The organism is Endozoicomonas sp. 2B-B (genome assembly GCF_053470045.1).
Map to the genome: position 1 here is coordinate 6737335 of NZ_JBLZMU010000001.1, position 45255 is coordinate 6782589.

Below are 45255 nucleotides of genomic sequence, written 5' to 3' on the forward strand. Positions count from 1 at the left end.
AACACCGGTGAATCTCACCCGGATACATTTTTCCCCGATCAGGCGTTTTATGATGCCTGTTATGATGGGGATTTGGATCAGGTGGAAAAGTCACTGGCAGAAGGAATCAATGTCAATGCCGCTACACATGAAGGTTACACTGCCCTGATGATCGCATCCTACCGGGGGCACAAGGCTATCGTCGAACGCCTGATCAACGCCGGAGCGGACGTCGACACCGCTCGGAATGAGGAGGATGCCACCCCACTGCACTTCGCTGCCCTGAAAAATAACACCGACTGCGTGAAACTCCTGATCAAGGCTGGAGCTGATCTCAACGCCCGGACTAAGGATGGCACCAGCCCGCTGTTCATCGCTGCACAAGAAAATAACACCGACTGTCTGAAACTCCTGATCAACGCCGGGGCTGATATCAACGCCGTCCGGATCAAAGATGGCACCAGCCCGCTGTTCATCGCTACACAAGAAAATCACATTGACTGCGTGAAACTCCTGATCAACGCCGGGGCCGATCTCAATGCCGTCTGGATCGAGAATGATGCCTCCCCACTATTCATCGCAGCCCAGAAGGGCAATACCGACTGCGTGGAACTCCTGATCAACGCCGGGGCGGATATCAACGCCCGGGCTGAGGATGGCGCCAGCCCACTGTTCATCGCTACACAAGAAAATCACATCGACTGCGTGAAACTCCTGATCAACGCCGGGGCCGATCTCAATGCCGTCTGGATCGAGGATGGTGCCTCCCCGTTGCTCATGGCTGTACAAGAAGATAACACCGACTGCGTGGAACTCCTTATCAACGCCGGGGCTGACCTCCACGCCGTCTTGTCGGATGGCACCACTCTTCTCGCCATCGCAACCGGGATGGGCAATGCTGACTGCGCGAGACTCCTGATCAACGCCGGGGCAAGGTAGGAAAAAAGTAGTTCACAAAAGATCAGACAGTTAAAGGAGAGAGATCAAGACTGGCTACCGCGTCACCCGGCTGATCTTCAAAACACCAGGGAACAACGCCAAGGCAGGGCGCATGAATTGACTGCTTGAGAGCTTCAACATTTTCCTGAAAGCGGCTCATGTCAGGATCCACCTGATTGGCCACCCAACCCACCAGCTGACAACCACTTTGCAAAATGGATTCGACCGTCAGCAGGGAATGACTGATACATCCGAGCTTCATTCCTACTACCAGAATCACCGGGAGGTTCATCGCCTTGGCAAGATCGGCCAGCATTTCCCGGTCGTTCAGAGGGACTCGCCAGCCGCCCGCGCCTTCAATGAAGGAAAGATCATGGCGGGTCATCAAGGCTCCACGGCAAAAGCCGGTCAGACGATCGACAGTGATTCGCCGACCTTCTTCCTGTGCCGCAATATGAGGGGCAATGGGTGCTTCAAAAAGAACCGGATTAACCTGTGGATAACTCAACTTGACATTCATGGCACTCATCAGGTTCAGAGCATCAGCATTTCTTGGACCGTCTGAAGTCTCATCGGAGCCCGCAGCCACCGGTTTCAGGGCCAGTGTTTTAAATCCTTGCTCATGGGCAGCCTGCAACATTGCACAGGTGACAAAAGTCTTCCCGGCATCCGTATCGGTGCCGGTGACAAAAAACGTTCTAGGCATGGGCTGGTTTTCTTAAAATTCCGTACAACACCTGATAGGAGAGGGGTAAACCGGCGTCCGCCCGAAAAGACTCGTAGGCTTCCTGCAGTTGGGTCAATCGCCTCCGGGTTACCAAACCGGATGGCCGACCATGCACGGTATTGACCCCCAATGCTTTTAATTCTCTCAACATCTGAAACAGCTCGGGGTAGTAAAGCGTCTCAGTCTGCTGCTTAAAAGATTGCTGCCTGAAGCCTGATTCAAGCAACCACAGCCTTTGCTTTTCAAAACTGTCAAAGCCGTTGATATGGACATGACTGTCGACCTGTCGCCAGGCTTCTTGCAACTCCACCATAGTGCCACTGGCCAGGCTGGAGAAAACAAAGACCCCACCCGGTTGGAGTACCCGATAGATTTCCTTCAGCACCGTCTCAAATGAGCACCATTGAATGGCCAGGTTGGAGAACACCAGGTCAAAGCTTTCTGACTTAAACGGCAGTGACTCAATATCACCTGAACACCAGGAAGCTGAGTCGCACTGCAACCGGGCAAACTTGAGCATGCCCATGGCCAGATCCAAACCGGTTACATGGGAATCGGGGAAATGTCCGGAGAGTAACCCAGTCTGGCTGCCCGTACCTGAACCAAGATCCAATACATACTCAGGACAAATATCCGTTGGCAGCCCCATCATGGCTCTGGCTGCTACACGCTTCTGAAGCACTGCAGCGGAGTCATAAGTGGTGGCAGCACGACTGAAATTGGCAGCAACACGTTGTTTGTTGATGCGGGCTTCTGCCCCACAATCAGCCGCTTTCAGCTTCGGTTGCATAGGCGATTAACCTGATCCGCTACCTGTCTGATGGCACCAGAGCCCTGGTCCAGGAAAAAGCAATGACCGCCTTCCATCATCAGAACTTTGTGACCCGGGTAGTCCTGTTCGATTCTCTTGCCGGTATCAATGGGCACCAGCGCATCATCCTTGCCAAAACAATGCAATACCGGACAACGGATATCAGCCAGCTGTGAACGAACGTCACTGGTACCCAGCAATTTCAGCAATTGCAGAAGAATGGTTGCTTCCAGGTCAGCGTCCCGGCGAATCGCGTTTTGCAAATGTCTGGCGACCTCTTTTCGATTGCCATTACCCATGCAGCAGAGCAGGGAAAACTGGTCAACGGTGGCCGCAGAATCTTCTTGCATTCCGGCATAAAAACTTTCAAAGGTCTGTGGCAGCATTGCTTCTGACCAGTCCTTGTTTCTGACAAAGCAGGGATTACAGCCCAGTGTCACCAGACCGGCTACCTTGTCTGGATTCTGACTGGCGTAGATAGAAGCCAAAGTGCCTCCTAAGGACCAGCCAACCAGGATGACGGGAGGGTCCAGCAAATGCATGTCGAGGTAGTCCAGCAGTTGCTTCCAGTCATATTTTCTGCGCTCCCGGACCAGGCCCGGCAGCTGCACCACAGACACTCGACCATCGCCGTCCAAAGCACTCGCCAGAGGCTCCATGACAGCTGCAGGCATCGCCCATCCACTAACCAGAACAATGGGTAAACTCACGCTACTTCCTCCTGTGATGGGCGTACTGTTCTTTCCAGTGCATGCAGTAGCTGTTCTACATGTTGTTGTTTGTGAGCTGCACTGAAGGTAATGCGTAACCTTGAAGTTCCTTCAGGAACCGTAGGGGGTCGAATGGCCGTCACCAGGATACCCTGTGCTGCCAGAGCGTCACTCATGGCTACAGCGGTATCTGCAGACCCGACAATAACAGGCTGAATCGGAGAGTGCGAGTCCATCAGTTTCAGCCCCATCTGCTGGCACTCTTTTCTGAAGTATTGAACCAGCTTGTCCAGGTGCTCTCGTCTCCAGCTTTCTTCCTTCAGAATTCCAAGACTCACTCTCGTTGCCTCTGCAATGGCTGGAGGCATTGACGTGGTGTAGATGTAGGTTCGGGCAAACTGGATCAGAGTTTCTATCAGGGCTTCGCTCCCTGCAACGAAAGCGCCTGCCGTACCAAACGCTTTACCCAAAGTTCCTACCAGGACCGGCAAGTCTCTCTGACCCAGAGAACAATGTTCAGCAACTCCGCCGCCGTTGTTACCCAGAACACCGAAGCCATGGGCATCATCCACCATCAACCAGGCACCCTGTCGATGGGCAAGTTCTGATAAGGCTTTCAGAGGAGCCAGATCACCGTCCATACTGAAAACGCCGTCAGTAACAATCAGCTTGCGCCGCCCATCGGTGCGGTTCAGCCGGGTCTCCAGGTTTGCCAGATCTTTGTGGAGATATCGCTGAAACCTTGCCCCGGATAACAAACCGGCATCCAGCAGAGAAGCATGATTCAGACGATCCTGAAAAACCGCATCCTCTTTACCCAGCAAGGCAGTGATGACCCCCAGATTCGCCATGTAGCCATTGGAAAACAGCAAAACCCGCTCACGACCGGTGAACTCTGCCAGCTCTTCTTCCAGCTGATGATGGGCACGACTATGGCCAATGACCAAATGGGAAGCGCCGCCGCCGGTACCGTACTCAGAAGTGGCTCGAACCATGGCAGCACGGATGCCCGGATGATTAGCCAGACCCAGATAATCGTTATTGCAGAAAGCCAGATAGGGCTTGCCATCGACTACCACTTCTGCCCCCTGAGGGACCTCAAGCGTTTTCCTTGTCCGGTAAAGGCCCCGGGTCCGCCGGGCCTGAAGGTCCTTCTCAAGGTCAAAAGCCATCAGGAAGCCTGCTGACCCATGGCGTCGTAATACTGTTCATTATTCAACTCATTATTAAATAAAGAGTCCTGCCCGCGCAGAGGGCATATGGCCTCCAGCGTCTGCTCTTCCAGTCCGTTGGCGTCACTTCTGTTGATACCCAGTTTGTCGAAGAGTTGTCGGTCCTGGCTCTCTTTGGGATTAGCCGTCGTGAGCAGTTTGTCACCCAGGAAGATTGAGTTGGCGCCTGCCAGAAAAGCCAGAGCCTGCAGCTCATCACTCATGTTTTCACGACCGGCAGACAGGCGCACACAGGAAGCAGGCATCATGATCTTGGCAACTGCGATGGTACGAACAAAATCAATACCGTCGACGGCTTCGACATCCGCCAGAGGCGTACCTTCGACGCGAACCAACATGTTCACGGGCACACTCTCCGGATGTTTGGGCAGGTTGGCCAGCTGGATCAACATACCGGCACGGTCTCTTTCTGTTTCACCCAGACCGACGATACCACCACTGCAGATATTCATTCCCGCATCACGCACATGGGCAAGGGTATTAAGACGATCTGAGTAAGTGCGAGTGGTGATGATGCTGCCGTAAAACTCTGGTGAGGTGTCCAGATTGTGGTTGTAATAATCCAGACCAGCCCGGGCCAGCTGTGCAGCCTGATCGTCATCTAACATACCCAGGGTCATACAGGTCTCCAGACCCATTTCCTTGACTCCTTTCACCATTTCCAGAATGTAGGGCATGTCCTTCTCAGGTGGGTTTTTCCAGGCAGCCCCCATGCAGAAGCGGGTCGCCCCGGAAGCTTTGGCGCGGCGAGCTTCTTCCAGAACCTTGCGCACTGCCATCAACTTTTCCTTGTTCAGTCCGGTGTTGTAGTGACCACTCTGGGGACAATATTTACAGTCTTCCGGGCAGGCACCTGTCTTGATGGACAGTAGTGTACTAACCTGCACCCGGTTGGGATCAAAATGTTCTCTGTGGGCCAGCTGAGCCTGGAAGATCAGATCATTGAACGGCATTTGAAACAGGGCTTCGACTTCGTCATGTGTCCAGTCGTGGCGAAGTGTGCTGGGACCTGAGTCCTTGAGGCTTGCAAGGTTAGTCATGTTTTTCACTGATTCTTCCGGGAAGAAGCTCTCTGTTGTAAGTCAGACCAAATATCAGAAATCAAGATCAAAAACAGGATCGATGATAATTAATTGAAACTATGCGTCAATTGTTAAAACGTAACAATATTTACAAGTGGTTAAATCTTAAACAGTTCATTTCCATGAGCTGTTTGCTGTGCCGGGCCGATACGCCGATGAATCAGCCCGTTTGCGGCCTTTGCATGAAGTCACTGCCTGTTGCAGAAAAACACTGTCAGTCTTGTGGCATTCCTGTTCCACTTAATGCTTTGGAACTCTGCGCCCGTTGTCTCCAGAAGAAACCGGTATTCGACACCTGTTATTCTGCCTTTAATTACGAGTTTCCCGTTGACCATCTTCTCAAACAGATCAAATACCATCAGCAACTGATCTACCTTCCACCTGTAGCCGATCAATTGACTCGAAATCTGATCCACCACTACGATGGCCGGGAGTGGCCTCAGGCAATACTGCCGGTTCCGCTGCACAATAAACGTCTACGGACAAGAGGCTTCGATCAGGCACTGCTGCTGGCAAGGCAACTGGTTAAAAACCTTCAGCCCTATCAGAAAATAAAATTGGAAGCCCATCTAATCAAACGACAGAAGCACACAATTCCCCAACAGGGTCTGAAGGCTTCAAAACGCAGGAGCAATATCAGGAATGCTTTCACCATGACGGACAAGTCAAACTATCAATACCTCGCTATAGTGGACGATGTTGTCACGACCGGAGAAACAGTCACGGAAATCGCCCGACTTCTGAAAAAGCAGGGCGTGGAACGTGTCGATATCTGGTGTCTGGCGAGAACACCTGACTACCGCCAGGATCTTTAACCTCTCTTTTCAAGATCCCATGAGAAAACCCAGAACTTCGCCTGCATCAGGCCGATCCTCCGGATTCCAGGCCAGCATTGACCTTATTAATTTCCCATAGCGTTCATCAATAGCCTCCACCTTTTTCATTTGATCGTCCAGAGACTCGTTATATCTGTCTTTCTCCATCATCACTCCACAGGTCGGTCTACAGATAGAAAGGACACCAGGAAAGGGTCTGTCATTCGTTAACAACCTGAAAAGAATAACCCCCGCTGAAAAAATATCGGTTTTCCAGGAAAGGGTCTTGGGTCCCCGATGAAACATTTCAGGAGGTTTATGGCCTTCTGCGCAGAGTACCTCCTGCCTGGCCGGACCAGCACGCTGAGACACACCGAAATCAATGATGGAGAGTTTGTCATCGTTATCCTCATCCACTACCACATTGGCGGTTTTCAAATCCAAATGCCAGATCCCTGAATGATGCAAGTGTGCAACACCCTGCATTAGTTGCCGGGCATAGTTCTCAAACCTGGGCAGTGGTAGCCCTCGGCTCGAATCCCGATCCAAAATATTGCGAAGTGTTTCGCCAGCGTAGGGCATCAATATGTTTGTGCCCTTCGTTTCAATGAGCGGCACAATATTCGGACCCTGAGCAGCTCTGAGCATCTTCTTTTCATGTTTGAGATAATTTTTAGCCAATTTGCTCTCATGGCTGCACTTCCTCATGAGGATTTTATCACCCTCAGGGAAGCACCAGACCTCACGCCTCACAAAGAAGTATCCGTTATCATACTCATAAGATGTGCGCAGCATTTGCCCATTCAGATTAGTTATTGTTGAGCCCGGCATTTGCTCGTTCACACTAACCCGCCTGAACCTGCCCAACACGTAGTGATAAGCCGATGAAGCGATGTTACAGGGATTCCTGAGACAACTTTGATCAGTCGGTGAACTATTGTCGTTAGAAACAGAACTTTGAACGACTACTGTTGGCGACCCACCTTCAGTAAGAGTAGGGATATGAGCGTCCATTCTTATATTCATTTTTTTGTCCTTTTACTGATTGATACAAGCTTTAGAGTCACCGAAAGTAGAAAAAGTTTTATGAAGGAGTAACGGAAAGGTCAGTAAAGCTAACCCTTTTGAGGCGAGTTTCGGAGTAAACAACAGTAGCTAACAATGATCAGCCTATTGGGTCAGGATTCTATTTTCAGACATTTTACCGACTGGAAGGCTCATTCTTGATGTCACAGTCAGTATCTCAAGAGATCACCCAGCACCTCATCGGCATCAGGCCGGTCCTTTGGATTCCAGACCAGCATTGACCTTATTAATTGCGCATGGTGATTATCAATATCCTCCAATAGTTGCAGTCGTCTATTCAGGTACTCGTAATATGAGTCTTCTTTCGCCACATATCCCTTGTTAAGGAAATTAATAGAGTGAGGAAAGAGTCTGTAATTCGTCAACAACTCAAAAAGAATAACCCCTGCTGCAAAAATATCGGTTTTCGCAGAAAGGGCCTTGTGTCCCCAACAAATCATTTCAGGAGATTTATAACCCATTGTGCCCGGATCCTTATTTTTAGCACGACCAGCACGCTGAGAAAGACCGAAATCAATAATGGTGAGTTTATCTTCGTCGCTCTCATCCACTAAGACATTGGCGAGTTTCAAATCCAAATGCCAGATCCCTGAATGATGTAAGTGAGCTACACCCTGCATGAGTTGTTGGGCATAGCTCTCAAACTTGGGTCGTGGTAGCCCTCGACCCCGATCCCGAGCCAAAATACAGATAAGTGGTTCACCTGCGAAGGGCATCAATAGACTTTTGTCTTTCGTTTTAATAAACGGCACAATATTCGGACCCTGAGCAGCCCTGAGCATCTTCTTTTCATTTATGAGAAGCTTTTTACCTGCTCTGTTGTTAAGACACTTTCTCGCGTAGATTTTTCTACCCTCAGGGAGCTCCCAGGTCTCCTGCTTCAGAACGAAGCACCCACTATAACAGAGTAATTTTGAGTCCAGCATTCGACCATTCACATGTTCATTCACATGAGTCCGCCTGAACCTGCCCAACACGAAGTGATAAGCCGATGAAGCGATGTTACATGGATTTCTGAGACAACCTTGATCAGTCGGTGAACTATTACCGTTAGAAGCAGAACTTTGAACGACTATTGTTGGCGACCCACTTTCAGTAAGAGTAGGGATATGAGCAACCATTCTTATATTCATTTTTTTGTCTTTTTCCTGATTGATGCAAGCTTTAGAGACACCGAAAGTAAAAAAAGTTTTATGAAGGAGTAACGGAAAGGTCAGTAAAACTAACCCTTTTGAGGCGAGTGTCTGGCGAGGACACCTGACCCCCGCTGGGTCTTTAACCTCTCTCGTCAAGAGTTCATGCAATAAGTCAGCACATATTGAGCACAAGGCCGGTGCTCTGGATTCCAGGCCAGCATTGACCTTATTAATTCCGCATAGCCTTTATCAATGGCCTCAACTCCTTTGAGTCGATCGTCCAGGTACTCGTAATAGGAGTCTTTGTTCATCATAAATCTCACGCTTGGTTCAAAGAAAGAATGAACCTGATCAAAAAGTTGCTTATTCATCAACAACTCGAAAAAAACAGCCCCCGCTGAGAAAATATCGGTCTTCTCAGAAATGGTCTTGGGTCCCCGATAAAACATTTCAGGAGGTTTATAGCCCTCTGTGCACAGGTAATCCCGTCTAGCTCGACCAGCATGCTGAGAATGACCGAAATCAATAATGGTGAGTTTGTCATTGTCATCCATTAACAGATTGAGGGGTTTCAAATCCAAATGCCAGATCCCAAAACGGTGTAGATGAGCAACACCCTGGATTAGTTGCTTGACACAGTGCCTAAACTCGTGAATTGGTAGCCCTCGACCTGGATCCCGTTTCAAAATATCGTGAAGTGTTTTGCCTGCGTAGGGCATTAACAGATTTTTGTCCTTCGTTTCAATAAACGACACAATATACGGACACGGACCCTGAGCAGCCCTGAGCATCTTCTTTTCTCTTCTGAGCTTCTTTTCAGCCTCTCTGTTCTTATGACACTTTCTCGCGTAGATTTTTCTGCCCTCAGGGAACTCCCAGGTCTCTTGCCTCACAATGAAGTAGTCTTTGTTGTAGATTGCTTTTGATTCCAGCATTAGCCCATTCACATGCTCATTCACATGAGTCCGCCTGAGCCTTCCCAGCACGGAGTGATAAGCTGATGAAACCATGTTACAGGGATTCCTGAGACAAGCTTGATCAGTCGGTGAACTATTGCCGCTAGAAGAAGCACCTTGGGCAACTATTGTCTGTGAACCATTGCCAGTAATAGCAGGGAGGCGAGCATTCATTGTTTGTTTTGTCCTTATTGATATTGATTCAGGTTTAAGAGTCACCAACAATTAAAAAAGTTTCCTGAAGGACTAACAGAAAGGTCAGTAAAGCTAACTCTTTTGAGGTGAGTTTCGGAGTAAGCTCCAACGGCTTATTGGATCAGGACTGCGTCTTCAGGCGCTTTACCGACTGGAAGGCTCATTATTGATGTTAAGTACCTAACCAGTTGGTTTCGCATATTCTGGACGGCGGCTTTTTCCATCCTTCTGCGTTCCAACTCTGGTTGCGTAGCTATGGCTACGCGCCCGTCGTTGCGCCTTGATGGATGAAAAAATCCACTCGCCAGAATATGCGAAACCAACTGGCCAGGTACTTAGGGTCTGGATCTCATGAAGTAGCCCAGTATCTTCTTTGCATCAGGCCGATGCTGTGGATACCAGGCCAGCATCAACCTGAGTAATACGCCAAGGCTTACGTCAATGGACTCTACCTCTTTTAATTGCTCATTCAGGTACTCATAATAAACGTCTTGCCTCACCATTACGCTCTTATCGAAGTCCTCTGGAAAAAGCTTTTTATTCATCAACATTTTGAAGAGAGAAACTCCTGCTGAAAAAATATCGGTTTTACTGGAAATAACCTCAGGTCCCTTATAAAACATTTCAGGAGGTTTATAGCCTTCTGTACTTACTTCTGACCTTTCAATCGGACCCGCATACTGAGACAGACCAAAATCAATGATGGAGAGATTGTCCTGATCATCGACTACCAGATTTTCTGGTTTCAAATCCAGATGCCAGATCCCTGCATCATGCAGGTGAGCAACACCCTTCATTAACTGTCGGGCAAAGGTCTCAAAGATAGGCAGAGGCATCCTTCTATTATTAAAATGCAAAATCTCCTCAAGTGACATGCCTGCGAAGGGCATCAGTATAGTGTCGTCCTCTGTTTCAATGAGCCTGACAATATTCGGACCCTGAGCCGCTCTGAGAAGCTCCTTTTCAATCCTGAGACGCCGTTCAGCCCCTCTTAGCACAACACACTTTCTCATGTAGATATTTTGACCCACAGGGGACTCCCAGAGCTCTGAGGTCACCGAGAAGTATTCATTCTTATAGACGACTTTGGAGGCCACCATCTCCTCAGGCACGTTAATCAGCCTGAGCTTACCCAGTACGTAATAAACAGCCGATACAATGATGTCACAGGGATTCCGGGAACGACCCTGATCAGTCGCTAACCTGTTGCCGGGAAAATAAGCGCTTTGAACATCCATTTCCGCTTTCCTCAAATGATCATGAATAACTTTTAGACTCACCAAAAATAGAAATAGTTTTCTGAGAAACTGACAAAAAGGTCAGTAAACCTGACACTGCCGAGACGAGTTTCGTAGTAAACTTCAGCAGCAAACGATGATGGGAGCCTTCTATGAGTTCAGATATCCAACACCCTTATGAGCGACTGACGCCTGATCGGGTGATGGACGCAGTGGAAAGCCAGGGATACCTGTGTGACGCCAGAAATCTGGCTCTGAACAGCTACGAAAACCGTGTTTACCAGGTTGGGATTGAAGATGGCTTGCCGATTATTGCCAAGTTTTATCGCCCGGAGCGCTGGAGCCGGGAGCAGATTCTGGAAGAACACGCCTTCTCGCTGGAGCTGCAGGGCATGGAATTTCCGATTGTGGCCCCTCTTCGGAACGAGAATCAGGAAACCTTACATGAATTTGAGGGCTTCCGGTTTGCCCTGTTCAAACGCATGGGAGGCTATCCACCGGAACTGGATAACCTGGATCATCTGCTGGTGCTGGGTCGTTGCATGGGAAGGTTACATAAACTGGGCTCAGCGGCACCTTTCCAGCATCGTCCGGCCATTAATCTGCAAAGATACGGCATCGACAATGTCACCTGGCTGCTGGATCATGATTTTATTCCCACCACCCTCAGAGAAGCTTATGAAACCCTGACCCGGGACATTCTGGATCGTCTTGCGCGAATCGAAGCCCAATACCACCCGAAAATGATTCGGGTGCATGGCGATGCTCATGTCGGCAATATTCTCTGGCGAGATGATAACCCTCACTTTGTCGATTTCGACGACACCTGCATGGCACCCGCTATTCAGGACTTATGGATGTTTCTGAGCGGTGACCGGGCCAGCCAGACCATTCAACTGGCAGAGCTTTTGGAAGGTTATGAGGAATTTCACGAGTTTGACCCCATAGAACTCAATCTGGTGGAATACTTCCGAACCCTGAGGCTGATCAACTATTCCGGCTGGCTGGCCAAACGCTGGACGGACCCGGCCTTTCCCATGGCATTTACCTGGTTCAATACCGAGCGTTACTGGTCAGAACATATTCTGGAGCTGAGGGAACAGATGGCTAATCTGGATGAACCCGTGCTTTCAGTTTACGGGAATAGGTGAGTTGTTGATTATTGTGTCCGGAAAACAAGGTTTCATTTGCATTTGCTCCTGCTCCACTTGAGCTTTAATGGCGGGTCGCATGTTGATGAATTTTCCGCTGGCATCTTTATAGTCATCATTGCGGAAACGCTCAACAGCAAGGTTGTACGACCTCCGATAGAGCATCAGGGCATCGTGATAGGCTTGCTCATTCTCTGGGTAAAACCTGATCTTTTTTGACGCTACTATCTTTGCGTCTTTTAGCAGATCGCTTCCCGTAGTGGCTATTGCAGAATCAGGTAATGAAACCGATAAGCTCTTGGGTGTCGAATGGCTCACAGGCGTTATCCGGGTCATCCAAAACTTCGATTTGTCCTCCCGATAATTCAACAAGCCACTTGATAAGTTCAAATCCTGATCGGGCAAGGCGATTTTTTGTGGCAACCACAATATGGGTTGGATTTCCGCACACCGGTGATTCCAGAATGGTTTGCAGTCCTTTTCGCTTAAAGTTGAAAGCACTGGCAATGTCGCTGATAAATTCTGCATCAGGGTGCTCTTTGAGTAAGATACGCTTTTGCGTGTCAATGCTGGATTTTTGCTTTCCAGAACTCACTCTTGCATAGCATATCTTCCTTTGCTGGTTAATGAATATGCGGAAGTGACCACCACTGGTTTGCTTCACTTTTTCGTAGTGACCGCTTTCGATCTTGCGCCTTATAGTTTCGCTGGTCAGGCCTTCAATCTTGGCGAGCTTTGTAGCTGAAACCCACAAGATAAATTCACCTTTTAATGATTTATCTTGTGTCTAACGTAATTGATTTTGCGATTGTTGCAATTTTATTTGACTGTCAGGGTCCAGTCTTCAAGTAACAATAAATGGCCAATCCTGTAAAACGCCTTATCATTTGTCACCAATACACTTGCTTCTGCCTTGGAATGGGCGGCAATCAGCATATCCATGTTACCCAAGGACTTGCCCTCATTCTCGCAAGCTGTACGAAGTTCAGAATAAGCTTTGGCAGCCTTGGAATCCCAAGGTAAAATCTCAACCCTGAGCAAAAACTCATTTACCGCAACGGCAAGTTGTGTGGCCTCTGGCTTTTTTGCCAGACCCTGTAGCAGCTCAGCTTCAGTAATAGCAGACAGGCATACATTGACCATGGGAACACTCAGCAAGTGCTCGCGTATTTGTGCAGATTTACCTTTGATGATGTAGCTGACCGTATTGGTATCCAGCATATAACGAGTTGCTTCAGGCATTAAAAGAGATCCCGTTCCTGCGGTGCTTCATTATCGCGCTCCTTCATAAAATCATCAGGAACGTTTATATTGTCCAACATTTTAAAAAAGCTCGCCCAGCTTCCAGGCTTTTTGGAAATGACCAGATCACCCGTTTCAGGATCACGCCGAATATATACCTCATCGCAATCGAACCGGTAGATAGCGGGCAACCGAACGGCCTGGCTTCGACCATTCATAAATAATTTGGCGGTGTGTCTCATACCCAGCTCCATGCGATCATTCCAAGTTTTATAAATTTATATTAATAAGTGTGATATATCAAAATATATCACACTTATTTTTACTAACCCCTGCTTATCAAGTGCAATTTGCTGTCATCCAGCATGACGTATTGATCCAGCATTTTAACCAGACCGTCGGCGCCCTGAAGCAACTGGTTAAACTCGTTGACCTCAATGCGCTGGTCGCCCAAAGCCACTTGCCAGTTAAACTGCAAAAGCTGGTCAAGGTTCATATAACTGACGGCATTATCACTGTCACTTTTTGACAATGACAAACTGAGCTGAGGGTACACCAGCTTTTGCAGTCGTTTGGGCAGTACCAGCTGAATACCCAGCATTTGCAGGGCAGGGAGGGTTTCCCTGAATATGGGTGTGAAGGCCTGAAGTGTGTAATGCAGCGGGCGGTGTTTTTTTTGGGTCTGGTAAAGCTGTTCTATAGCAGGCATATAATCTGCCAGTAATGCCAGGTCGGTCAGCACGCTTACTTTGGTTTCAGATAATGAACCCTCCTTAAACAGTTCGGGCAGCGTCAACATGGCCTGCTTCTGTTCAACCCTGATATCTACCGATAGCTGGTCAGCTATCTGGTCATCTGCTTCCGGGCTATCCACTTCTTCCACCAGCAGGTGCAGACGGTGCGCCCGCTCTCCCAGTGATAGCCGGTTCAGCCAGTTGCGAATGACCTTGGGGTAAGCCAGTGTTTCAAACTGGTTGAACAGGCAGGGTGATCCGGCAAAAAACAGACAACAGACTGCTTCTTCCCAGTATTTATCGGGCGCTGCTTCCATGGCCTGTTCCATAAAGAAGCTGATGACGGCGTTGATGGCCAGATGGATCTGGGTTTGACTGTCTGCATAATGCAGCTGAGGCTTTTTGCGGTTTTTCTGCGTTGTTTCTAATACCACGAAATCCGGTGGACACACGTCGTAGAATATCTGTAGCTGGTTTTTCACCGGTTCACTGAGCAGTGCTGGTTGCCACTGTATCAGCGTCAGGTCATCCTGTTGCATAAAGACGGCCGGAATAGAAGCATGTTGCTGTACCAGCTTGACACTCAGGCGATAGAGCCATTGCCAGAGCAGAGCTTTGTGAAAATATCGGCTACGTTCAGGGCTGTGAATATTGCGTAACGATGCCAGCAGACTGATCCATTCGTTCGGTTCCGATACAGCCTGTCCATTATCTTTGCTTCGGGCTGAGTGGAAACAGCCATTCTTGTCGATCACCAGCTGGGTCAGGCTGAAGTCAGCAATATCCAGCGTATTTTCCGTCGCCTGTTGTTTTTCGTATTGGCTGACATAACGGGCGCTGCGTTTGTAAAAGTCAGTCAATACGGTTTTAAATTCTTTGCCATAAAACAAGGGTTTTGGTGTGAGAATGCCCTGAATCCTCTCACCCAATGGCTCAATGGTGGCCAGATCCAGCAACTCAAAGGTTGGGGCTTTTGGCAACTGCCAGTCTTCAGACACTGGCTCGCGTTGCCAGAAAGACATCACCTGTGGCGGTGTGTCGGCCTTCGCCAGGGACATGCCGGTTTGTTTTTCAATAGCTTTGGATAAATCCATACCGTGAAGCTTGAACACCATAAACGGGTCTTTATCAATCTCATTGGCGATCAGGTAGATGACGGCGGCAATATGTTTGCATGGCATTGCCCAGTCAGGACAGGAACAGCTGGCTTTCATATCATCCCAGTGTTTGGGAAACAGGGGGATGTTCTGTTTTTCCATCAACGTCAGCATCTGAGCGGGGAGTTGCCGGTTCAGTAACTTAGCGAGCAGGGCCGGACTCTGGCTGACGGCCATTAAAATGCTTTGTTGCTGGTTAGTGGTAAAACCCGGTAGATGAACCTTGACCCTGTAGGGCCTTGGTTCTCTTCCCCGAACATCTGCATGAGTTGAGGTGCCTTTAAGCTCAATGTTGGATACCGAGCCATTACCGGCATAGCGGCGCCCACGGGGCAGACGGTTGCTGTAATCAATGCCGTTAAAGGCTAACAGCCATTGTTCGCCCCACCAGGTTTGACCGTAGTTTGTTGTCATTAGTTTGTTGCCATTAGTTTGTCATCTCATTATTTGCGTAACTGGGCTACTGTAGCGTTTTTAACAGGGTATTGCTTACTCAGGTAACGGAAAGAACTCAGTTCGTAGATGGGTTGCTCATTCTGATGATAGTTTTCTTTCAATTTGATTGGATACAGTAATGTCCAAAATCTCGTATTTTACCTAAAAATAGCTATAATAGTATCCATGTTCCATGGATGTGACTCACTATGAGCTTATTGTCATTATTAACACCCACTGATGTTCAGCAGCAGCTGGCCACTGCGGTTATGGACAGAAGAAAGGCAAAAAAATGGTCCCGACAGAGTCTGGCAGAGCGGAGTTCTGTGCCAGCATCAACGATCAAAAAATTTGAGTTAACCGGGCAAATATCGTTGCGGCAGTTCATTTTGCTCTGGCAGGCGGTTGATCAGCTGGAAGCCCTGGTTGCATTGACAGAAAAAGCCGAGTCTATGCCTGTTAGTATCAGCGAGGTATTAAAAACATGAGGGTTCGAAAACTCAGTGTACATCGCAGGTTCAGTGACGGGACAAAGCATAAAGTCGGTGAGTTGGCTCAGAATCAACAGGGTATTTTCTTTCAATATGATGAGAGCTATCTCAGTCGTTTTCATAGTTTGTCTCCTTTCACCTTGCCCTTTGAAGCTACCTTGAGTCGCGGGCCCAGACAGCCACACCAAGGGTTACAGGGAGTTTTTGCCGATTCTCTGCCTGATGGCTGGGGCTTGCTGTTGATGGATAGAGCCTTCCGACAACAGGGCATACTTCCACATCAGGTAACCCCGATGGATCGTTTGGCATTCATCGGTGAGAGAGGGATGGGTAGCCTGAGTTATACACCGGCTATGGATCATGCCACTGAGAATGATCACTCCTTATCAGACATTGCGCTGTTGGGACAGGAGGCTCAACAGGTTTTTGAAGGTGAGACTGAAGATATATTACCTGTCCTGGCTCAGGCTGGTGGTTCGGGGGGGGCCAGACCCAAGGTATCGGTATGGCTTGATTCCGATAATGCCCGCTATGTCAGCATTAAGCCACAAAGTCACCTAACCCCCTGGTTGGTAAAATTTACTGCCAAGAGTCTTCCCCTCGGGCATGAAGAAAGCCTGTGTGAAGCACTCTGGTTAACTCTGGCAAAACGAGCTGGATTGACGACACCGCAATGGCACCTTATTCATGATACTGGAAACTCTGGTGCAAAAGCCTGGCTGGCATTGAAGCGATTTGATTGTTCAGACCACCCGTCTCAGCAAGGGCATTTTCATATGCAAACACTGTGTGGTCTTATGGATGCCGATTTTCGGCAACCCTCAATGGATTATGAGGATTTGCTGAAAGTGAGCCAGATATTGTGCCAGAATCCGGCAGTGGCACAGGAGCAATTTGCCAGGGCCATATTCAACTTGTTTGCTATGAATCAGGATGACCATACGAAAAACTGGTCTTTTTTAATGGATGACCATGGTCGTTGGTCACTGGCACCTTTTTATGACGTAACTTTCAGCCCAACACCCTACAACAACCACATGACAGCCTATATGGGATACGGTTCCCAGCCGCCACTAGAGGTCATACAGAAACTGGCCAGCCAGGCAAATTTTGCAAACTGGAATCAAGCCAGACGAGTGATCGAGCAAGTGGTTGAGTCTGTGCACAGCTGGAGCGATCAGGCCGGATTGTTCGACATCAAGGCGGATACCCAAAAGCTGATAGGTAAACAGTTACGTGAAACCTGGCGGGCTAATAAAGGTTTATTCAGTTGAAACCAGCATCCAATCTGATCGGTCAGCCCTTGCCAGCTGATCAATTTAACTTTCTTTTTGTACTTCCTGCCAGTGTTTAAACTGGGATGGTCTTAAACCGTAACGGGCTAATACACCTTCGTGTAAACGACGTAGTTCTTCAATAATCAGCGATGACAAATCTGAGCGTGAGGCTTCTTCAATCTCTTCTGGTAACAGGGCTTTAATCAGATCTACAGGATCGGAATCCGGAGTGAGAACTATTTCTTTAACCGTTTTTTTAACCAAGTCCCGATGTTTAAGTCGCAGGGGATCAGGCTCAGCCAGTTGTTGTTTGATCGCCAGATATTCCTGCGTTGAGCGTTCATAAGCCCATAGATAGAGATCACGTAACAATTCAATCCGGGTCATTTCATAGACGCCCAGAGTCGCACAGCTATAGGCTTGTTCCGGTACATCCAGAAAAGTAAGAGGGCAGAGATTGGCCCGGATTAATGGCAGGTTAGCTGCCAGACGTGATGTCCGTTTGTTCACGTCAGCAAAAGGTTGCAGATAGGGCAGGTGGACCATCATGAAAAAAGACTGCTCAAACGGATCTTCAATCTGACTGGCTTTTTGCAACAGAATATCAAGCAGTTCACTGATAATGACTTCGCCAGCCAGTGGCCTGAAAACACTTTTACCTATTTCTACCTGATGCTGTCGAATCCGGCCTTCATCGGCAGGGTTAGGTAACAGGTTTTCGGACAGTAAACTGTGAAGGTTTAATAGGGTAAAGCGGTTGTATGAAGCGGTTTCTGCATTATCAACCAGCAACTCTATGGCTGTTTTATGATTCAGAATCATCTGTGTCTCGATAGCTGCCTTTCCTTGAGCTGCATGACCGTCTTCTATAAGCCGGACAGTATCAAGACGGCTGTAGGTATTACCCTCCAGATGACTGGATGCCCAGGATAAGTCAATCAGGAAACGGTTCAGAATTGCACGACCGTATGTGCCAGCGGGTTGTGATGTTTGCTTAGTGTCGCCCATGCGCCAGAGCTGATGGCGTATGGGAGCTGATAAGTAGTAGGTGTTGTTGGGCTGGTATATGTCCAGAAATTCTCGCTGGTATCCAATGGGTTGTCGGGCTTCGAAAGGTTGCTCTATATAAGACAGAATATCCTTACTGTCTGGCGACAGTGGAATAAATGCAGGAAATTCGTCAGATTGATCATTATCCTGATTTGCCTGAGATAGACTAAATACCTGATATTGCCTGCCCCGTCCCTCACCAAGAGCAGTAATCTTGCTTTCGGCCAGTAAACTGTTTAACCAGCGCTGGGTTGTTCGGCGGGTAAGATTTGGGTGAGCAGCAAGCAGTTCAGAGATAGAGACTGGCTTGTTGGCTTGCATGATAGCCTGGTATAAATCATCGAGAGTATTCATGAATGTGATGCAACTTTGAAGCTCTTTGGCGCGATTATGGCGTATTGTATCTAATTGCGCCATAATTGCGCCATCGCTTTGGCGCGATTGCAGAGTTTTCTGCGCTTACATGGTTGTGTTCTTTAACCTAACCTCGCTTGTATTTAACACAGAAGAGCTGTCTGTTCTTAACGTTTAGGTTTCCACTTCCACATTTTTCCCATGAAGCTCGTGATACAGAGGATGGCCTTTGATAATTTCATCTATATCATCGAGGTCAGCACTCCCGCAAAACCCAATTTGCAGCACCTTTTCCAACTTGTGATAGCAACATCTCGTGGTTGTCTGAAGCTTACGCTCTGGCGGGACGAAAACGCCTGGTTACGCCGCACCGCTGCGGGCAGCAACGGGCGAAAGCATCTGGTTATTGAGAGTCATGAATCAAAAAAGATGCCATCAATCCTGAGACGGAGGGGTTGGCTCATGTGGCAGATACTCGCTTAGCCCTTCATCGAGCCCGCCGTTGTATAGATCAATACATTGACGTGTCTGTTCAATCAGATCTCCGATTTCACGATATTCTTCACCACTATCATTTCGTTTAGGGCTGCTTGGTTCTGGTCCAAAAGCAGACCTGAGAAAACCTGAATAAAGCAGTAAGGCTTTGTAAGTGATAGTGCCTTTTTTCATGTTGATCATCATTTCAGCATCCCAATATTCAGGAGTTTCAGATAAACCCGCTGTGTCAGGATAGTTGTCCCGCTCACTGATTAACCAATAAAAGCTAGACAGTGGGCGATGGACGTTGAATATGCCTCGTTTTTCAGAGGAACGTAAATCAGCTGTTTTGAAAAAACTGTTACCACCACACAATCGCTCTGTGCCGGATGTTGCCAGAGAGGAAGGTATCAGCGAACAAACCCTGTATAATTGGCGTAAAAAACTACGGGACAAAGGATTACCTGTGCCAGGGAACGAACAAAAATCAGAACAATGGTCTGCTGAAAGCAAGTTTGCCGTGGTCGTCGAAACCGCTGCTTTGTCAGAAACAGAGTTAAGTGAATACTGCCGTAAAAAAGGGCTTTATCCTCAACAAGTCAAGGAGTGGAAGCACGCTTGTATTTCAGGTGCTGTTCAGGCTTCTCAGCGTGCAGACCAGGAAAGCAAGCAATTAAAACAAGAGCGTAAGCGCAATCAGAGCCTTGAAAAAGAGCTTCGCCGTAAAGACAAGGCGTTGGCAGAAGCTGCAGCCCTGCTGGTGCTATCAAAAAAGCTCGATGCCTTCTACGGGATAGACAGCGAGGACAACTGACACCTGTCGATAAGCGCCGCCAACTGCTGACATGGTTTGATGAGGCTATAGCAAACGGCGCTTCTCGCTGGAAGGCTGCTGAACAATTGGAAATATCCCTGAAAACACTGAATCGCTGGCGCGATGACAATGGTGCAGTGTTAACGGACAAACGCCCGGATGCCTTGCGCCCGGTACCCTCTAACAAACTGACTGAGGAAGAGGAGCAACGTATTCTGACTATCAGTAATGAAGATGAGTATGCGAGCCTGCCACCATCGCAGATCGTGCCAGCCCTTGCAGACAAGGGAGTATACGTTGCTTCTGAATCTAGCTTTTACCGTGTGTTGAAAAAGTATGGTCAGTTGCACCACCGCGGTCGTTCAAGAAAGCGATCGAAAAGCAACAAGCCGACAACCTATGTTGCTACTGGCCCTAACCAGGTCTGGTGTTGGGACATCAGTTACATACCTTCCAGGGTACGCGGCCAGTTCTGGTACCTCTACCTGATACTGGACGTTTACAGTCGTAAGATTGTTGGTTGGGAGATTCATAGCCGTGAGTCTGGTGAGTTAGCCAGTGAACTGATTAACCGGACAATGGTGGCTGAAAAATGCACTAAAACACCGCTTGTACTGCACTCAGACAATGGGGCTCCAATGACGTCGAGTACCTTTAAGGCCAAGCTTGAGGAATTGGGCATTATTCCCTCTCATAGTCGCCCAAGGGTGAGTAACGATAACGCATTTGCAGAATCGATCTTTAAAACGGTGAAGTACTGTCCTCAGTGGCCATCTCAAGGTTTTCTGACGTTAGAACACAGTCGACAGTGGATGCTGAAGTTTGAGCGCTTTTATAACAATGAACACCGCCATAGCTCAATCCGCTTTGTGACACCTGCGCAACGGCATGAGAAAAGAGATCAGGAAATCCTGAATCACCGGAAACAGGTGTATACCAAAGCGCGAGAAGCTAATCCAACGCGCTGGTCAGGAGTTATCAGAAACTGGGAGCCTGTAGGTGCGGTTGCACTGAATCCTGAGCGGTTGTCTGAAGCAAGAATTAACGAGAAAAAGGCAGCCTAAAATTCAGTTTTCGGGACAACTATCTTGAAAAACTCCGTAAACTACAGACATCAATATGTGAATGGTCATAACATTTATACTTTTTTTTGCTTGCTCCAGCTTCAGTATCTTCTTCAGAAGCTTTTCCTTCATCATCACTGCTGTCACTAAATCCACCCAAAGCATAGTCACTATCATAATTATGATAATCAGGGCCTTCGACTACTGCTGATCCTTGATTACGACCAAGATTGGCTCGGCCCAGATAATAAACTTTATCAGTGTTGAAGTGCGTCCGAAAATATTCAGTCAACAATTGCAAAACAGACGTAAAGTAAGCCTTACTCCTGGCCCCCATTTCAATGAAATTTGATGGTCGGAGTCTCATATCAGGGGGAGTATTCACTGCAGTAATTTGGAACCTGGCGGTCACTCTCAGCTGACCATCAACAGTCTGCTCGTCAATTCCCAGAAATCCGTCAGATGAATGGTGATCCCTGTTAAATGACCATAATGAAAACTCTTCAAGATTGAAAAGGCTTCTGGAGGAGCTCCCCCCTATAAAGGTTTTGAACATTTGCATGAGCGCTAATTCTGTCAAAGGCAGGTAAGCGTCGTATCTGTCATCTCCGGAATAGCCTGTACAAGGAAGCATCATGGTAACCAGGACTAACACTAACCGAATACCTTGCTTCATGTTATCGGGCCTTTCTCAGCAATGCGCTCATTGAACTTGAGTTCGATTTAAAAAAGACAAGAGCCCCGGCGATTTAACCATCTTTCGGTTGCAGACTATAGATAGCTGACAGGGCTCCTGCGCCTATGATGAGTGTATTCTATGATGTTGATGGTTTCTGTCTGGTTTTAAACAAGAATGACATAAACAACCAACATGCAATACCAAAAGACCTCCTGTTATATCGAAAACCCGCCGTATCTGGCGACAGAAACTTTAACCAGCTTCCAACCATGATCTATGGACTTGTTTCTTTGGTTGCTTTGATGATGGTCATTTTTATTTGGAACCTTCTGGGCTGGGTGTTGTCTAATTTTTTTAAGGTTTCACAAAAAGGGTCTAGAGTCCATGAAAAATAAATTTACGCTAATGATATTGATGGCAACACTGGCAATTAGTGCGGAGGCTGTATCTGAAACTTGCGATATAGTTTTTGCTCATAATAGAGTGAATATAAGCACTCTTGATAAAGCTGAACTACTGGCAGCTCTTTATAATAGAGCTAAACCTCAAGGATTGGGAATGCTCCACTATGATCCTGCTCCAATGACTGTAGATCAAGCCAAAGAGCTATTAAGCAAGCGAGCTTCTCATGAATTATATTTTGATTATCTCGCTGGGCGTGTAATGAAAATTGATATTAGTTCTGATGTTATGAAAACACGTTTATACAACAGGGATAATGGAGAAAATGCAGCAGAAAAGGTAGCTTGCGCATTAAAACCATCCAAAAAAGATGAGTTCTGACATTAGAAATCCTATCAAATCGCCTGTTATTACGCAGCCATTTGAATCCAATATGTTTATTGGGTTCAAATGGTTTTTCATGTTTTAGTAGCATTCGTTATTGATTGCAACATGACGCCAGTTTCAGAGTCTGTGCCACAGGGATGAATTAAATCAGGGAGTTAATATGGATATTTCAGGCTTAGCCTCTAAAAGGATGAAAATTGATGTACAAAGTAAAAGTGAAGATAAGTGTTTTCATGGCTTTGCACAGGGATGTATACCAAAAGCTCATATGTTCGAGTTTAAAGATAAAATTGATGGTGGCGCATGCGGTGATGTGTATCGGTCAAAGTGCGTAACTGAACGTAAATGTGATATAGCCATAAAAGTTATTCCTTTGATAGGTTGGAAAGCGGAGAATGCTATTGATGAGAAAAAGACGATACAAACCTTAATAGCCAATCCCCACCCTAATATTGTTGAATACTTTGGCGTTCTGGAAGAAGATGACAAAATGTACATTGTGATGGAATTAGGGAAAAGCAACCTCTATCAATTTTTAGATGAAAACTTCTCAAAATTATCAGTTTCACAATTTCATGAAATTATTTTCCAAGTTCTTGAGATTTTAAATCATCTTGAGTCGATAAGTGTTACGCAAAGGGATTTCAAACCTGAAAATATGATTTGTCTGAAAAATAAAATAAAATTAATCGATTTTGATAGCGTCCATAAAAAAGGAACACGTTTTTATGAGCCTCCATCATCACGCCTTATCAATGCTGCACTATTTTTATCAAAAATACAGTTGAAAATAAAATGTGGCGCTCTAAACGATAAATATTACGAGTTAACTTATAAGTTTAACGATGCTTGCTTCTCAGATGATTTCAACGAGTCTGATGCAAAAGCTTTATCTGAGGATCCTGATATCTGGCATGATCAGCTTCCTTTAGAAACACGACAATTATTAAGCAGAAGTTTCATTAATGAAGAGTCTAAGCAAAAACAAGTTATAAAAATGCGAGACAAAATTTCACCCAGGAGCGAGCTTGTTTTTTAGAACCTGTAACCTTTGCAGTAAGGGTGGCGAACACAACATGCCAACCCTTTGCCTGTATTTGTTATCCTGGCAGCCCCGCCGTCAGCGACAATGTTGATAGAATTTCGAACGAGAATAGAGCAACTAAAATAGTGCTATCTCCGATCACAGCCAAGGCTAGCGTGGATTTTGGCTCGTGAATCATCCACTGGAAAAATAGAAAAAACTTTCACACTTCTTCCGACTAATGCCAAAGGCAGTCGACTGGATTTTTTTTTAGGCTTTGCTATATACTCTGAACACTTTTGATTTAGTAAATAAAAATGCGTTTACTTACCTTTTGCCTATGTTTTTACTCAAGCACTTTGTTTGCTTATTTCGAAGAAATTCACATAGAGAATATTGTGAGAATTAATTCTGTATTGCTCCCAGTTATAACAACCATTAATTACTTACAGCTTAAGGAGCACTATAATCTGGGATTCGATCAGAATATCAGGCCTTTTCACCTTACGACGTTGTCAGTAATTTCAACAATTCTTACGAAAGACTACCTGATTGATAGAATATTTGCTTCAAGACATCTTGATCGTAATTCCAGATCACTGAAACCAAAAATTATTAAAAGTAATTATGCTTATGGCATCATTTTAGAATTTGAATTACTGAATAAAACATTATTGCAAAGTGAAAATAATTCAGACTGTATTCAGATATTGAACAATTCAATTATTTACCCTGTTTCTATTGACGGAAAATTAAAGTTAAGCATAGATTTAAAAAACATATCATCAGAGCATAACCTCATGCATTTAGATTCAACATATGGCCAAAAAGGGGATTGGTGGTTTGAAACTTCATGCATGTCAAATAAAGATAAAAATTTAGAAAAAGAGGAAAAAGCAGAAAAAGCAGTTAGTGTTCTTAACAGGTTTGTTTTAACAAATGTTTGCATTGAGCTAAAGAATCCCGAGAAATTATTGCAAATTGAAATTTTATCAAAATACAGTCTAAACGTAGTGACGGGAGAAGGGCTCAGTAAGTTTATGACTATCAATATGGGTAACAAACGAGCAAAAACCCAGCTGTTAAATATTTGTAATTTACAGCATGGGTACTTTGAACTTTACCATAGCAATGAGCCTGATATTAAATCAGCGTTGCAAGATTACATCTTGAACTTACATTTTCTGGAAGCTGATAACGAGAGAGAAAAGAGCTGGTTGAATACATTGTACATTTTAGGTCATTCTTTTGGCTATGGAATTGTTACTTACGTGTTTTCATATTTTGTTGACTACGCAAGCTTTTATCTTTTGGCTGAAAGTTGTGCAATTTGTTTAAACCAAGTCCAATACCCGGGAGCATCAGCTTGTGTGTACCACTGGTTTTGCACACTGTGTTTAAGTAAAGCGAGAGCAGAACATCCTCGAAGCTGCCCATTATGTGGTATATAAATGCCTCACGCTTGTAGCAAGGGTGGCATACACAGTGAGCCAACCCCTTATATCCTCACCGACATGCCCAAGAATTTGTCGCAGATTTTCCTTCCTCTTACTTTTTCCTACTTTTTCTTGTAGAAGGTTCACGCTATTGACTCAGCCATTGGGTGTAGTCGGTTTTGTATAAATCAGTCATTGTCAGCCTCCGGCAGCCAACCTTCAGTCGTCGATATTGACGCCATTTAGCGGATACCAGTCTTCAGTCATTATTTGCTCGTAAGACCACGGGCACTGATCCGGGAAACTATTTTCATTTAACTTTTGATTTTTATTAACATAAATATTCATTTCTTTAATCGCATCTTTTTTACCGTCAGGATATGTACTGTTTAGTACATCTTCTATTTGTGGTTTTAGACAAGGATTATCCGCAATAAGTTTGTTAATGTTGTTTCTTGATCTGTTGATAGTAATTAACCATACCCTTGGTACTCTTTCAGTTGCTACAGTGCCTATTAATACACTTGTTTGATAATCACATTTCAGAAGATGAGTTATCAAAGTAGCTAAACGATTTTTTAACTCACGAATATGGTCCTTAATGCCCAACTCCAGCTCCCCCATCAAATTCTCTATGTCAAGCTGGTCAAACTGTCGCTGAGCAAGTAGCTCCCGCTGTAGGGTAAGCCATTGGTGATAATCTTTGTCATACAAGTTTTCCATAAATACCTCCATTGCCCTAACACTGTAGGCAATTAACAGAAGGGAATCAAAATGAATTACCAAAGCACAGATGCCTTTTTCAATATCGACAGACCGGGTCCAGTCTCTGCACGCAAGAGCGTTAATAACTTCCTGCTTATTCATCATCAAAATTGACATAAGCATCGGGGGCAAGATTCTCAAACCGGGTGTACTGGCCAATAAAGGCCAATCTTACTGAACCGATAGGGCCGTTACGCTGCTTACCAATGATGATCTCACCAATACCCTTAAACTCGGTATCCGGGTTATAGACCTCGTCACGGTAGATAAACATGATGACGTCGGCATCCTGCTCAATCGCTCCGGATTCACGGAGGTCGGAGTTGACCGGACGCTTGTTGGGGCGTTGCTCCAGAGACCGGTTAAGCTGAGACAGCGCAATCACCGGTACGTTGAACTCCTTGGCGATGGCTTTCAGGGATCGGGAAATTTCCGAAATTTCGTTGGTACGACCTTCGCTGAAACCGGGAATCTGCATCAGCTGCAGATAGTCGATCATAATCATGGCCATGTCACCATGCTCACGAACCACACGACGGATACGGGAACGCATTTCTGAAGGACTGATGCCTGCGGTGTCATCAATAAAACAGCTGTGAGCCAGAGTCTTAATTTCGTGTTCAGAAAGCTTTTCCCTGCCAAAAACGGGCAGCGTCCTCAAATGAGCGCTTACTGCCCAACAATATGTCGCAGATTTTCCTTCCTCTTACTTTTTCCTACTTTTTCTTGTAGAAGGTTGTCTTGAGGTAGTCTTCCGTTAGTTCAAAGTGCGGCTCGTTCCCGTTATATTGTTTCAGGAGAGGTACGATTTTAGTTCGCACACCCATTCCCCTGGCATCGACATAGCCGTAATCCCTGAGAACCTCAACTACAATAGGATTTCTCGGAGAGCGCTGACCCGCCAACATTTTTTCGATGGTCATAGAATTCTGTAAAGTGCCGGGGCTGATTAATTCCAGACGGTCATTATAGATACCTATTTCAATATCGACAGACCGGGTCCAGTCCCTGTGCGCAAGAGCGTTAATAACCAGTTCCCTTACAGCTGCTTTAGGGTAGTACCAGCGCCTTTCCCTGCGAAAGTGACTGTCTATTTCTCCAGACTCTTCGCTGATATAGGGTTCAATCAGATCAACGAGCCTCTCAATAAGCCCAAAGTGCATCTCTGACAAACGACGCTCACCCGCTTCATCTTCTTTCCAGAGTCCAACCAATGGAAAATCCAATATCTTGTCAATCTTCGATTGATAGGTTTTATCTTCTCCATCAAACGCAACTACCCTGATTCCGGACTGCCTCAAATAACGTCTGGGGGAAGTACCAAACAATACCATACCCGCAACAGTACAAACTGGAGAGCTGATACCCTCAGCCATAAACCCTAATCCAATTAACCGATTAACCCATGAAGACTTATTCTGGGGAATATCAGGGTCTGCGAGAACATTTTTCAGATAATCAGACAGTCGTTCATGATCCAGAGAGTTATAGCTGGAGCCTGCTACAGGCAAAGCTTCGGTATGGAGCATTCCGCCGCTGGCAAACAATCTTGCCTGTTGCTCTCTTGTGGCTCTTCTGGATGTTGAACCAACCCGAATAAAGACATCTTCACGGCCTTTATGCCTTAACACATAGGGTTTTGATACCCCTTCCGTAAAGCTGACCACAGCAACACGGTTATCAGAATCAAGCTGAACTTCTTCGTAGTAAGGCAGTAACATGGGATGAACTTTATCTGCAATAGCGTTCATCACCCATTCTTCTAGTCTGTCTCGTGCTATACCGCTAATGGAGCCGTCATCTTCCACACCCAGTAGCAGCATACCTCCTTTGAGGTTAGCCATCGCTACTACTTCTTCAGCAAGCTGCTCAGGACGAATATCATCTCGCTTGAATTCAACGCCTGAGTTTTCGCCATTGGCAATAATTTCCAGTAGCTCTGATTTGCGCATATTCAATTAAATCCGTACTTTTTACGACGTTGATTAAAGGCAACCTTTCCTCCTTCGAGAATATCAGTCGCAAATTTCTGAACAGGTTCGACACCTATAACTTCCTGCTTATTCATCATCAAAGTTGACATAAGCATCGGGGGCAAGATTCTCAAACCGGGTGTACTGACCAATAAAGGCCAATCTTACTGAACCGATAGGGCCGTTACGCTGCTTACCAATGATGATCTCACCAATACCCTTAAACTCGGTATCCGGGTTATAGACCTCGTCACGGTAGATAAACATGATGACGTCGGCATCCTGCTCAATCGCTCCGGATTCACGGAGGTCGGAGTTGACCGGACGCTTGTTGGGGCGTTGCTCCAAAGACCGGTTAAGCTGAGACAGCGCAATCACCGGTACGTTAAACTCCTTGGCGATGGCTTTCAGGGATCGGGAAATTTCCGAAATTTCGTTGGTACGACCTTCGCTGAAACCGGGAATCTGCATCAGCTGCAGATAGTCAATCATAATCATGGCCATGTCACCATGTTCACGAACTACACGACGGATACGGGAACGCATTTCTGAAGGACTGATGCCTGCGGTGTCATCAATAAACAGTTTTTTGTCCTTGATTTTCTCCACCGCTGACACCAGCTTCGGCCAGTCGTCTTCTTCCAGCTTACCGGAACGCACTTTGCCCTGATTGATTCGGCCCAGAGAGGACAACATACGCATCATCAGCTGCTCAGAGGGCATTTCGAGGCTGAAGACCATGACGACTTTTTCGGTATTTAGCAGGGCGTTTTCGACCAGGTTCATCGCGAACGTCGTTTTTCCCATCGACGGCCTGGCAGCAACAATAATCATATCCGACGGCTGCATACCCGAGGTCATATTGTCCAGATCACTAAAGCCTGTGGTGATACCGGTGATGGCATCACCAGCGTTAAAAAGCTCATCAATTTTCTGAACCGTGTTGTCCAGGATTTCCCGAACACCCACCGGGCCACCGGTTTTGGGGCGCTCTTCAGCGATGTTGAAAACCAGTCGTTCAGCTTCATCCAGTACTGTCTGGCTGTCCCGACCTTCCGGATTGTAGGCGCTTTCAGCCATCTTCTGACTGGCATTGATCACCTTTCTGAAAACAGAACGCTCCTGAATGATGCCGGCGTAAGCCTCAATATTGGCAATACCGGCAACATTGGCCACCAGCTCGGTGATGTACACCATACCACCGGCCTGTTCCAGTTCGTCCTGATTCTCCAGGGTGGCGGCCAGTGTCAGGGGGTCAAAGGGAAGCGTCTCATTCGCCGATTTAGCCATCGACGAGAAAATAATTTTGTGACGGGGATGATAAAAGTCGTCAGCCGTGATCTTGTCGGCCACTTTATCCCAGGCTTCATTATCCAGCAGCAGGCCACCGAGCACAGACTGCTCCGCCTCAATGGAATGAGGAGGGGTCTTCAGGCTTACGGTTGCTTCATCAATGGGCAGTTCGCTTTCTTGGGGCAGTGCTTCCAGCATGATTCATGAATACCAAAATCGGAGCTTACAGAATACAGCAACTTGATGGGTGACTAAACTCTTGATTAAAACCGCAACGAGCGCAACGCTCGCTGTTATGGCTAAGGTTCAAGCTACCTTGTCAAACACTTAAGAAAGACATTTCTGGCACCGTTGATATCACGATCAACGGTGAAGCCCTCACCCTTAATAATTTTGGAAGAACCTAATTTTTCGTCAATGGTACCGTTCCATGATCGAGTCTTGGATGTATAGGCTTCGTTGCAATCAACCACATGCTTTCCATACTTTTTTGCGTACCACTTAAGCCGCTTTTTGAATGGGTAGTGATTGAGGTCAAGCATCTGGCGGCAGGTGTTACGGCGAATGGTGCGAACCTTCTTATCTTTGCGTGTGACCATACCTCTTGTCTCAAAGGTTGGCAAAAATACAACGTCGTACTTCGACACCAACTCGAACGCCAGCCGGTTATGCAGATCAAGAACAATGTCATCCTTTTTGCATTTCAGCCGGTCAATTTCCCTGTTGAAATGAATAATCCGATCTCTTGCCCACTGGGGCATATCGGGGAACTCAACGCCCTTCTGCGTGTTCAGGATTTTTTGCTTTTGACTGATCAAGCTGTCCACTTGCTTCATCAGTGGGAACAGCTTTGTTTTTGCAACGTTATTACCCGCTATCAACGCCTCTTTTTCGCTGTAGCAAGTGGCAAAGGTGCGAACTCCGGGGTCAACTCCAACGCATCTAACCTTCCCTTGGATTTCGGGATTTAGTTCAATATGTTGTTGAACCTGAATGAACCAGCGACCTTTGTCGTAGGTTATGACACAAGACTTGCCAATCGCTTCTGCTGGCACATCTTCTGTCAGGTGAATCTTGCCAAGAGCCTGTACGCAGGGATTTAATCCCTTTGGCAAACGGTCAATAGAGAATGAGTGCCTGCTACCTTTGCGGCTTTTGAAACTGATTTCTGCAAAGCCCTCTTTAGCTCCCTTGAGCTTCTTGTTGTGCTTGCAGACCGCTTTGAATGTAGCCGCTGCCGCCAGTGTTCCATTATCAGAAACAAGCGAGTTATAAGCCCTGCCACTTTCTTTTTGCTCTTGCTTCACTTGAGCTTTAATGGCAGGTCGCATGTTGATGAATTTTCCGCTGGCATCTTTATAGTCATCGTTGCGGAAACGCTCAACAGCAAGGTTGTACGACCTGCGATAGAGTATCAGGGCATCGTGATAGGCTTGCTCATTCTCTGGGTAAAACCTGATCTTTTTTGACGCTACTATCTTTGCGTCCTTTGCGTCTTTTAGCAGATCGCTTCCCGTAGTGGCTATTGCAGAATGAGGTAATGAAACCGATAAGCTCTTGGGTGTCGAATGACTCACTGGCGTTATCCGGGTCATCCAAAACCTCGATGTGTCCTCCCGATAATTCAACAAGCCATTTGATGAGTCCAAACCCTGATCGGGCAAGGCGATCTTTTGTGGGGCGATCTTTTGTGGCAACCACAATATGGGTTGGATTTCCGCACACCGGTGATTCCAGAATGGTTTGCAGTCCTTTTCGCTTAAAGTTGAAAGCACTGGCAATGTCGCTGATAAATTCTGCGTCAGGATGTTTTTGGAGTAAGATATGCTTTTGCGTGTCGATGCTGGATTTTTGCTTTCCAGAACTGACTCTTGCATAGCATATCTTCCTTTACTGGCTAATGAATATGCGGAAGTGACCACCACTGGTTTGCTTCACTTTTTCGTAGTGACCGCTTTCGATCTTGCGCCTTATAGTTTGGCTGGTTACGCCTTCAATCTTGGCGAGCTTTGTAGCTGAAACCCACAAGATAAATTCACTTTTTAATGACTTATCTTGTGTCTAGCAGCCTGTCGGACTTAAGACTGTCCTACTGCGGTTGCAATAAATTGGTCTAAAAATCCCTGTTTCTTCGTCAAATAGCTCGCTATTCTCCTCAGAAACAGAGATTTTTATCCTCAATTTCTTGCAATCCTCGCTACGGACGCTTAAGTCCGACAGGCTGCTAGCGTAATTGATTTTGCGATTGTTGCAATTTTATTTGACTGCTGAAGCATTCGATTTGATTGAGGGTGAATCCCAAGTGTCCAGAACAGTCAGGGACTTGTCATAATTTCTCCATAATGAAACGCTATAGTGACCATTTTCAAAGAATCATAAAGGAAGAATCACTATGGGCCTTGGCGGTATCAGTATCTGGCAACTGTTAATCGTACTTTTGATCCTTGTCATGCTGTTTGGCACCAAACGACTTAAGGGTCTTGGCAGTGACCTGGGTGGAGCGATCAAGGGCTTCAAGAAGAGCATCAGCGATGACTCAAGTTCAGCAGAAATCCCTGCGGGCAATAGCCAGGACACCGAAAAGAGCAGGGAACTGAGTCATAACAAAGCCTGAGGACTTCAGCGTGTTTGATATTGGCTTTGCCGAACTGCTGGTTATCTCAGTGCTCGCCCTGGTGATTCTGGGGCCTGAGCGCTTGCCTTACGCGATAAAAACCAGTCTGCAGTGGATCAACTATCTGCGCAGCAGCGCCAGCACTATAAGAGAAACGGTCAATAGAGAGCTAAAGGTCGATGAGATCAAGCAGGATCTTCAGCTGGAGGAGCTGAATCAACAGGTTCGATCTCTAAAACAGGAAGCAACCGTAGCTACTGAAAACCTCTCCAAACCATCCGATTCCAAAATAAAGGCAGCCTGAACACTGCCTCTATTTGATGCCTGCCGAGACATTTATGAAGACTGAAACCCCAACGGTTCAATCGGAACAACCCCTGATTCAGCATCTGCTTGAGTTACGTACTCGTGTGCTGAAAAGTATGGTGATTACCCTGCTGTTCTTTGTCGGGCTGTTTTACTTTTCCAATGACATTTACGAGCTGGTTTCCGAGCCTCTGCGCCTGCTAATGCCCGAAGGCACCAGTATGATAGCCACCGATGTAGCCTCCCCTTTCTTTGCTCCGTTTAAACTCAGTCTTGTGCTCTCCCTGTTTATGGCCATTCCCTTTATTCTCCATCAGGTCTGGGGATTTATTGCTCCCGGCCTGTACAAGAATGAAAAGCATCTGGCCATTCCATTACTCATAACCAGCGTCATACTCTTTTATACCGGTGTCGCTTTTGCCTATTTTGTGGTGTTCCCACTGATCTTTGGTTTCTTTACCACGACCGGGCCTGAAACGGTCACCATGATGACCGACATCAGCAGCTACCTGAACTTTATTCTTAAACTGTTTTTTGCCTTCGGGCTGGCCTTCGAAATCCCTGTCGCAACGCTGTTACTGATCTGGTCTGGCATGAGCACCGTTGAATCCCTCTCCAGGAAACGTCCTTATATCGTGGTGGGCTGTTTTGTGATCGGTATGCTTCTGACACCACCCGACGTTATCTCCCAGAGCCTGCTGGCTGGACCTATGTGGATGTTGTTTGAACTTGGACTTTTGTTTGCCAGGATGACGCCTTTTATGAAAAAGTCTTCTTGAGAACGACCCTGCGCCAAGGTCCGTATTTATCGGGAAAGCCTGGCAAGATTTAAAGCGATAGCAGGCCATTTTCGGCCTGCAAAAAGCCATATACTTAAGCTACCAAAAGACCGATATAACTACTTGTTTTTAATATATAAAAAAGTAGAAAAAGAAATAAACCGACATTTGGCCGGAAGCTAAATAGGCAATTAGACGCTTTATAAACCGTCAAATAGACGCTAGAGTAATAGACAATTAGCCGAAACTTGAAACACCTTCTGATGCCAAATTTCCCACGCTACTTACAACCAAAAATAGAAGAGGCCTTGCAGGATACTCCTGTAGTCTGCCTGCTCGGGGCTCGTCAGGTGGGCAAATCAACTCTTTGTCGGAAGCTTTACTCTGAGCGAGTTTACCTGACCTTTGATGATGCTTCTGTATTGCAAGCCGCCAAAGACGACCCAGCTGGATTTGTACAGAACCTGCCTGAATACGTGACATTGGATGAAGTCCAACGGGTTCCAGAGCTGCTCTTTGCCATCAAGGCTGAAGTTGATCGCAATCGCAAACCTGGCCGCTTTCTGCTGACAGGCTCAGCCAACTTGATGTTATTGCCCAGAGTCAAAGAATCGCTTGCTGGGCGTATTGAAATTTTGCATCTGCATCCACTGACAGAAGCGGAAAAAGAATCAACTCCTCCCGTCTTTTTACAACGACTCTTCACACAAGCCCTGTCTGCCTCTATCAAAGGTGAGCAAAAAGAAATTCATGGTATCGCTGAACGGGTTTGTCGGGGCGGCTTTCCTGAGCCCAACACCCGCACACCCCATCGTGCAGGACAATGGTTTAATCAGTATCTTCAGACCATTATTCAAAATGATATTCGGGATATTGCCAACATCCGTGACGAAGATGAAATGCTGAAGCTGGCTGAGCTGCTATCTCTTCGTACTGGCAATCTGCTCAATACCAGTAGTATCGCCACTGACCTGAAAATACGACGCGAGACCACCGATAAATACATCGGTATTCTGGAACACCTGTTTCTCTTCTACCGTTTGCCAGCATGGCATAATAATGCTGCCAAACGCCTGATAAAAGCACCTAAAATTCATATCGCAGACAGTGGGTTGGCAAGCAGGCTGAATCGACTGAAAGCTGAAGAATGGCAGCACTATTCGACCCCCTTCGGTCCCATTCTGGAGAGTTTTGTAATACAGCAGATAAGAGCTCTGACCGAATGGCTGGATGACCCTGTCCACCTCAGTTATTACCGGGATAAAGATCAGGTGGAGGTAGACCTGGTCATCGAACACAATCGTGATATCTACGGTATAGAAATTAAAAAAGCTATCAGTATTCAGGAAAAAGACGGAGAAGGCTTAAGGCGACTTGCTGACCAGGCCGACAAACACTTTAAAGGTGGCGTATTGATTTATTGTGGTAACAATGCACTGCCACTCAAGACAAAAAACTGCATGGCGGTGCCACTGGATTGGCTCTGGCGCAATGATATATAAGTACCTGATCAGCTGGTTTTGTTCCGCCACCAGCCAATGGAAAACGACATAACAAAATGTTTTTCACAAAAAAAAGCCGATGAGCATTCCAATCATCGGCTTTGTCAAATTGGCAGTCAGGTGACGGCTATTAAACCCCCACTTCACCACCACCGTCTTTCATAACAACCACCGTGGCAGAACGCGCCCTGTTCGCACCACTTTCATCCTTTGCATCGGTTGACCCGGCGGCAGGCCAGTTCGATGGATGCTGAATATTCAGGAAGAAGCTCTGGTGATCCGGTGTAAACGCCAGACCAGTCACCTCACAACCATTTGGCCCGACAAAGAAACGCTTCAGTTGCTGCTGGTTGTCGGCGTTAACGGCTAACAAGTCCTCAGTACTAGTACTGCTTAGCTCAGATGGAATAATGGCCAGCATCTGGTCATTGGTGTTTTCATTGACACCACCGTCTGTCTGAATCCACAACAAACCACGGTCATCAAAGGCCAGACCATCCGGGCTGCCAAATTCATTGGCTTCATTCAATCCAGAGAGATTCACCAGGGCACTTTCAGATGCAAAAGAGCCGAACAGGAAGAACTCCCAGGTAAACTGGCTTGGATCAGCCCCTTCATTCCAGCGAATAATATGGCCATACTCATTTCCTTCACGAGGGTTGGCCACGTTGGTGTCGGTATCAGAATTGCCGTCCTGGTTATCACGATCAGTGTTGTTTGTCAGTGTCACATAAACAGAGCCGGTTTTCGGATCTACCGCAGTCCATTCGGGGCGGTCCATGGGGGTAGCGCCTACCAGATCAGCTGCACCCGGCGTGTTCAGGATAATTTCAGCCTGAGTCGTGAATCCTGAGATATCACCTAACCTTCCACCGTCTTTAGTGGTGGCATCGGGAGTCAGGGGCAACCACACACCCTGACCTTCCTCATCAAAGCGAGCGGCATACAAAGTACCTTCATCCATGTACTTTGCACCGGTGGCGAGACGATCTTCAGAGTCAGCATCTGCCGCGTCCCAGAGCTCTTTGGAAACAAACTTGTAGATGTACTCAAACCGGCTGTCATGGCCAGAATAGAAAACAACGGGCTGACCTTCTTCCAGTTTGCCAAATGAGCAGTCTTCGTGACGGAAGCGACCCAGAGCCGTCCGTTTAATCGCTTTAGCCTGTGGATTATAGGGGTCTATTTCTACAATGTATCCGTGACCATTAGCTTCGTTACGGAAATCCTCAGTCTCATCTCCGGAGCCCGGAGTTACATCAAAACGGGCAAACTCGCCGGTTTCGTTTTCGTCAGAAGATAGAACAGTATCCCAATCATAACGGGTCCCCCTGGAACTGATACCCAGACGTATTTGTTCTTCAGTCCAGTTAGACGGGTCATCGGAACGGGTAAAATAGCCAGGCCAGTTTTCTTCACAGGTCAGATAAGTCCCCCAGGGAGTGTGACCATTACCACAGTTATTGTTGGTGCCCCGGGCAAGGGCTTTATTCCCTTTTTCATCCGTGTATTTGGTAATCAGCAGATCACTGTCTGCCACCGGCCCGGTCAGATCCATTTCAGAGCCTGCAGTGTAACGCTTGTTGTAGTTGCTGTTTTTAACCACATCCCAGACGCCATCAGTCAGTTTGATGTGAACCACTGAAACACCATGAGCGTTAATTTCTTTGCGAACTTCCTCAGCAGGACGTACACCATTATTGTCAGTTGCCCCATTCGGATGCAGTCGCGTCTGATCAATAAACTCATGGTTTATACACAACAGACCTTCAGTACTGCTGCCTTCAAGGGGGAAGAAATGCATCCCATCATGCATCATGCCAGTAGCATTCGCCTGATCGGTGGAACTGTTGGTGCCATCATCTTTCCACTCTGCCGCTAAATCATTCAGTGGCGTTCCCCACGGCGCCAGAACCTGAGCGGAGTAGCCAGCAGGTACAGACACAGCATCGGTCTTGGAGCCGGAAATAGAGTCAAAGCCAAGAGAGAGCTCTGATGAAAAAACATCGTCAGAGTCGTCATCGTTACAGCCCGTTAAACCAAAGCTGGCCAGTGCACTAAATGCTGCCAGCGCACCCCCACGTTTCAGAACACCGCGGCGGGAGAGTTCTTTTTCCAGCACTGCCGAGATCGGCCTGTTATCACTGGAGTTATACACCGTCGGATCAAAAGTATATTTGCTCATGTAATATCTACTCGTTCAAGCCAGCTTTATTTGTTGTGTAATATCCTCTAAAGCAGGCTCATTAAACGACACAAGAATTACAGTGAAATGTATTTAAGATGACAGATTTAATACCAATCGTGCTTTCTAACTCCCGTGATGAGCATGGAGATTTGAGCCTTAAGACAAGGCGGCGTGAGGAGTCATAGCCTTAGCTATGGCGACGATCGCCAACGCAGAATTAAGGCTCAAATCTTCAGCGCAATAGGGAGTTAGAAAGTTCGATTGGTATAAAACAATCTTTTGACTGAAATGACGGCGAATGAAGAGGCAGGACAAAAGGCACATAAAAAAATACCCGTGGACCTAAGCCCACGGGTATTTTTCTATCAGGCGTGGTTACAACCGAACTTATTCAGCTTCAACGAATACCTTGATAGTCGCTGCAACGTCGGTGTGCAGCTGGATGGCGATGTCGTATTCGCCAGTAGCGCGAATGGGACCTTCGCCCATGCGAATTTCGCTCTTGGCTACTTCAACGCCAGCACCAGTGATGGCTTCAGCCAGATCACGTGAGCCGATAGAACCGAACAGCTTGCCTTCGTCGCCCGCTTTGGCGGTCAGGGTCAGTTCGATTTCAGCCATTTCAGCTGCGCGCTTTTGGGCAGCAGCCAGCTTTTCGTTAGCAGCCTTTTCCAGCTCGGCGCGACGAGCTTCAAAAGCTTCAACATTTTCCTTGGTAGCAGGCACAGCCTTGCTGAAAGGAATCAGAAAGTTACGACCGTAACCGGCTTTAACGGTTACCTTGTCGCCCAGGTTGCCAAGGTTGGCAACTCTCTCAAGCAGGATAACGTCCATCGCTAGCCTCTTACCTTATACCTAGTGCCTGTCAGCCCTGAATCTGCTTACTCACGCGGTTGCGAAAATCAAACAGACTGTCAAGACAAGCAGTCAAAACAATAACCGGGTATGCCAGTTGCGTAAGGGTGATCAACAGCATATACAGTCCAATCAACCAGAAGCTGCCCCGTTGACGCAGTTTTACCAGCCCATGGACCAGCGCCAGACCTGCAATAAACAGTGGCAACGATGCGATGGGTACCAGGGCAGTCATCACAGGTGACAGTGCCGACCCCATCAAAGTGATGGTCAGTAGACCTACCCCGACAGCTGCGGGTAACCGCACCTTGCGGAATTCTTCACCGAATCCTCCGGGGTTATAGAGATCGGCCTGCCAGGAGCGCGCCAGCATCAAAGCCAGGACACAAAACAGTATGTGCACCCAGGCCAGAGCACCCGCTACGCCGTACTCCAGGACCTGTCTCAGACGTTCACCCGGTTGCAGAGCCTCTAGACTGCTACTGCCCTGGAGACTCTTTTTCAGAAACTCCATCACAGTGCCAGCCATGACGCTGATCATCTGCGGTGATATCTGGTACATGGCAAAAGCCACGAGGCCTCCCAGCGGCACAACAGCCAACAGGGTTTTCGGCCATGAGACAGTCTGGCGCAGGACGCAAGCCAGCAACGCTGTGGTTGCCAACCCGATCAATACGCTGTACTGACCAAAGGCGGCCCAGGCTATTCCGGGTAACAAAGCCCAAATCAGGACTTTCAGTCCGTGGTCAATGCCGCGACGCAGTATCACCAGAGATACAATAGCCGCACTCAACCAGAAAAGCATGGGAATACAGGCAAATATGACCGCCAGAAACAAGGAATGTTTCGGGCTTTTCATTGCCAGTTCCGCCAGTTTACGCATCAAGCAATACCTTCAGTTCCAGAGTTTGCCGACTGATCAGTGACGATCAGTATATGGCAGCAGTGCGATGTAACGCGCACGCTTGATAGCTGTCGCCAGCTGACGCTGATAACGGGCTTTGGTACCGGTGATACGGCTTGGTACAATCTTGCCAGTTTCAGAAACATAAGCTTTCAGGGTGTTCAGATCTTTGTAATCAATCTCTTTCACGCCCTCAGCGGTGAAACGGCAGAACTTTCTGCGGCGGAAAAAACGTGCCATTGCAACGTCTCCTTGAATTCAACAAATGGTGATGTTCTTAATCCTGCCAGCCTGGGCTGAAACAGCCTTGAGCTAAAGCAGTATCAAGGACGACTTACTCGGCAGCTTCTTCAGCAGCTTCCGGAGCTTCAGCAGCTTCTTCACGACGCTCTTCACGACGATCTTCACGACGATCGTCACGGCGTTCACGTTTCTCTTCAGCCTGCATCATGATGGATGGCTCGGAAACGGCCTCATCACGACGGATCACCATGTTACGGATAACTGCGTCGTTATAACGGAAGTTATCTGTCAGTTCGTCCAGGATCTCATTGCTGCACTCGATATTCATCAGAACGTAGTGAGCCTTGTGGATCTTGTTGATTGGATAAGCCAGCTGACGACGGCCCCAATCTTCAAGACGGTGTACCTGACCGCCGTTTTCGCTGATAGCGCGTGTATAACGCTCTATCATGCCTGGTACTTGCTCGCTCTGGTCAGGATGTACCAGAAAAACAATCTCGTAATGACGCATTATTTGCTCCTTACGGGTTAAACAGCCTCCCACACTGAGTGAAACACAGGTTCCATTCACAGAGCAGTAAGGCAAGGAGATGGATCGGAGATGACAGTCACCTGAAAGATGCCTGCACACCACGCCCAGCTTACAAAGAGCGGAGGATTTTAGAGAAGTGTGACCATGGTTGCAAGAATTATAAACCGATGGCGGCCGACGTTAAAACGCATGAGAATCCGGGAATCTACTGCCTGACGCTGCTTTTTATTGAGATAGATCGACAGACCTTCTACGATATCGGTCAGTCCCGCCACTTTCTCTCAACAACTTTACTCTCAACAAATGGTCGCCAGTGGGTAAACTGAATAAATTTCTATCGATTATCGTACTTTTGCTTTCAGCCCTTCCTTCTGTTTGCCAGGCCCGATCCCATCTGACCTATGAGATTAAGGGTCTGGAAGACGGGCTGAAGCGGAATGCCGAACGCTTTCTGCAAACTTTGCCTGCTATTGAGCCCGGAGAATTGCCTGGCTATCAAAGCAGTATTCTTGAGGCCGTTCAGAAATCTCTGCAAGCCCTGGGCTATTTCAACCCAACCATTTCCATGAAGATGGATGGCAAAGATACTGACCAGCTCAAGATTCATGTTGATCCGGGACAACCCGTACTTATCCGCACCATCAAAATAGAACTGAAAGGAGAGGCCCGAAAAAACCGGTCGTTCAAGAGGATCGTCAAACGCTCCCCCCTTAAAAAAGGTACTGTCTTCAATAGCGGAGAATATGAAGAACTTAAAACGGAGCTTAACACCCAGGCCCAGTCTCTCGGTTTTTTCGACGCTCAGATGCAAACCCACAGAGTCAAAGTTTATCCACAAGAAAATGCGGCGGATGTCGAACTGGTTTTTGACTCTGGCAGGCGTTACCGCTTTGGGAACATTGTTTATAGAGAAATCCCTGAAAATACCCAAGCCCTGATCGAGAAAATGTTGACCTTCAAGCCCGGCTCAAACTATCAATCGGTTCAGCTGGGCAACCTGAACAAAGAGCTGGCCTCAACAGGCTATTTCCAGCAAATCGATATCCTCCCCATGCGGGATAAAACCGAAGACTACCATGTCCCTGTTTATATCGGTGTCATTCCCAAGAGGTATCATGAGATTGAAACCGGTGTCGGTTATTCTACTGACGAAGGCCCCAGGCTTTCTTTGACCTGGGATATCCCCATGATCAATGACAAAGGGCACAGCCTGACCAATGAGGCTCTGCTCTCAGCCCCAAGAGCCGAACTGACTTCCAGCTATAAAATCCCCTACGGCAACCCATTAACTGAATTCTATGACCTTCAGGTGGGTTATCAATATAAGCGACAGGAAGACACCATCAGTAACCTTGGATCGACGTCCATCCATAAATGGAAAAAAAACCCACATGGCTGGGACCGAGACCTGTTTTTAAGAATTCAATACGAAAGCTACAAACAGGGCCTTCAGAGTGGCGAAAGCTTTCTGGTCATCCCGGGCATTTCCATGACCCGACGCCACGCCAGAGGCGGGAAGCTCGACCCCCGGAGCGGCTACCTGATCATGTCCACGGCAGAATTTTCGGATAAGCTCTTTGCCTCTGATCAGAACTTTGTGAAGCTATGGGGCCGTACTAAAGGTTTAACAACACTGGCAGAAAAACACCGTTTCATTGGTAGAATTGAACAAGGTGCTATCTGGATAAACGACGTCAGCAAAATACCCCCTTCTATTCGTTTCTTCACTGGAGGTGACCAGACGGTAAGAGGCTATGACTATGAAAGCATTGCCCCCAAAGACGACAACGATAAATTGACGGGGGCAAAATATATGACTGCGCTCGGTGTGGAATACAATTACCAGTTTCTGGAACACTGGCGAGCCGCTGTTTTTGTTGACTACGGGACTGCCACCAATGACTACAGGGACGACTGGAAAACCGGAGTCGGCTTCGGCATCCGCTGGATAACCCCACTGGGCGCGCTGAGATTGGATCTGGCCTTCGCTGTCAGTGAACCTGGCACCCCTTATAGACTGCACTTTTCTATGGGGCCAGAAATATGAAGACGGCTCTGGGTATCTTAACCTCTCTTGTCACTCTCCTCTGCCTGATGCTGTTTTTGCTGCTGACTCATACCGGCAACCTCTGGCTGTGGAACCTGGCTCGCTCACAATTACCTGAACTTCACGGTGAATTGGTTCAGGGATCAATTTCCAACGGCCTTGTCTTCCAGAATCCAGGCTGGGTGGATCAGGATATGGCGTTCACAGCTAACCGACTCTCTTTGCAGTGGCAACCACAAATGCTGCTCGAAGGAAGACTGGTCATTGATGAACTGGGACTGGAAAATCTTTTAATTAAACTACCAGCGCCTGATAAAGCACAAACACCTGCCAGCGACGGACTGATATTGCCAGAGATAGAGCTACCTCTGCCCATCACTGTCAAAAAGCTGACTCTGGATAAAGGCACTTATGAACAGGGTGAGATTAAGGAAGAAGTCAGTAATATACTTTTGTCGTCTGATGCCCGGCAATCGCAAATCAATATCCAAGAGTTCAAGGTTGAACATGCTTTGGGCAAAGCCAGCCTGCACGGGAAAATAACACTGAGCGGCGATTATCCACTGTCAGCAACCGTTGAAATTCAACCAGCCTCCTTCGATAAAAAGCTCCAACCAGAAAATCTGAAGGCCAGCCTTCAAGGTTCTCTGGCCGACTATCAACTGGATGCCAGCGCCACGGCCAAATCCAATGTCCTGGCCACTTCCGGGACTCATAAAGAAATCCGGGTAAAGGTCTTACTCCAGGCACGGGGAGACCTTGAGCATATTGCGATCCATCGTCTCAATCTCTCAACCCCTGAAGGTGATGCAGATCTTTCAGGCCGACTGAACTGGACAAAGGGGATTGCCTGGAATGGGAAGGTGAATCTCAACAGTCTGAACACAGCCAGCCTCTTACCTCAGTATCCTGCGAGACTGGATGGCGTTATGAAAAGCCGTTTTAATCTGGACGGTAAAATCTGGCACCTGGTGATTTCTGAAATGGATATCACCGGAGAACTCAGGGACAAACCCGTCTCGCTCTCCGGCACACTGGACATCAATCATCTTTTTAACTGGAAGGTAGATCACCTCAATGCCAAAGTCGGTGAAAACCAGTTAAACGCTCATGGTCTTATTGATAAACAATGGGACATAGAAGCAGAACTCAATGCTTCAAAACTGGCAGAACTTTATCCCGGCCTTAAGGGTGAGGTGAAAGGTTTAATCCATGTATCCGGGAGCAAAAAGCAACCCAGATTGAACTTTCAACTGGACAGCTCTTCAGTTCGTTATCTGGACACAGTCGTCAAAGACCTCTCGGCAAAAGGTCAAATTGTAAAGAAAGAACAGATTCTGGGGCAGGCTCGCATCAGCATAGAGGCACTGAAACAGGGCACACACACGCTTAACCAGATCTTGCTTGAAGCCAGAGGCAATGAAAAACAACATCAGGTTCGGCTCTCAACCCAGGGTAAAGAGCTCAAGAGCATCATCACCCTGGCTGGCAGCTACCACAACGAACAATGGCAGGGACAGCTCACCCGCAGTGACCTGAACACAGAATTCGGAGATTGGTCACTGAAAAAGCCTGTTGATATCAAAGCCTCGGCAGCCAGCGCTTCATTCTCTGAATTCTGTCTGGAATCATCCCCTTCCAGTATTTGTGCTCAATCCAGCCACTTGGGCAAAGATTCAGGACTTCTCTCCTTTCACATTGAGCAACTCGCACCTGAAAGATTCAAAGCCTTTTTTCCCACCGATTTTGGCTGGCAGGCGATGCTTAACTCAAAAGGGGAAGCAAGCTGGCAGGATAACCAGCCGAAACTGTCGTTAAAGCTTTCTTCAAGCCCCGGAAAACTTCAGGCTTATGATCTGTCCGGCGATTACAGCCAGCTCAACATGGAAGCCAGAATCGTCAACAATCAGTTGCAAAGCTCCCTAAACTTCCTCTCAGACACGTTGGGACGCAGCCACCTGACCATAGCCGTCAATGATCTGAAAAACCGGAAAACCCTCAGTGGCCAGCTGAATATTGAGCAATTATTGCTGGAAATATTTGCGCCTTTCTTGCCTGAAGTTAGCGATTTGAAAGGTACTTTTTCTGCCCGGGGCCGACTGGAAGGCTCTCTTGCCAAACCTCTTTTTTATGGCCGACTGGCCATTGAAAATGGTTATGCCAATACCACACGAGACATTGTCAGCGTTTCTGAACTTAATACTTACCTCAATGTGAACGGTGACTCAGGCACAGTAGAAGGCAAAATGCAGGTAGGTAAGGGCTCACTGGATCTGGGAGGTCAGCTAAGCTGGAAAGATTTTCGGCAGCCTGCCGGTATCATCACCCTGAAAGGGCAAAACCTGGATGTTAAATACCCTGGCATGGGGGAGATCAAAGTTTCTCCCGACCTTAAGCTGACACTGTCTGAAAAGATAACACTGACGGGTATTATCCGAATTCCCTGGAGTCGCATTACCATCAACAGTCTTCCGGAGAGTGCAGTTTCAGTCTCAGATGATGTAGTAATAGTGCAGGAAGGACAAACTTCTGAGCTCCACGAACAGGCCTTACAGCTGTTTTCGATGAAGGTACGAGTCATACTGGGAGACGATATCCGGCTCAATGCTTTCGGTCTCAAAGCCAGACTGGCAGGGCATCTGGATCTTCTACAGCTTCCTGACAAACCCCTGGAAGGAAGCGGCACCATTAATTTAATTGAAGGTCGTTACCACCAGCTGGGCCAGGATTTACTGATCAAGGAAGGAAAAATCATTTTTCAGGGGCCTATCGATTCCCCCTATCTATTGGTCAATGCCATTCGAAATCCGGAAACCATCGAAGATAATGTTGAGGTCGGCATCAAGGTCAGTGGCTCTGTAAAAAAACCTGAGTGGACCGTTTATTCCAGCCCGGAAATGCCGCAACAGGAGCAGCTCTCCTATCTGCTGCGAGGCCGGGGTCTGGAAGGAGATGACAGTTCCGGTGTCCAGGCGATGCTGGTAGGGCTTGGTGTTTCCCGATTTGGTGGTATCGCCACATCGCTTGGTGAATCCTTTGGTTTCAGCGATGTCTCTCTGGATACTGAAGGCAGTGGCGATGATACCCGAATCACCATTGGTGGCTACATAGCCCCCGGTCTCCGCCTGCAATACGGTGCAGGGGTTTTTGACTCAGTCAGCGAAGTGAAAGTTCGCTATGAACTCATGCCCAGACTCTATCTTCAGGTCGTCAGTGGTCTGGCTCAGGCTGTGGATATTTTCTATCGCTTTACCTATACCCCTGATTCCAAAAAAGGGCCTGAGTGATCACGCAAAAGAAAATTTGAAAGGCTTCAGAGTATTGAGCTTTACTGACTGCTCTGATTGCCAGATGTCGTAGTTGTTCTGCATAACCAGCCAGCTTTCCGTAGTTCTGCCAATAACCATGGAAAGTCTTCTGGCCATCTCAGTGGATATAGCGCTTTTTCCCTGCAAAATCCTGTTCAAAGTTGAGGGTGAGACCTCCAGAGCCTCAGACAGTTGCCTGCAGCTAACTTTGGCTGGTTCCATGTAGGTTTGCTTTATAAACTCTCCCGGGTGGAGTGGATCGTGCATTCTCATCAGTGATAATCCTCGTAGTTCAATATGTATGCATTGCCATCAGTAAATTCGAATGTGATGCGCCAGTTTTTTTTAACTGTTATTGACCATACTCCTTTGCTGTCTCCTACCAGTGGATGAAGGCCGTAGCCCGGAAGGTCAATATCATCAATTACGTTTGCAGTGTCGATGGCTTGTAGCTGAGCCTTGACTCTTCTCGCGTGCATGGTCTGGATACCCGATGGCTTTCCAGTTTCGTAAAGGAAACTGACTCCTACTCCTGAAGAAAACGTATATAGTGCTCTGCCGCAAAATTGACCAGACGTTGTCTCGACTCGAGACTTCCCCAGGCGCAATGGGGAGTGACCATCAAATTTGGCAGAGACGTGCTGAGCAGGATATTTCCGTGTCTGGGGGGCTCCTCTGTCAACACATCAAACCCGGCGCCTCCCAGTCGTCCTGCTTCCAGTGCCGAAACCAGAGCACTCTCGTCTACCAGCCCGCCTCTGGCGGTGTTGATCAGAATAGCCCCGGATTTCATCAGTGACAGTCTTCTCTGATCCATCAGGTTGGCAGTGCTTTCACTCAAAGGACAATGCAAACTGACGACATCT

General features: G+C 47.3%; 48 protein-coding genes (1 of these 48 only partly in view). 16 read left to right on the forward strand and 32 right to left on the reverse strand.

Annotation, left to right across the window (positions count from 1 at the left end):
• Window positions 1-918 carry the 3' portion of an ankyrin repeat domain-containing protein gene (locus ACOMHB_RS24100; RefSeq protein WP_448218552.1) on the forward strand. The gene continues 234 nt to the left of window position 1, outside the view, so 918 of the gene's 1152 nt are visible here — the last part of the coding sequence; its start codon lies beyond the left edge, outside the window; the stop codon is at window positions 916-918.
• Between the two features lie 22 nt (window positions 919-940).
• On the opposite strand, the gene bioD is transcribed toward ACOMHB_RS24100, so the two are convergent.
• From bioD to bioB, 5 genes are read right to left on the reverse strand one after another with little or no spacing between them, the layout of a single operon-like run.
• Window positions 941-1624, reverse strand: coding sequence for a dethiobiotin synthase (bioD, locus tag ACOMHB_RS24105; protein ID WP_448218553.1), 684 nt, complete (start codon window positions 1622-1624; stop codon window positions 941-943).
• Window positions 1617-2435 (reverse strand): malonyl-ACP O-methyltransferase BioC, encoded by an 819-nt coding sequence (bioC, locus tag ACOMHB_RS24110; protein WP_448218554.1) that lies wholly within the window; start codon window positions 2433-2435, stop codon window positions 1617-1619. The genes bioD and bioC overlap by 8 nt, the downstream gene beginning before the upstream one ends.
• A complete protein-coding gene (locus ACOMHB_RS24115; protein ID WP_422135654.1) occupies window positions 2420-3166 on the reverse strand; it encodes an alpha/beta fold hydrolase in 747 nt (248 codons plus the stop codon). Before ACOMHB_RS24115 ends, bioC begins: the two co-directional genes overlap by 16 nt.
• A complete protein-coding gene (bioF, locus tag ACOMHB_RS24120; RefSeq protein ID WP_448218555.1) occupies window positions 3163-4338 on the reverse strand; it encodes an 8-amino-7-oxononanoate synthase in 1176 nt (391 codons plus the stop codon). Before bioF ends, ACOMHB_RS24115 begins: the two co-directional genes overlap by 4 nt.
• Entirely contained in the window at window positions 4338-5438 is a 1101-nt protein-coding gene (gene bioB, locus ACOMHB_RS24125; protein WP_448218673.1) for a biotin synthase BioB, read from the reverse strand. Before bioB ends, bioF begins: the two co-directional genes overlap by 1 nt.
• A gap of 164 nt (window positions 5439-5602) precedes the next feature.
• Between bioB and ACOMHB_RS24130 the strand changes: the two genes are divergently transcribed.
• The gene (locus ACOMHB_RS24130) at window positions 5603-6295 is read left to right on the forward strand and encodes a ComFC family protein (RefSeq protein WP_448218556.1); all 693 of its coding nucleotides are present in this window, start codon (window positions 5603-5605) and stop codon (window positions 6293-6295) included.
• Between the two features lie 9 nt (window positions 6296-6304).
• Here the strand turns inward: ACOMHB_RS24130 and ACOMHB_RS24135 are convergent, their stop codons facing one another.
• From ACOMHB_RS24135 to ACOMHB_RS24150, 4 genes are all read right to left on the reverse strand, one after another.
• Window positions 6305-7321, reverse strand: a complete 1017-nt coding sequence (locus ACOMHB_RS24135; RefSeq protein WP_448218557.1) for a serine/threonine protein kinase — start codon at window positions 7319-7321, stop codon at window positions 6305-6307.
• A gap of 209 nt (window positions 7322-7530) precedes the next feature.
• Entirely contained in the window at window positions 7531-8514 is a 984-nt protein-coding gene (locus ACOMHB_RS24140; protein WP_448218558.1) for a protein kinase domain-containing protein, read from the reverse strand.
• A gap of 155 nt (window positions 8515-8669) precedes the next feature.
• Entirely contained in the window at window positions 8670-9647 is a 978-nt protein-coding gene (locus ACOMHB_RS24145; RefSeq protein WP_448218559.1) for a protein kinase domain-containing protein, read from the reverse strand.
• A 356-nt stretch (window positions 9648-10003) separates the two neighbouring features.
• On the reverse strand, window positions 10004-10906 hold the full coding sequence (locus ACOMHB_RS24150; RefSeq protein WP_448218560.1) for a protein kinase domain-containing protein: 903 nt from the start codon (window positions 10904-10906) through the stop codon (window positions 10004-10006).
• A 152-nt stretch (window positions 10907-11058) separates the two neighbouring features.
• Between ACOMHB_RS24150 and ACOMHB_RS24155 the strand changes: the two genes are divergently transcribed.
• On the forward strand, window positions 11059-12057 hold the full coding sequence (locus ACOMHB_RS24155; protein ID WP_448218561.1) for a serine/threonine protein kinase: 999 nt from the start codon (window positions 11059-11061) through the stop codon (window positions 12055-12057).
• On the opposite strand, the gene ACOMHB_RS24160 is transcribed toward ACOMHB_RS24155, so the two are convergent.
• The 5 genes from ACOMHB_RS24160 to ACOMHB_RS24180 form a co-directional block, all read right to left on the reverse strand.
• Entirely contained in the window at window positions 12037-12375 is a 339-nt protein-coding gene (locus tag ACOMHB_RS24160) for a hypothetical protein (RefSeq protein WP_448218562.1), read from the reverse strand. The genes ACOMHB_RS24155 and ACOMHB_RS24160 overlap by 21 nt on opposite strands.
• On the reverse strand, window positions 12332-12811 hold the full coding sequence (locus ACOMHB_RS24165) for an IS607 family transposase (RefSeq protein WP_448218563.1): 480 nt from the start codon (window positions 12809-12811) through the stop codon (window positions 12332-12334). Before ACOMHB_RS24165 ends, ACOMHB_RS24160 begins: the two co-directional genes overlap by 44 nt.
• Window positions 12812-12876: 65 nt before the next feature.
• A complete protein-coding gene (locus ACOMHB_RS24170) occupies window positions 12877-13299 on the reverse strand; it encodes a type II toxin-antitoxin system VapC family toxin (RefSeq protein WP_448218564.1) in 423 nt (140 codons plus the stop codon).
• Window positions 13299-13553: an antitoxin gene (locus ACOMHB_RS24175; protein WP_448218565.1), complete on the reverse strand. Its 255-nt coding sequence runs from the start codon at window positions 13551-13553 to the stop codon at window positions 13299-13301. Before ACOMHB_RS24175 ends, ACOMHB_RS24170 begins: the two co-directional genes overlap by 1 nt.
• A gap of 71 nt (window positions 13554-13624) precedes the next feature.
• Window positions 13625-15604: an SNF2 helicase-associated domain-containing protein gene (locus tag ACOMHB_RS24180; RefSeq protein WP_448218566.1), complete on the reverse strand. Its 1980-nt coding sequence runs from the start codon at window positions 15602-15604 to the stop codon at window positions 13625-13627.
• 230 nt (window positions 15605-15834) lie between these two features.
• On the opposite strand from ACOMHB_RS24180, the gene ACOMHB_RS24185 reads away from it, so the two are divergent.
• Together ACOMHB_RS24185 and ACOMHB_RS24190 are read left to right on the forward strand one after the other, a co-directional pair.
• The gene (locus ACOMHB_RS24185; protein ID WP_448218567.1) at window positions 15835-16113 is read left to right on the forward strand and encodes a helix-turn-helix domain-containing protein; all 279 of its coding nucleotides are present in this window, start codon (window positions 15835-15837) and stop codon (window positions 16111-16113) included.
• Window positions 16110-17390 carry a type II toxin-antitoxin system HipA family toxin gene (locus tag ACOMHB_RS24190; protein ID WP_448218568.1) on the forward strand — a complete coding sequence of 427 codons (1281 nt, stop codon included), beginning with the start codon at window positions 16110-16112 and terminating at the stop codon, window positions 17388-17390. Before ACOMHB_RS24185 ends, ACOMHB_RS24190 begins: the two co-directional genes overlap by 4 nt.
• A 45-nt stretch (window positions 17391-17435) precedes the next feature.
• On the opposite strand, the gene ACOMHB_RS24195 is transcribed toward ACOMHB_RS24190, so the two are convergent.
• Window positions 17436-18860, reverse strand: coding sequence for a Fic family protein (locus ACOMHB_RS24195; RefSeq protein WP_448218569.1), 1425 nt, complete (start codon window positions 18858-18860; stop codon window positions 17436-17438).
• Between the two features lie 372 nt (window positions 18861-19232).
• Entirely contained in the window at window positions 19233-19478 is a 246-nt protein-coding gene (locus tag ACOMHB_RS24200) for a hypothetical protein (RefSeq protein WP_448218570.1), read from the reverse strand.
• A gap of 109 nt (window positions 19479-19587) precedes the next feature.
• Here ACOMHB_RS24200 and ACOMHB_RS24205 point away from each other — a divergent pair.
• Window positions 19588-21152, forward strand: a protein-coding gene (locus ACOMHB_RS24205; protein WP_448215008.1) for an IS3 family transposase whose coding sequence is annotated in 2 segments (ribosomal slippage) — window positions 19588-20041 and window positions 20041-21152 — 1566 coding nt in all. Because the reading frame shifts where the segments join, the coding sequence is not laid out codon by codon here.
• Window positions 21153-21171: 19 nt separating this feature from the next.
• Here the strand turns inward: ACOMHB_RS24205 and ACOMHB_RS24210 are convergent.
• Window positions 21172-21828, reverse strand: a complete 657-nt coding sequence (locus tag ACOMHB_RS24210) for a hypothetical protein (RefSeq protein ID WP_448218571.1) — start codon at window positions 21826-21828, stop codon at window positions 21172-21174.
• Window positions 21829-22215: 387 nt separating this feature from the next.
• On the opposite strand from ACOMHB_RS24210, the gene ACOMHB_RS24215 reads away from it, so the two are divergent.
• The 3 genes from ACOMHB_RS24215 to ACOMHB_RS24225 all read left to right on the forward strand — a co-directional run bounded on the left by ACOMHB_RS24215 (window position 22216) and on the right by ACOMHB_RS24225 (window position 25095).
• Window positions 22216-22614 carry a hypothetical protein gene (locus tag ACOMHB_RS24215; RefSeq protein ID WP_422139147.1) on the forward strand — a complete coding sequence of 133 codons (399 nt, stop codon included), beginning with the start codon at window positions 22216-22218 and terminating at the stop codon, window positions 22612-22614.
• 166 nt (window positions 22615-22780) lie between these two features.
• Window positions 22781-23659, forward strand: coding sequence for a protein kinase family protein (locus ACOMHB_RS24220; protein ID WP_448218572.1), 879 nt, complete (start codon window positions 22781-22783; stop codon window positions 23657-23659).
• Window positions 23660-24042: 383 nt separating this feature from the next.
• Window positions 24043-25095, forward strand: coding sequence for an RING finger protein (locus tag ACOMHB_RS24225; RefSeq protein WP_448218573.1), 1053 nt, complete (start codon window positions 24043-24045; stop codon window positions 25093-25095).
• A 204-nt stretch (window positions 25096-25299) separates the two neighbouring features.
• Here the strand turns inward: ACOMHB_RS24225 and ACOMHB_RS24230 are convergent, their stop codons facing one another.
• The 6 genes from ACOMHB_RS24230 to ACOMHB_RS24255 form a co-directional block, all read right to left on the reverse strand.
• Window positions 25300-25950, reverse strand: coding sequence for a DUF29 domain-containing protein (locus ACOMHB_RS24230; RefSeq protein WP_448218574.1), 651 nt, complete (start codon window positions 25948-25950; stop codon window positions 25300-25302).
• Window positions 25940-26506 (reverse strand): DnaB-like helicase C-terminal domain-containing protein, encoded by a 567-nt coding sequence (locus tag ACOMHB_RS24235; RefSeq protein WP_448218575.1) that lies wholly within the window; start codon window positions 26504-26506, stop codon window positions 25940-25942. The genes ACOMHB_RS24230 and ACOMHB_RS24235 overlap by 11 nt, the downstream gene beginning before the upstream one ends.
• Before the next feature lie 55 nt (window positions 26507-26561).
• Window positions 26562-27797 (reverse strand): RNA-binding domain-containing protein, encoded by a 1236-nt coding sequence (locus ACOMHB_RS24240; RefSeq protein ID WP_448218576.1) that lies wholly within the window; start codon window positions 27795-27797, stop codon window positions 26562-26564.
• A gap of 108 nt (window positions 27798-27905) precedes the next feature.
• On the reverse strand, window positions 27906-29309 hold the full coding sequence (gene dnaB / locus ACOMHB_RS24245; protein ID WP_317144729.1) for a replicative DNA helicase: 1404 nt from the start codon (window positions 29307-29309) through the stop codon (window positions 27906-27908).
• 113 nt (window positions 29310-29422) lie between these two features.
• Window positions 29423-30637 carry an RNA-guided endonuclease InsQ/TnpB family protein gene (locus tag ACOMHB_RS24250; RefSeq protein WP_448218674.1) on the reverse strand — a complete coding sequence of 405 codons (1215 nt, stop codon included), beginning with the start codon at window positions 30635-30637 and terminating at the stop codon, window positions 29423-29425.
• Complete coding sequence (locus tag ACOMHB_RS24255; protein WP_448218675.1) at window positions 30549-30995, reverse strand: IS607 family transposase; 447 nt, start codon at window positions 30993-30995, stop codon at window positions 30549-30551. Before ACOMHB_RS24255 ends, ACOMHB_RS24250 begins: the two co-directional genes overlap by 89 nt.
• On the opposite strand from ACOMHB_RS24255, the gene ACOMHB_RS24260 reads away from it, so the two are divergent.
• The 5 genes from ACOMHB_RS24260 (at window position 30936) to ACOMHB_RS24280 (ending at window position 34312) form a co-directional block, all read left to right on the forward strand.
• Window positions 30936-31130, forward strand: a complete 195-nt coding sequence (locus ACOMHB_RS24260) for a hypothetical protein (protein ID WP_448218577.1) — start codon at window positions 30936-30938, stop codon at window positions 31128-31130. The genes ACOMHB_RS24255 and ACOMHB_RS24260 overlap by 60 nt on opposite strands.
• Window positions 31131-31503: 373 nt before the next feature.
• Window positions 31504-31725: a twin-arginine translocase TatA/TatE family subunit gene (tatA, locus tag ACOMHB_RS24265; RefSeq protein WP_422135677.1), complete on the forward strand. Its 222-nt coding sequence runs from the start codon at window positions 31504-31506 to the stop codon at window positions 31723-31725.
• A 10-nt stretch (window positions 31726-31735) separates the two neighbouring features.
• Entirely contained in the window at window positions 31736-32029 is a 294-nt protein-coding gene (gene tatB, locus ACOMHB_RS24270; RefSeq protein WP_422139151.1) for a Sec-independent protein translocase protein TatB, read from the forward strand.
• Window positions 32030-32063: 34 nt separating this feature from the next.
• Complete coding sequence (gene tatC, locus ACOMHB_RS24275) at window positions 32064-32810, forward strand: twin-arginine translocase subunit TatC (protein WP_422135679.1); 747 nt, start codon at window positions 32064-32066, stop codon at window positions 32808-32810.
• Window positions 32811-33073: 263 nt separating this feature from the next.
• Window positions 33074-34312: an ATP-binding protein gene (locus tag ACOMHB_RS24280; protein WP_448218578.1), complete on the forward strand. Its 1239-nt coding sequence runs from the start codon at window positions 33074-33076 to the stop codon at window positions 34310-34312.
• Window positions 34313-34442: 130 nt separating this feature from the next.
• Here the strand turns inward: ACOMHB_RS24280 and ACOMHB_RS24285 are convergent, their stop codons facing one another.
• From ACOMHB_RS24285 to ACOMHB_RS24310, 6 genes are all read right to left on the reverse strand, one after another.
• On the reverse strand, window positions 34443-36497 hold the full coding sequence (locus ACOMHB_RS24285) for a PhoX family protein (RefSeq protein ID WP_448218579.1): 2055 nt from the start codon (window positions 36495-36497) through the stop codon (window positions 34443-34445).
• 390 nt (window positions 36498-36887) lie between these two features.
• On the reverse strand, window positions 36888-37334 hold the full coding sequence (rplI, locus tag ACOMHB_RS24290) for a 50S ribosomal protein L9 (protein WP_317144724.1): 447 nt from the start codon (window positions 37332-37334) through the stop codon (window positions 36888-36890).
• A gap of 31 nt (window positions 37335-37365) precedes the next feature.
• Window positions 37366-38238 carry a YybS family protein gene (locus tag ACOMHB_RS24295; protein WP_422139152.1) on the reverse strand — a complete coding sequence of 291 codons (873 nt, stop codon included), beginning with the start codon at window positions 38236-38238 and terminating at the stop codon, window positions 37366-37368.
• Between the two features lie 36 nt (window positions 38239-38274).
• Window positions 38275-38499, reverse strand: a complete 225-nt coding sequence (gene rpsR, locus ACOMHB_RS24300) for a 30S ribosomal protein S18 (protein ID WP_034835335.1) — start codon at window positions 38497-38499, stop codon at window positions 38275-38277.
• 94 nt (window positions 38500-38593) lie between these two features.
• Window positions 38594-39013, reverse strand: a complete 420-nt coding sequence (gene rpsF / locus ACOMHB_RS24305; RefSeq protein WP_422135683.1) for a 30S ribosomal protein S6 — start codon at window positions 39011-39013, stop codon at window positions 38594-38596.
• Window positions 39014-39162: 149 nt separating this feature from the next.
• On the reverse strand, window positions 39163-39309 hold the full coding sequence (locus ACOMHB_RS24310) for a hypothetical protein (RefSeq protein ID WP_422135684.1): 147 nt from the start codon (window positions 39307-39309) through the stop codon (window positions 39163-39165).
• Between the two features lie 38 nt (window positions 39310-39347).
• Here ACOMHB_RS24310 and tamA point away from each other — a divergent pair, with 38 nt between their 5' ends.
• Complete coding sequence (tamA, locus tag ACOMHB_RS24315) at window positions 39348-41081, forward strand: autotransporter assembly complex protein TamA (RefSeq protein WP_448218580.1); 1734 nt, start codon at window positions 39348-39350, stop codon at window positions 41079-41081.
• On the forward strand, window positions 41078-44368 hold the full coding sequence (tamB, locus tag ACOMHB_RS24320) for an autotransporter assembly complex protein TamB (RefSeq protein WP_448218581.1): 3291 nt from the start codon (window positions 41078-41080) through the stop codon (window positions 44366-44368). Before tamA ends, tamB begins: the two co-directional genes overlap by 4 nt.
• Here tamB and ACOMHB_RS24325 read toward each other — a convergent pair whose 3' ends face one another.
• The 3 genes from ACOMHB_RS24325 to ACOMHB_RS24335 all read right to left on the reverse strand — a co-directional run.
• On the reverse strand, window positions 44369-44662 hold the full coding sequence (locus tag ACOMHB_RS24325) for a HigA family addiction module antitoxin (RefSeq protein ID WP_422135687.1): 294 nt from the start codon (window positions 44660-44662) through the stop codon (window positions 44369-44371). It lies immediately after the preceding gene.
• Window positions 44662-44997 carry a type II toxin-antitoxin system RelE/ParE family toxin gene (locus ACOMHB_RS24330; protein ID WP_448218582.1) on the reverse strand — a complete coding sequence of 112 codons (336 nt, stop codon included), beginning with the start codon at window positions 44995-44997 and terminating at the stop codon, window positions 44662-44664. The genes ACOMHB_RS24325 and ACOMHB_RS24330 overlap by 1 nt, the downstream gene beginning before the upstream one ends.
• On the reverse strand, window positions 44916-45255 hold a 340-nt coding region (locus ACOMHB_RS24335), incomplete at its 5' end, for an NAD(P)-dependent oxidoreductase (protein WP_448218583.1). The genes ACOMHB_RS24335 and ACOMHB_RS24330, both read right to left, overlap by 82 nt.

Bases quoted from the DNA above. Each gene is read 5' to 3' on its own strand.
- ACOMHB_RS24175 (WP_448218565.1), bottom strand. From the start codon at position 13,553: ATGGAGCTGGGTATGAGACACACCGCCAAATTATTTATGAATGGTCGA.
- ACOMHB_RS24195 (WP_448218569.1), bottom strand. From the start codon at position 18,860: ATGGCGCAATTAGATACAATACGCCATAATCGCGCCAAAGAGCTTCAA.
- ACOMHB_RS24260 (WP_448218577.1), top strand. From the start codon at position 30,936: ATGCTTTTGCGTGTCGATGCTGGATTTTTGCTTTCCAGAACTGACTCT.
- ACOMHB_RS24130 (WP_448218556.1), top strand. From the start codon at position 5,603: ATGAGCTGTTTGCTGTGCCGGGCCGATACGCCGATGAATCAGCCCGTT.
- ACOMHB_RS24135 (WP_448218557.1), bottom strand. From the start codon at position 7,321: ATGAATATAAGAATGGACGCTCATATCCCTACTCTTACTGAAGGTGGG.
- ACOMHB_RS24220 (WP_448218572.1), top strand. From the start codon at position 22,781: ATGGATATTTCAGGCTTAGCCTCTAAAAGGATGAAAATTGATGTACAA.
- bioB (WP_448218673.1), bottom strand. From the start codon at position 5,438: ATGACTAACCTTGCAAGCCTCAAGGACTCAGGTCCCAGCACACTTCGC.
- ACOMHB_RS24150 (WP_448218560.1), bottom strand. From the start codon at position 10,906: ATGGATGTTCAAAGCGCTTATTTTCCCGGCAACAGGTTAGCGACTGAT.
- tatA (WP_422135677.1), top strand. From the start codon at position 31,504: ATGGGCCTTGGCGGTATCAGTATCTGGCAACTGTTAATCGTACTTTTG.
- ACOMHB_RS24200 (WP_448218570.1), bottom strand. From the start codon at position 19,478: ATGATGATCAACATGAAAAAAGGCACTATCACTTACAAAGCCTTACTG.
- ACOMHB_RS24215 (WP_422139147.1), top strand. From the start codon at position 22,216: ATGAAAAATAAATTTACGCTAATGATATTGATGGCAACACTGGCAATT.
- rpsF (WP_422135683.1), bottom strand. From the start codon at position 39,013: ATGCGTCATTACGAGATTGTTTTTCTGGTACATCCTGACCAGAGCGAG.
- ACOMHB_RS24185 (WP_448218567.1), top strand. From the start codon at position 15,835: ATGAGCTTATTGTCATTATTAACACCCACTGATGTTCAGCAGCAGCTG.
- ACOMHB_RS24190 (WP_448218568.1), top strand. From the start codon at position 16,110: ATGAGGGTTCGAAAACTCAGTGTACATCGCAGGTTCAGTGACGGGACA.
- tatC (WP_422135679.1), top strand. From the start codon at position 32,064: ATGAAGACTGAAACCCCAACGGTTCAATCGGAACAACCCCTGATTCAG.
- bioF (WP_448218555.1), bottom strand. From the start codon at position 4,338: ATGGCTTTTGACCTTGAGAAGGACCTTCAGGCCCGGCGGACCCGGGGC.
- ACOMHB_RS24155 (WP_448218561.1), top strand. From the start codon at position 11,059: ATGAGTTCAGATATCCAACACCCTTATGAGCGACTGACGCCTGATCGG.
- bioD (WP_448218553.1), bottom strand. From the start codon at position 1,624: ATGCCTAGAACGTTTTTTGTCACCGGCACCGATACGGATGCCGGGAAG.
- tamB (WP_448218581.1), top strand. From the start codon at position 41,078: ATGAAGACGGCTCTGGGTATCTTAACCTCTCTTGTCACTCTCCTCTGC.
- ACOMHB_RS24170 (WP_448218564.1), bottom strand. From the start codon at position 13,299: ATGCCTGAAGCAACTCGTTATATGCTGGATACCAATACGGTCAGCTAC.
- ACOMHB_RS24230 (WP_448218574.1), bottom strand. From the start codon at position 25,950: ATGATGAATAAGCAGGAAGTTATTAACGCTCTTGCGTGCAGAGACTGG.
- ACOMHB_RS24285 (WP_448218579.1), bottom strand. From the start codon at position 36,497: ATGAGCAAATATACTTTTGATCCGACGGTGTATAACTCCAGTGATAAC.
- ACOMHB_RS24240 (WP_448218576.1), bottom strand. From the start codon at position 27,797: ATGCGCAAATCAGAGCTACTGGAAATTATTGCCAATGGCGAAAACTCA.
- ACOMHB_RS24295 (WP_422139152.1), bottom strand. From the start codon at position 38,238: ATGCGTAAACTGGCGGAACTGGCAATGAAAAGCCCGAAACATTCCTTG.
- bioC (WP_448218554.1), bottom strand. From the start codon at position 2,435: ATGCAACCGAAGCTGAAAGCGGCTGATTGTGGGGCAGAAGCCCGCATC.
- ACOMHB_RS24145 (WP_448218559.1), bottom strand. From the start codon at position 9,647: ATGAATGCTCGCCTCCCTGCTATTACTGGCAATGGTTCACAGACAATA.
- ACOMHB_RS24280 (WP_448218578.1), top strand. From the start codon at position 33,074: ATGCCAAATTTCCCACGCTACTTACAACCAAAAATAGAAGAGGCCTTG.
- rpsR (WP_034835335.1), bottom strand. From the start codon at position 38,499: ATGGCACGTTTTTTCCGCCGCAGAAAGTTCTGCCGTTTCACCGCTGAG.
- ACOMHB_RS24140 (WP_448218558.1), bottom strand. From the start codon at position 8,514: ATGAATATAAGAATGGTTGCTCATATCCCTACTCTTACTGAAAGTGGG.
- ACOMHB_RS24210 (WP_448218571.1), bottom strand. From the start codon at position 21,828: ATGAAGCAAGGTATTCGGTTAGTGTTAGTCCTGGTTACCATGATGCTT.
- ACOMHB_RS24325 (WP_422135687.1), bottom strand. From the start codon at position 44,662: ATGAGAATGCACGATCCACTCCACCCGGGAGAGTTTATAAAGCAAACC.
- dnaB (WP_317144729.1), bottom strand. From the start codon at position 29,309: ATGCTGGAAGCACTGCCCCAAGAAAGCGAACTGCCCATTGATGAAGCA.
- ACOMHB_RS24180 (WP_448218566.1), bottom strand. From the start codon at position 15,604: ATGACAACAAACTACGGTCAAACCTGGTGGGGCGAACAATGGCTGTTA.
- rplI (WP_317144724.1), bottom strand. From the start codon at position 37,334: ATGGACGTTATCCTGCTTGAGAGAGTTGCCAACCTTGGCAACCTGGGC.